We start from the raw sequence: 47,790 nt of genomic DNA on the forward strand, positions 1-47,790 counted from the left end.
GAATCTCACCCCGGGCGTCAACCGTGATCTTCTGCGACAGGTCACCCTTCGCCACCGCCGTCGACACCTGCGAGATGTTGCGGACCTGGCTGGTCAGGTTCCCGGCGAGCTGGTTGACGTTCTCGGTGAGATCCCGCCAGGTGCCGGAGACTCCGCGCACCTGGGCCTGGCCACCCAACTTGCCCTCGGTACCCACCTCACGGGCCACCCGGGTCACCTCGTCGGCGAACGACGACAACTGGTCCACCATCGTGTTGACGGTGTCCTTGAGCTCTAGGATCTCGCCCTGCGCGGCCACCGTGATCTTTTGCGACAGGTCGCCTCGGGCGACCGCCGTGGAGACCTGGGCGATGTTCCGCACCTGGGCGGTCAGGTTCGACGCCATCGAGTTGACGCTGTCGGTCAGGTCCTTCCAGGTGCCCGCGACGCCCGGCACCTCCGCCTGGCCGCCGAGCTTGCCCTCGGTACCCACCTCACGCGCCACCCGGGTCACCTGCTCCGCGAAGAGCCGCAGCGTGTCGGTGAGCGAGTTCATCGTGTCGGCCAGCTCGGCGACCTCACCGCGAGCGCTGACAGTGATCTTCTGGGACAGGTCGCCCTTCGCCACCGCCGTGGCCACCTGCGAGATGGACCGCACCTGACCGGTCAGGTTCGACGCCATGGTGTTCACCGAGTCGGTGAGGTCCTTCCAGGTGCCGGCCACGCCACGTACGTCGGCCTGGCCGCCGAGCTTGCCCTCGGTGCCCACCTCACGGGCCACCCGGGTCACCTCGTTGGAGAAGGACGACAACTGGTCAACCATGGTGTTGACGGTGCGGCCGATACGCAGGTACTCACCGCGCAGCGGGCGGCCGTCGATCTCCAGCGCCATGTGCTGGGACAGGTCACCGTCGGCGACCGCCACGATGACCCGGGCGATCTCGGTGGTGGGCCGGCCCAGATCGTCGATCAGCGAGTTGACCGCCCGCTGGCCCTCCGCCCAGGAGCCGTCCAGCCCTTCCTCGTCGAGCCGCTCGGTCAGCCGGCCGTCGCGGCCAACGACCCGACTGATCCGGCGCAGGTCCAGATGCTGCCGCTCCTGGAGCGACACCACGTCGTTGAAGGCGTCCGCCACCTCGCCGGCGGTGCCCGAGCGTCGCGGCAACCGCACCTTGAGGTCGCCGCGACGGACTCGTCGCAGCGCCTCCACCAACTCGGTGAGGACCGCCTCGTGGTCGGCGGCGGAGGTGTCCGCGGTAACCGACTGTTTCGCCGTGGTCATCATTCCTCACTCACCTCGGGGTCCACCGGCTCGCGCCGGCCACCCCATCATTGTCCCCGTGACCTGGAAACCGCCACGCCATGCGACCGTCCGTCGTCGAACAGCCAAGCCTGATCAGCTTGGCAGCGGCCGGGCGTCGGGGCAGGATACGAGGGTGTCAGCGGAGGCGGGGCCCGCGACGAACGGGGGCCCAGAGGAGCACGTGCGGCGAGTCCGGCTTCCCGCCGACCGCCGTACGCCGGCCGCGGCGCGGGCCGTGGTCCGGTCGGTGCTAGCCGAGGCGAACCTGGACGAACTACTCAACGAGGCGCTGCTGCTGACCACGGAGCTGTCCACGAACGCGGTCGAGCATGCCCGCACCGAACTGGACATCGAGGTCACCGCCGACCAGGTGGGGCTGACGGTGACGGTCTCCGACTTCGCCTCCGGCCCGGTGGACGAGTTGACTGTCGGCGTACGCAATCTGTCCGAGGACATTGCCGAGGTCGCCGAACGGGGGCGGGGACTGCTGCTGGTTGACCATTTCGCCAGCCGCTGGGGCACCACCTACCTACCCACCGGCAAGGGCGTGTGGTTCCGGCTGGACCGGGCCGGACGGGACGCGACGGCCTCCGCCCCGTTCGTGCCACCGTCCGCCGGCCATCCGGACGGCATCGGGCAGACCGTCGTACCGAGCGCCGGTGCGATGAGCGCACTGATGCAGACCACTCCCGATCCGTACGCCGACGATCCGCTGCCGGACTTCGCCGCCGGCCTGCTGAACCGGGTGGCGGAGATGGTCGGCGCCGCCGGCGGTGTGGTCCGGCTGGATCGGGGCGACGGGCAGGGCACCCAGGTGCTCGCCCGGTACGGGCGGCAGCCCCGCGCCGGCAGCGACCTGCTCCGGGTGCCGCTGTCGGTGCACCGCCCGTACGCCGGTGAACTGGAGTTGGACGCCGCGCCCACCGCGTACGCCCAGCCGCTGGCGCTGTTGACCGTCGAACGGCTCTCGCTGCACCTGGAAAACGACCGGCTACGCCGCGCCGACGTACGCCGGCAGGCGTGGCTGACCTTCCTCGCCGAGGCCAGCGAACTGCTCGCCCAGTCGCTGGACGTGGAGCTGACCATGGCGCTCGTACCGCAGCTGGTGGTGCCCCGGCTCGGTCAGTGGTGCGCGGTGCACACCACCGACGAGTGGGGTCGGCTCCGGCTGGCGGCAGCCAGCCACGCTGACGAGTCGATGCTGCCGCAGCTGCACGCCACCCTGCGGGAGGCCGGCGCCGACTCGGTCCAGGCGCGGCTTCGTGAGGCCAGCCGCAACGGCACCCGCACCACGCTCGGCTCCCCGATGGAGGGCTTCGCCGTGCCGCTGATCGCCCGGGGCCAGCGCCTCGGCACGCTGGCCGTCGGCCGGCACCAGCGGCACCGGCAGGACCCCGACGAGATCGGCGTACTGGAGGACGTGGCCCGGCGGGCGGCCCTGGCGATCGAGAACGCCCGGATCCACGCCGAGCGCCGTCGTGTGGCCCAGGCTCTCCAGCAGTCACTGCTGCCACCGGTGCTGCCGGTCGTGGACGGCATCGGATTCGCCGCCGAGTACGTCCCGACCGGTGGTGACGCCGACGTCGGTGGCGACTTCTACGACGTGGTGCCGTTACCGGACGGCCGCTGGCTGATGGTCATCGGTGACGTCTCCGGGAAGGGGGTACAGGCCGCCGCGGTCACCGGGCTGTGCCGGGACGTGATCCGGGTGCTGGCCGGGGACGGCAAGCCGCTGCCCGAGGTGCTGGCCCGGCTCAACGAGACGCTTGTCGAGCGGGGTTCCGGCCGGTACTGCACGCTGGCCCTGGCGGCGGTCGGGCCGGGCGAGGGAGACCAGCTCGACGTTGGGCTGCACCTGGCCGGGCACGACCGGCCGGTGCTGGTGCGCTCGGCGGGCGGCCCGGCGACCTTCGTCGGCACCGGCGGCACCGCGCTCGGCCTGCTCGACGCGATCACCACACCGACCTCGCAGCTCGCTCTCGACCCGGGTGACTGCCTAGTCTTCTTCACCGACGGCGTGACCGAGCGGCGCCGGGGCCGGGAGTTGTTCGGTACGGGCCGGCTGCGGGACGCCGCCGCACCGCTCGCTGGCTACTCGGCGGACGTGATGGCCGCCCGGCTACGGGCAACCGCGATCAACTTCTCGGTCGAGGAGCCCCGCGACGACATCGCCATCCTCGTCCTGCGCAACGACGCGGTCTGACACCCCCTGCCTGCTCACGGTCAGAGTCCGCCGGGGAGACGGCCGGGGGACAGCCGGTGGCCGGGGTCGAGGTGCTGCTTGACGGCGCGCAACCGGGCCAGGTCGACCGGCTCGCCCCAGAGGTCGACGGCCCGCCGGACCGCGGGCGGCGCGGCAAGCACCACGCAGCGGCCCCGTCGGGCGAGCAGCACGCTCCGGACCGCCGCCAGGACCGCCGCCACCCGGTCGGGTGGCATCCCGCCGGGCAGTGCGGCGTGCACCACGCCCAGCCCGGCCGAACCGCGGACCGGCACGGGCCCGCCGGTCGCGTCGCGAAGCGCGTACACGGCGGCGTGCAGGTCGGTGACCGGCACCTCCAGCCGCAGCGCGGTGTCGCCGGGAGCGAAGGGGTAGCTGCGCCACCACGGCGGCGCCGACCGGGCGACGGTCGACCGGGCGCCGAACAGTCCCACCAGCCGGTCGGCGCGCTCTGCCACCTCGGCAGGCCCGCCCTCGAGCAGCACCACGAGCGAACCGGCACCCGTCGGGCCGGTCGACGCACACCCGGCCGTCGACGCCCGCCCGGTCATCGACGGATGGTTGGCCATCGCGACGGCCCGCGGATCCCACGGTAGGCGGAATCCTGGACTGACCGGCAGATCGAGCTCGACCGCGGCCGGATCGAGCCGGGCGGCGAGCACCGCCCTGATCAGGTCGTGCACCTCCAGCGGGGTCCACACCGGCCGGGTCACCCAGATCCGCGTGGCCGGCACGGCCTGCACCCGCAGCACCGCGCTGACCAGCACGCCGAGCGCTCCCTCGGAGCCGCACAGCAGCCGCGCCTGGGCCAGCCCGGCCGCCCCGCCACCAGCCTCGGTCAGATCACCGTCGGCGTCCAGGTATCGCAGCCCGACGAGCTGGTCGCAGGCGGTTCCGTGGCGGTGTCGCAGCGGGCCGGCCTCGTCCGCGGCGAGCACCCCGCCGACGGTGGCGCCCGGCGAGGGGGCGTCCAACGCGAGCCGCTGGCCGGTGCGCTCCAGGGTGGCCTGCACCGCCCGCAGCGGAGTGCCCGCGCCCACCTCGACCGTGCCCCGGTCGGGCGTCTGGTGGCCGATGCCGGCCAGCCGCCCGGTGTCGAGCATGATGTCGAGCCGTTCGGGCACGGCACCCCAGTCGATCTTGGTGCCGGCTCCCCTCGGCACCACGGTCAGATCATGCCGCGCGGCCAGCCGCAGCACCCGCGCCGCGGCCCGTGGCCCGCCCGGCACCGCCACCCAGCGGGCAGCGCGGCCGGCCGCCTCGTCGGCTGGCCCGGCGAGGCGGGCGAAGCGCGGACCGCAGATCTCGGTCAGCCGATGGGCGATGTCGAGGGCACCGGACGCGCCGGTGGAACGGGCTGGCACCATGCCGGCGATCGTACATGTGTTCGAATGATCGGGTGGGGATTTGCTCCGCACCGGAAACCACGAAGGCCGGTAACGTGGCGCCGTGACCACCGAGACCCCCGTTCCCGCAGCTAAGCGGGTGCCGACCGAGCGCGTTCACCACGGCGACACCGTCGTCGACGAGTACGCCTGGCTGGCCACCAAGGACGATCCGGAGACCATCAGCTATCTCACCGCCGAGAACGACTGGGCCGCAGCCCGGACGACACACCTGTCCGGGCTGCGTACCGAGTTGTTCGAGGAGATCCGGCGGCGCACCCAGGAGACCGACCTGTCGGTGCCGACCCGCAAGGGCGGGCACTGGTACTACACCCGCACCGTCGAGGGCCAGCAGTACGGCGTGCACTGCCGCCGGGAGGTCCGCGACGGCGAGACCGAACCGCCGATCAGCGCAGCCGGCACTCCGCTCGACGGGGAGCAGGTGCTACTTGACGGCAACCTGCTCGCCGAGGGGCACGACTTCTTCTCCCTGGGCGCCTTCGACGTCAGCCCGGACGGTCGCTTCCTGGCCTACTCGACCGACTTCTCCGGCGAGGAACGATTCACCCTGCGGATCAAGGACCTCGACACCGGCGAGCCGCTGCCCGACGAGATTCCCGGCACCTTCTACGGCACCGCCTGGTCCATCGACGCCTCGGTACTGTTCTACGTCACCGTGGACGAGGCGTGGCGACCCCACCGGGTCTGGCGCCACGTGATCGGCACGCCCGCCGCCGACGATGTGGTGGTGCACGCCGAGGACGACGAACGGTTCTGGGTCGGGGTCGAGCTGACCCGTTCGGAGCGGTTCGTCCTCATCGACATCGCCAGCAAGATCACCAGCGAGGTGCTGGTCATCCCGGCCGACAACCCGACTGGCGAGCCAGCGGTGATCGCGGTGCGCCGGCAGGGCGTCGAGTACTCGGTGGAGCACCACGGGCACCGGTTCCTGATCCTGCACAACGACGGCGCCGAGGACTTCGCGCTGGCGTACACCTCGGCGGACGCCCCGGGCGACTGGATTTCACTGATCGACCACACACCGGGCACCCGACTGGAGTCGGTCGACGCCTTCGCCGACCACCTGGTCATCACCGTCCGCAGCAACGGCCTCACCGGGCTGCGGGTGCTGCCGGTAGGCGGCGGGGACACCCACGACATCGAGTTCCCGGAGCCGCTGCACACCGTCAGCCTGGACACCAACCCCGAATACCGCACCGGACGGCTACGGCTGCGCTACACCTCGCTGGTCACCCCGGACTCGGTCTACGACTACGACCTGGCGACCCGCGAGATGACGCTGCTGCGCCGCCGGCCGGTGCTGCCCGGGCCGGACGATCGGGCGTACCAGCCGGAGGAGTACGAGCAGCACCGGGAGTGGGCCATGGCCGACGACGGCACGAAGGTGCCGATCTCCCTGGTCTACCGGCGAGGCACCCCCCGTGACGGATCCGCCCCCTGCGTCATCTACGGGTACGGCTCCTACGAGGCGAGCATGGACCCGTGGTTCTCGATCGGCCGGCTGTCTTTGCTCAACCGCGGCGTGATCTTCGCGGTGGCACACATCCGGGGCGGCGGCGAGCTGGGCCGGCGCTGGTACGACCAGGGCAAGATGCTGGCCAAGAAGAACACCTTCACCGACTTCGTCGCCTGCGCCCGGCACCTGGCGAAGGCCGGCTGGACGGCCCCGGACCGGCTGGTCGCCCGGGGTGGCTCGGCCGGCGGGCTGCTGATGGGCGCGGTGGCCAACCTCGCACCGGACGCCTTCAGCGGCATCGTCGCGCAGGTGCCGTTCGTGGACGCGCTCAACACCATCCTCGACCCGTCGCTGCCGCTGACCGTGACCGAGTGGGAGGAGTGGGGCAACCCGCTGGCCGACCCCGAGGTGTACGCGTACATGAAGTCGTACACGCCGTACGAGAACGTGGCGGCGCTGAACTACCCGGCGATCCTGGCGATGACCAGCCTCAACGACACACGGGTGCTCTACCACGAGCCGGCCAAGTGGATCGCCCGGCTGCGGGCGGTCGCGCCGCAGGGTGACTATCTGCTGAAGACCGAGATGGAGGCCGGCCACGGCGGGCCGAGCGGGCGCTACGACGCCTGGCGGGAGGAGGCATTCGTCAACGCCTGGACGCTGGACCGGTTCGACCGAATTTGACCCACCTGATGCCGCCCGCCTCGTCCGCGTCCCGCCTTGCCAGCCCGGCCCGTCCCGGGGCCCGACGAGCCAGTTGTCCCGACCGGCCTGATGTCACAGAGACATATTCATTTCTGTTTGACATCAGGCCGGGAAGCGATGACACCCCTCCGCCCCCAACAACCAGCGACGCTGCGAAGAGGTGCCGAATCTCGTCTATGCCGTGCGGGTGGGCGCCGGCCAGGACGTACCCGCGAGCGGCCCTTGCCTACACCTCAGTGGCGGCGCAGGACGAGGACGGCCACGTCGTCCTGAATCTCGTTCGGGGCGAGTTCGACGAGCAGCCGCTCGCAGAACCGGTCGAGGTCGTCGTCCACCCGGGCGGCACACGCCGCCAGGGCGGTGAGCCCCTCATCGATGGTGGCGTCCCGGCGTTCGATCAGCCCGTCGGTGTAGAAGACGATCGTCGCCCCGGCAGGTAGCACGAACTCCAGGTCGGCGGGGCGGGGCGCGCGCACCCCGAGCAGCGGTGCGGCGTGGTGCACGTACTCGACCTCGCCGTCCTGGCTGATCAGCGGCGGCAGGTGACCGGCGCTGGCCAGCCGGATCCGTCCGGTGTCCGGCTCGAGCAGCAGTACGCAGATCGTCGCCAACTCGCTGGGCAGCAGCGTGAGCATCAGCTCGTTGACCCGGTGCAGGACCTCGCCCGGCTGGTGCCCCTCGACCGCGTACGCCCGCAGGGCGTGCCGCAGCTCGGCCATCACCGTGGCGGCGTGCAGCGAGTGACCGGCCACGTCGCCGATGGCCAGCAGCAGGTGGCCGTCGAGCATCACCAGCTCGTAGAAGTCACCGCCGACCTCGGTGTCGGCGCTGGCCGGCTCGTAGCGCACGGCGAGATCCAGGCCGGCGATCTCCGGGATGCGGCGCGGCAACAGGCTGCGTTGGAGAGTCACCGCGATGCGGTGCTCCTCGTCGAAGGACCGTTGCGCCTCCACGGCGGAGGCGACCGCCTGGGCGAGCTGGACCAGCACCGGCGTGCGGGCGGTCTGCGTCGCGGTGGGCACCACGACGTAGAGCGGCGCGCGGTCCTCACGTAGCCGGGCGGCGGCGACCGTCACCGTGTCGCCGGCCGGCCAGTCGACCAACGCCCAGCCGCCCGGATCCTGGATCCGGACGGTCGCCCCGGTCGGCACCCCGCTGTCGTCGACGATCCACTGCACGACCCGCCCCTGAGCGCCCGGCCCGGCGCAGACCCCGGCCAGGCAGTCGCCGTCGAAGGTCTCGGCGACCACCACGGCGGGGCTTTTGAAGATCTCCGCCGCGCCGGTGGCCGCCGCCTCCAAGAGCCGGGTGAAGCTCGGCGCGGCGTGCACCGCAACGGTGGTGTCCGCCAGTCCGGTGAGCCGTTCGGCGAGCAGTTCGGCCCGCTGGCGGGCCTGGTAGTACCGCAGTACCGCATGGGCGGTGGCGACCAGCTCCTCCGGCTCGATCGGCTCGGCCAGGTACGCGTCGGCCCCGCGGGTCAACCCCTGCGCGCGGTCGGCCACGTCGACGGCGTGCGCGGAGACGTGGATGACCGGCAGCGCCGGGTGCGCGGACTTCACCCGCTCGCACACCTCGAAGCCGCTGAGGTCCGGCAACCGGACGTCGAGCACGACCAGGTCGATCGGATCCACCTCGACCCGGCGCAGCGCCTCGCCGCCCGTCTCCGCCTCCAGCACGGTGAAGCCGGCCCGGGTCAGCCAGTTCACCAGGAGGTACCTCTTGGTCTGACTGTCGTCGACCACCAGTACTGTCGCCGCCGCGCCGTCCACGTCACGCCCCGTCCGTCGGCAGCCAGACCGTGAAGGTACTGCCCAGCCCCGGCTCGCTGACCAGTTCGAGAACGCCGCCGAGCAGGGTCACCAGCCGCCGGGCGTACGGCAGGCCGAGTCCGGTGCCACCGACCCGGGTCGGGCCGGGCGCCTGGTAGAACTCCTCGAACACCCGCTCCTGCAGCTCCGGCGGGATGCCCGGCCCGGTGTCGGAGATGGACAGCCGCCACCTTTTGCCGTGCTGCTCGGCCTGCAGCCGAACCTCGCCCCGGTTGGTGAACTTCAGTCCGTTGTGCAACAAGTTACGCAAGACCTGGGCGAGCAGCACCTCGTCGGTGCGCAGCATGGCCGGGACGGTCGGCTCCTCCACCACCAGCTCGACCTCCCCGGCGGCCGGCAGCGCCCGGAGCGTGCCGCGTAGTTGGCCGAAGAGGGCCCGCAGGTCCACCTCGGCCCAGTCCGGCTCGATCCGGCCCGACTCGGCCTTGGCCAGGTCGAGTAGCTCGTTGACCAGTGTGAGCAGGTCCGACGCCGAAGAGCGGATCAGGCGGACCTGCCGTTCCTGCTCGGTGGTGAGCGGATCGGACGCGGAGTCACCCAGCAGCCGGGCCAGCCCGATGACCGCGGTCACCGGCGCCCGCAGCTCGTGGCTGACGTTGGCCAGAAAGCGGGTCTTGGACTCGCTCGCCGCCCGCAGTTGCGCCGACTTCTCGTCCAGCTCCGCGTAGAGGGCCACCACGCCCCGGTTGGTCGCCTCCAGTTCCTCGGTGAGCTGGTGGTAGAGCGCCATCACCCCGCGGTTGGTCTGCTCCAGCTCCTCGTTGAGCCGCGCCAACTCGTCGCGCTGGCTGCGTACCTCGTCGAGGGCGTGGATCAGCTGCGAGTTCTGCGTGGCCAGCTCCTCCTCGGCGGTGCCCGGCGTGCTCGCACCCAGGTGGGCGCGCAGCTCGGCGAGGCGCTCAGCGGTGAGCGCCCCGGCGGCGGCCGGGACCCGTCGTGACATCCTCACGACCGTATCTCCCCGCGCTGTCAGGACGCCCAACGTATCCACCAGGCGCGCAACCGCACCGGACTCCGGCTCGTACCGCCCGCCGGGCAGCGGTGCCGCCGGTACCAGGTCGACGTGCAAATGGCAGCGACCGTCCGCGGTTTCCGCGACGGCGAAGACCACATCCGCTCCGCCGACGGCGCGAAGCAGGTCGCGGGCGACCTCGCTCAACGCGGTGGCGATCCGTACCTGGTCCTGGTGCTCCAGGCCGACTGCGGCGGCGACCTCTCGGCCTCGCTGACGGACCACGAAGATGTCCTGCTCCACCCGCAGCGCCATCTGCAACAGCGGCGCGCTCATGCCCAGGACCTCGCCACCAGCACCCCGGCGTCGTCGCGCCGGATGCCGGCGTCACGCAGCAGCGTGGCGGCCACCACCAGCGGCGACCGCCCGGTGAGGCCGGAATAGTCGGCGAGCTGCCACCGGTCGACCACCCCGTCGGTGTGCATGACCAGCAGGCTGTCGGCCTCGAACGGGTAGTCGTACTGCCGGATCGTCGGTCGCTGGTGTCCGGCGATGCCGGGCAGCGAGACGAGCCCCCGGCGACGACCGTCATCGGCGACCACGGAGCCGGTGATGTTGCCCAGTCCGGCGTACCGCAGCACCCCGGCCGTCGGATCCGGCTCCGCCACGGCGAGGGCCGCGCCCCGGGTGTGCGACATCGCCCGGTGCAGGTGGCCGACCACCTCGGCCGGGGACGCCGCCGGGGCGTCCCGGAACGCGGTGAGCGCGGCGTCGGTGGCCGCGGCGGCCAGAGGTCCGTGGCCCAGCCCGTCGGTGACCAGCACCTGGTGGCGGTCGCCGACGATCCGGGCGGCGTGACCGTCGCCGCTGACCGTCTCACCGCTCAGTGGTCGGGTGAGCCCGCCGACCCAGGAGGGTTCGGTGTCCGCCGCGGCGAAGACCCGGACGGCGATGACCGTGCCCCGGCCCGGCCGGGAGTACGCGTCGAACCAGCTGGCCTGCCGGACGATGGCGCCCAGGCCGATGCCGAGGGTGCCGGTGGTGGAGTTTCCGTCGCGGGCGGAATCGGTCAGGTCGACCATGCCGGGCCCGGAGTCGATCGCGATCAGCTCCACCCCGGCGTCCGACGCGCGCCGCACCGGACGGAGCAGCAGCACCCCCTCCTCGGCGTGTTTGATCAGGTTGCTGGTCAACTCGGCGGCCACGATCGCCAGGTCGGCGATCCGGCCGGTGGGCAGTCCCAACTGGTCGCCCAGCCGCTCGGCGGCCCGCCGTACCGCACTGCCGGTGCTGCCGTTCTCCACCCGGAACCAGCTGCCCCGGTCGGGCACCGGCTCGGTGGTCACCGGGACCACTTGGTGACCGTGATCCGGGTGCCCTGGCCTGGTGCGGTCTGTATGTCGAACTCGTCGACGAGCCGCCGGGCGCCGCTGAGGCCGAGGCCGAGGCCACCGCCGGTGGTATAGCCGTCGGTCAGCGCGAGGTCCAGGTCGGCGATGCCCGGACCGGAGTCGTCGAAGACGATTCTGATACCGGGCTTGCGGCCGTTGTCGACGGCGGTCACCTCGACGGTGCCACCACCGCCGTAGACCAGGGTGTTGCGGGCGAGTTCACTGGCGGCGGTGACCACCTTGGTCTGGTCCACGAGGGAGAGCTTGGCCGCCACCGCCACCGTACGCACCAACTGGCGGACACGTACCACGTCCTCGTCGCTGCCGACCGTCTGGGCCCGGGGACGGCCCAGGTCGACCCCGCTCGTCATGGCAACGCCAACGGCTCGGTGTCCGGCCCGCCCTCGAACTCGTACCGATCGTCGCGGACGCGGTCGACGGCGATGAGTTCCATGCCCCGCTCGACGTTCAGCGCGGTCCGGATGCCGTTGAGCGACAGCCCCAACTCGACAAGTGTGATGGCGACCGCCGGGCGCATCCCGACGACCACCGTCTCCGCGTCGAGCACCCGGGAGATCGAGGCGATGGTGGAGAGCATCCGCCCGACGAAGGAGTCGACGATGTCCAACGCGGTGATATCGATGATCACGCCGTGGCAGCCGGTCGCGACGATCCGCTCGGCCAGGTCCTCCTGTAGCGCGATCGCCGTCTGGTCCGACATGTCGAGCTGGATGGAGACCAGCAGGATGTCGCCGATCTTGAGGATCGGCACCCGGTCCATCACGCCTCCCGGCGCGGCTGGCGGCGGGTCGTCTCGACGCCGGTAAGCCGCAACACGTGCCGCAGCGCGTCGGCGAGACTCGCCTTGGTGGCGATGTCGCCGAACTCGATGCCGAGCGCGACGATGGTCTGGGCGATCTGTGGCCGGATGCCGGAGATGATGCAGTCGGCGCCCATCAGCCGGGCGGCCACAACGGTCTTCAGGATGTGTTGGGCGACCTGGGTGTCGACCGCCGGCACGCCGGTGATGTCGATGATCGCGTACGGCGAGCCGGTGTCGACCAGGGTCTGTAGCAGCCGCTCCATCACCACCTGGGCGCGGGCGGAGTCGAGCGTGCCGACCAGCGGCACCGCCACCACGCCCTCCCAGAGCTTGACCACCGGCGTGGAGAGTTCCAGCAACTGCTCGGCCTGGTCCGCGATCAGGCTCTCCCGGGTGCGGACGAAGCTCTCGAAGGTGAACAGGCCCATCTGGTCGACCAGGCCGGAGAAGGCGACGTAGTCGCGCGGCGCTCCGCCGTTCTGGTCGGTCTCCAGCTCTGCGAGCAGCGCGTCCTTGAGCCCGAAGACGCTGCTGGCCGTCTCGGTGGCAGAGAAGCCCTGCCGGGCCTGCCCGCGGGACAGCTCGGCGAGCACGGCGCGCAGCTCGGTGGCCTCCTCGGCGGCCAGGCCGGTGGCGCCTTTGCCGAGCGCGTCGGTCAGCGCGCTGTGCAGCTCCTGCACCTGCCGGACCAGCTCGGCCTGGCTGAGCCGGCCGCGCAACTGCCCTGCCATGATCTCGGTCCACCGTTGGGTGACCTGCGTGGCACGGTTGGTCAGCAGTTCAGCCAGCCGGCTGCTCTCGTCAGCGCTCAGCGCCATGGCAATACCCCCTAGACCTGGACCGGCCGGACTCTATCACCGGAGGCCCATCAACTATTTGCCGCAGAGCAAGGGAATGACGGGGAACACCTGATCCTGCTCCCGTTCTGCGTATCGTCCCTCGCGTGGGATACCGTTCCACCGATAAACAGGAGGTCTGGCGAATGTCCTTGACGGTACGCACGGAACAACGCGGTGACGTGGTCGTCGTGTCGGTCGCAGGCGAGCTGGACATGGCCACCGCGCCGCAGTTGCAGGACCAGATCACCGACCTGCTCGACAAGGGGCGCAGCCGGCTCGTGTTCGACCTGGCGAACGTCTCGTTCTGCGACTCCACCGGCTTGTCGGTGTTCGTCCGCGCGAAGAACAGCTGCGACGAGGCCGGCGGAGTGGTCCGGCTGGCCGCCCCCCAGCGCGGGGTGCTGCGCATCCTGGAGGTGAGCGGCCTGGTCGAGGTGCTGCACACCTATCCGACCGTCGACCAGGCGGTCGACGGCAGTCCCGGGACGACCTCGTCGTGACCGCGCCGGATCACCGCTCATCCTCGATGTAGCGGGGACGGGCGATCAGCACGCCCGCGCCGGTCTGCACCATCAGCGCAACCATCAGGAAGCCGATCGGTGCCGTCCATGCCCCGGTGGCCTCGTAGAGGATCCCGACCAGCAGCGGGCCGAGTGCCGCGATCACATAGCCCGTGCTCTGCGCGAAGGCCGACAGCGCCACCGTACCGTCGGCGGTGCGGGCCCGCAGCCCGATAGTGGTCAGGATGAGCGGGAACGCACCCTGCCCGAACGCCAGCAGCACCACCCACAGCACCGCGGCGTCCCGCGGCGCGAACGCCAGGCCCAGATAGGCCAGGCTGGAGGCGGCGGTCAGCGTGAAGACCAGCGGACGCAGGGTACCCAGCCGGCCGGCCAGCGCCGGCATCAGCAGCGCGATGGGCACCCCGAGCGCGGTCACCCCGGCGAGCAGCAGTCCCGCGTCCTGCGGGCGGAAACCCGCGTCCCGGAACAGTTGGGCCAGCCAACCCATGATCGCGTACCCGCTCAGCGACTGCGCCCCGAAGTAGACCGCCATCGCCCAGCCCAGCCGGGTGCGTCCCGGGCGGATGCCCGGCCGGGCACCGGCCGGGTCGCCCCGCCTCACCCGCCGCGCGGAGCCACGGCTGCGCAGGGCGGCCGGCAACCACGGGAGTACGGCCACTGCGGCCAGTCCCGCCCAGACACCGAGCCCGGCCCGCCAGGAACCGAAGGCGTGCGCCACCGGCACCGCGGAGGCGGCCGCCACCGTCGCGCCCAGGGTCATCGTCATCACGTACGCCCCGGTGACCAGCCCGGTGCGGTGCGGGAAATGCTGCTTGACGAGCATCGGCAGGAGAATGTTCGCCACCGCGATCCCGGCGAGCGCGAGCGCGCTGGTCAGCAGGAACATCGCGGCGGAGCCGGTGACCGCGCGCAGCACCTGCCCGACGGTGAGGGCCAGCATCGCCAGCACCAGCAGCCGGGCCGGGGAGAATCGGCGGACCAGCCACGGGGTGGCCGCACCCAGCCCGGCGAACGCGATCGCGGGCAGGGTGGTGACGAAGCCGGCTGTCACGCCGGAGAGGGCCAGCCCGACCCGTACCTCGTCGAGCAGCGCGCCGAGGCTGGTCATCGCGGCCCGCAGGTTGAGCGCCACCAGCAGCATCCCGGCGAGCACCAGCAGCCCGCCGGTGGTACGCGACGGTTCGGCGACCGGGAGTGGTTCGGCGAGTACGGCGTCGCCGGCGGGTGGGGCGGGGGGTGGGGCGGGGGTGCCGGCGGGTGGCGGGGTCATGGCCCTGAACCTACAATCATGGGATGAATTTGTGCGAGCAGGTGTAACCAGTGCCACCACCGGTTGATTCCGCCACCGTCCCACCCCGGGGCCGCCGAGTGCGGGAGACGATCGCTCAGCTCCGCCAGCGGATCATGGACGGTGAGTGGCCGGTGGGCGGCCGGATCCCGACCGAGCCCCAACTGGTCGAGGCGCTCGGCGTCGGGCGCAACACCGTGCGTGAGGCCGTCCGGGCCCTGGCCCACGCCGGGGTACTCGAATGCCGGCAGGGCTCCGGAACCTATGTGCTCTCCACCGACGAGCTCGCCCCGGTGGTGGCCCGCCGGCTCACCGACGACCGGACGACCGAGGTGATCGAGGTCCGGCGCGCCTTCGAGGTGGAGGCCGCACGACTCGCCGCCCGCCGGCGTACCCCCGAGGACCTGGCCGCCCTCGACGACGCGCTGGCCGCCCGCGAGGCGGCCTGGCGCGGCGGCCGGGTCACCGAGTTCGTGGAGGCCGACGCCGCGCTGCACACCACGGTGGTCGCTGCGGCACACAACGCCATTCTCGCCGAGCTGTATGCCTCGGTCGGTGCCGCGATGCGCAGCACCGTCGCCCAGGCCATGGGCGGTGAACTGACACCGGACCGCCACGTCGACCACGCCCGGCTGGTGGCCGCCATCCGGGCCGGCGACCCCGAACTGGCCGCCCGGGAGGCCGGCGCTTTTCTGGAGTCCGCACCCGGGGCATAGGTTGTCCCCGACAAAAGACCGGACACCTCGGGAGTACGGATGCTCAAGGGCTTCAAGGACTTCGTCATGCGCGGCAACGTCGTCGACCTCGCGGTCGGCATCGTCATCGGCGCCGCGTTCACCGGCCTGGTCACGGCGTTCACCAACTCGTTCCTCCAGCCGGTCATCAAGATGGTCGGCGCCACGCCCACCGGGCCGGGTGCTCAGATCAAGCTGGGGACCGACAACTACATCACCTGGGGTCTGTTCCTCAACGCGCTGATCACCTTCGTGCTCACCGCCGCAGTGCTGTACTTCCTGGTGGTGTTTCCGATGAACCGGCTCGCCGAGCGACGGCAGCGCGGCGAGGAGCCGCCGCCGGCCGCGCCGAGCGAGGAGATCAAGCTGCTGACCGAGATCCGGGACGCGCTCGTCGCCGGTGGCCGGACCACCCCGGCCCAGCAGCGCGGCGCGCTGGACGACGTGCTCGACCGACGGGAGGAACCGCCCACCGGGCGCTGAACCACCCAGCTACATATCGGCCCCTGCGGGATTCCCGCAGGGGCCGTCTCATCTCGAACACATGTTCGATAGAGTCCGGTCATGGAGCAGCGAAAGCACTGGTGGAACGGGAAATGGGGGCGACTGGCCCGGCGGGACGTCTTCCTCCGGGCGGACGCCGACCGGTGGTACGTCGAGCAGCGGGCCGGCGGCGCCGAGGGGGTCTCCCGCTTCTACGAGTACGACACCGTCGACGACGCCGAGGAGACGGTACGCGCACTGCTCCAGGGCTACGACACCTGGCGCGAACTCTCCCCCCGACCCCCATCCGGCTGGACCCCCACCACCCCCTGACCCCACCCGCGCACCGCTCCGGGCGGGGCGGCGCGGCCGGGTGGCGTTTAACGGATGCGGGGGGCGGGAACCGCGCAAAGATGGAGCAGCAGGGCATCGATCAGCAGACGACCGTCTCACGGGTCACCACCGGCATGCGGGTGGTCGACTCGGCGGGCACCGACGTGGGCACGGTGGACCTCGTCCAGCGCGGTGACCCCAACGCGGTGACCGTGCAGGCGCCGACCACAGATCCCGGCAGCAGCCTGGACGAACTGATCGAATCAGCGACCGTGGAGGAGCCGGACGTGCCGGCGGACCTGGCCGCCCGGCTGCTGCGTACCGGCTACCTCAAGGTCTCCAGCGACCGGGCCCCCACCGGCGCGGTCTACGTCCTGGCCGACCAGATCGCCACCGTCACCCCCACCGAAGTCCACCTCAACACCCCCGCCACCGCCCTCCCCCCCGAAGCCTGACCCGCCACCCCAGCCCCAGGCCCGCCATGTCGATCATGAGGTTAGCGGGTTCGGAAAGCGCTTGCCACCCGGCGAACCTCATGATCAACGGCGCTGTCCGAGAGTGGGGTGGGACCGGGTGGGGGGGTGGGGAAGAGGAGGAGCATCAGGCAGCCGACCGCCAGGCCCCAGAACGCGGCCAGCGGGACCCCGGAGGCGGTGATCACCAGGGTGACCACCGCAGCTTCGCGGGTCGACGGGTCGGCCAGCGCCGAGGTGAGAGCGGTGGCCAGGGCGCCGATCAGGGCAAGCCCGGCCACCGCCTCGACCAGCAGCGGCGGCGCCCAACCGGCCAGGGTGGTGGCCGCACCGGCACCCAGCCCGAGCAGGGCCAGCCCGACCCCGGCGGTCACCGAGGCGATCCAGCGCCGGTCCGGGTCCGGGTGCGCGTCCGGTCCGGCCGCCAGCGCGGCGGTGATGGCCGCCAGGTTGACCGCGTGCCCGCCCGCCGGCGCCGCAGCCACGCTGGCCAGCCCGGTGGTACGCAGCACCGAGCCGAGCGGCGGCCGGTAACCGTAGCCGACCAGCACGGCGGTGCCGGGCACATTCTGCGCCGCCATGGTCACCAGGAACAGCGGCAATGCCAACCCGACCAGCGCCGGCAGGCTCAACTGCGGAGCGGTCAGTTCGATCACCGGGCGCATCCCACCGTTGCCACCGCCACCGGAGCTGGTCAGCGCGATCGCCACCGCCGCCGCCACCAGCGCTCCGGGGACCGCCCAGCGGCGGGCGAACCGGTGCAGCAGCAACCAGCAGAGCAGCACCGGGACGGCCAGCCGGGGCACTTCGACGAGCGCCCGGACCGGTGCGGTACACAGCGGCAGCAGCACTCCGGCGAGCATCGCCCCGGCAACCGGCTTGGGGATCGCCGCCACGGCCCGACCCAACGTCGGCAACAGCCCGGTTGCCACGATGAGCAGGCCCGAGACGAGGAACGCGCCGACCGCTACCGGCCAGCCGCCGGCCACCGGGCCGGTCGCCACCAGTAGCGCCGCGCCGGGCGTGGACCAGGCGATGCTCAGCGGCAGCCGGTGTCGCAGGCCCAGCCAAACGGCGCAGAGGCCGGCGCCGACGCTGAGTACGAGCAGCCCGGAGGCGGCCTGCGTCGCGGAGGCGCCGGCCGCGCGCAGCCCCGCCAGCACCACGGTGAACGAACTGGCGAAGCCGACCAGCGCGGTCACCACGCCCGCCAGCACCGGCTGCAACCGCCCCGCCATGCCCCACCCTCCCGCACGTTCCGTTTACGGAACGGCCGCGTGTAGCACCATAGCGGGGTGCCGCAGTTACCACCAGATCCCCGACCACCAGATCCCACGCCGGCGGGCCACTTCCGGTACGACGTCCGCAAGCGCGTCCCGCCGGTCGAGCCTGCCACGGCCGGGACCACGATTCAGCCCGCGCCCGGCACCACGACCCAGGTCGCTGGCACCGAGGCGGACCCGGCGACCGTCGGGCGGCAGGTCCGCGCCCTGCGTGAGGCACGCGGGATCTCGCTGTCCGCGCTGGCCAGGCGGGCGGGCGTGGGCAAGGCGACGCTTTCCGGGCTGGAGAACGGCACCCGCAACCCCACCCTGGAGACGCTGAACACGGTCACCGCGCAGCTGGGCGTACCGCTGACGGCCGTGCTCGCCGGGGCAGCCGCCACGCCGACCGTGCACGGCGCGGCGGTCAGTGCCGTCCTGCTGGAGGTGTTCGACGACGCGGACGCCACGTACGAGCTGTACCGGATGCGGGTGGCACCCGGCCCCGGTCAACTCTCCCCCGCGCACCAGTCCGGGGTCACCGAGCACGCGACGGTCTTCGCCGGGATGCTGTGCGCGGGGCCGGCCGACGCGCCACTTACCGCCGGCGTCGGCGGACACCTGCGCTGGAACTCCGACGTACCGCACGTGTACGCCGCGATCGGCGACGAGGAAGTGGCCGCCAGCCTGCTCCTGCGCTACCCCGGCAAGTAAGTAAGGAGGGGCCCCTGTTAACGCCTGGCGTAGGTAAAGGCCCCTCTCCTAACACTCGGGGCCCCAGTCGTCGAACCTTGACCGGGCCGGGAGCGCTGTCAGCCGTCGACCGGTGCCGGCGCGGCCGGCCGCTGCCGTACCGCCCAGAGCGCCACCTCGGTACGCGAGGCCGAACCTGTCTTGCGCAGCAGGTTGGACACGTGCACGGTGACCGTCCGCACCGAGATCCCGAGGGCCCGCGCCACCTGCTTGTTGGACATCCCGGCGACCAGGCATTCGAGCACCTCGACCTCCCGACCGGTCAGTGCCGACGGGGCCGCGGGCAGCCCGCCGGCCGGGGACGGGTCGTTGAGCGGGGTCGGCCCGTCGACCGAGGGCGCGAAGATCGACGGAGGCCGGAACACCGGTGCGGACGCCGGTCGGGACGCAGACGGAGGCAGTGGCGACACCGACCGCGCCTCGGGCGGGGACGCGGCGGACGGCACGGACGAAGACAGCGGCACCGGCGGGGAGGAGCGCGGAAACGGCGGGGAGGATTGCGGGGACGGCGGGTCGAGCAGCGCCTCCGGATCCTGCCCGGCATGCGCGGCGAGTAGCTCGGTGAGCACGTACGGGTTGCCACCGGTGTGCTGCCAGACCTGGTGCACCAGCTGGGCGGCGAGGGTACGGCCGGCGTACACCTGGGTCAGCACCTCGGCGACCTCGGCGGGCCGCAGCGGCCCGAGGTGCTGGCGCACCACGCCGCGTACCCCGCAGAGGCGGGCCAGGGTGCGGCCCGCGAGTTCGGGTGCGACCGCGTGCGCGGCGGGCCTGGTCGCCACCACCAGCAGGGCCGGCAGCCCGGCGGCGGTGGCCAGTTCGCCGACCAGGTTGAGGCTGGCCGGGTCGAGGGCGTGCAGATCCTCCACGACGAGCACCGCCGGGCCGGCGGCGACCAGTGCCCGCACGGTGTGCACGGCGAGGCGGAGCAGGGCACCGGGTGCGTATCGCTCGCGCGGCGCGGTCGGCTGCTGGGCGAGCCAGGCCAGCGCGTCGGCCGGCAGGTCGAGCCGGCTGGTGTCGCGTCCGCTCAGCACGGCGGCCAACCAGTCGTACGGGGCGGGGCTGTGCACCCGGGCGGCTCCGCCGAGGACCACCTCCGGCCGCGGCGTGAAGCCGTCCAGCGCGGCGGCGACCAGCATACTCTTGCCTACCCCGGCGCCTCCGGTGACGACCGCGACGGCCGGCGAGCGGCGACGGCCGAGGACCACGGCGGACCAGGCCCGGTCCAGCTCAGCCAGCTCACCGACCCGCCCGACCATGGACACCGGCAACATTCCTCAACCCTACGCAGTAGTGCGTAGAGACGCGGGAAGGGTCTTCTTGGCAAGCTTGACCCCATGACGCTGATCCTCCGCTCGGCCATTCTCAACGACATCGGTCTGGTCCGGACCAACAACGAGGACTCCGCCCTCGCGGGCGACCGCCTCGTGGCGGTGGCCGACGGCATGGGTGGGCTGCCCGCCGGTGAGGTGGCCAGCGAGATCGTCATCCGGATCCTCGACGAGTTGGTTCCGCCGACCACGCCGGACGCCGCCACCGAGGCGCTGCGCGCGGTGGTGAGCACGGCCAACAAGCGCATCCACGCCGCGATCTTCGCCGACCCCGCACGCGACGGCATGGGTACGACGCTGACCGCGGCCCTGCTCGCGGGTGACACCCTGGTGCTGGCCCAGGTGGGCGACTCCCGCTGTTACCTGTTGCACGACGCTCAGCTGCGCCAACTGACCCGGGACGACACCTTCGTGCAGGCGCTGGTCGACCAGGGTGCGCTCACTCCCGAGCAGGCCCGGCACCACCCGCAACGCTCGCTGGTGACCCGTGCGGTGCAGGGCGCGGATGCGCCGCCGACCCTGGGCATGGTGACCGTTACCGTCGGTGATCGGCTGCTGCTCTGCAGCGACGGGCTCTCCGACTACGTGACCGGCGACGCGATCGCCGCCACGTTGGGGATGCACGCCGACCGCCAGCAGTGCGGCGAGCAGTTGGTCAAGCTCGCCCACCAGGCCGGTGCGCCGGACAACGTCACCGTCGTGATCTCCGACATCGTCGACGGCTGAGCCGGGACCGTTCCGCACCGTCCGCCACTAGGTAGTTGCGCCATCTAGATAGCACCACTAGGGTTCGCCGGGTGGATTCCGACCGTCGAGGGCAGTGGCTACGCGGGGTGCTCGACCTCTGCGTGCTCGCCCTGCTGCGCGACGGTGAGTCCTACGGCTACCAGCTCGCCCAGTCGCTCGACGACGCGGGCGTCGGGCCGATCCAGGGCGGCACGCTCTACCCGGTGCTGCTGCGGCTGCAACGTACCGGGCTGGTCACCGCGCAGTGGCGGGAGGGCGGGGCTGGCCCGGCCCGCAAGTACTACCGGCTCACCGACGACGGGCAGGCGGCGCTGCGGCACGGCGGCAACGCCTGGTTGGCGTTCGTGGCTCCGGTGACCGGCATCGTCACGAAGGGGGTCGAGGGATGAATGCCGACGACTGGCTGCGGGCGTTCGCGGCCGAGCTGCACCAGCGCCGGGTGGCGGTCGACGCCGCCCGGCACGTGGTCGCCGAGGCCGCCACGCACCTGCGGGACGGCGGGGGCGATCCGTGGCTGGTCTTCGGCCCGCCGCAGACGTACGCGGCCGCGATCGTGGAGAGCATCGGCACCACGCCCGGCCCACGCACCGGCCCGGTCCGGCTGCACGCCCGGAACATCACCAAACGGTACGGGCGACGCACGGTGCTGCGCGACGCGTCGCTGAGCGTTCGGGCCGGGCAGATCGCCGCGGTGGTCGGCGCGAACGGCTGCGGCAAGAGCACCTTCCTGCGGATCTGCGCCGGGCTGATCTCCCCAGACGGCGGCGAGGTGACCGTCTCCGGCCGGCTCGGCTTCTGCCCACAGCACGGCGGCACGGCCGACTTCCTGCTGCCCGACGAGCATTTCGTGCTGGTGGGCGCCGGTCAGGGCGTGGCACGGGGCCCGGCCCGGCGGGCCGGCCGGACGGCAGCCCGGCAACTCGGCTGGGACGCGGAGGGCGACGTGCTCGCCCGGCACCTCTCCGGCGGTACGCGGCAGAAGCTGAACCTCACCATGTCCACCCTCGCCGAGCCGGACGTGCTGCTGCTCGACGAGCCGTACCAAGGCTTCGACCAGGGCAGCTACGTCAATCTCTGGGACCAGTTGCTCCGGTTGCGCGACGAGGGACGGGCCATCGTCGTGGTGACCCACCTGCTCAACCAACTGGACCGGGTCGACGTGGTGCTCGACCTGACCCCCGCCCTGCAGGGAGGCCGACCGTGAACCGACTGTTCACCGTGGCCGAGATGACGCTGCGGGAGCTGGCGCGCCGCCGGGGCGTACTCCTGCTCCTGCTGTTGATGCCGTTGACCTTCTGGCTGATCCGTCGGGACGCCTACGTCGGGCAGTCCGTCCGGGCGTTGCTGCTCGGCATCAGCTGGGCGGTCAGCACCGCCGCGCTCTTCGCCACCAGCGCCGCCCGCGAGTTGGAACCCCGGCTCCGGCTCGCCGGCTACCGGCCGCACCACCTCTACATCGGCCGGATGCTCGGCCTGTGGGCGCTCGGGTTGGCGATCTCGGTGCCGTTCTTCCTGCTCACCGTCTTCGACGCGGCCAACCTGCGGTACGCCGGGATCGCCGTGGCGATGCTCTGCTGCGTGGCGGTGGCCGCACCGTTCGGCATGCTGATCGGCGCTCTGCTGCCCCGGGAGTTGGAGGGCACCCTGCTGCTGCTCACCGTGGTGACGATGCAGATGCTGCTCGATCCGGCCGACGCCGGGGCGAAGCTGACCCCGTTCTGGTCCAGCCGGGAGATCGCCACCTGGGCGGTGGACCACACCGACAACGGTTACCTGACCCGGGGTTTCCTGCACGGGCTGGAGGTCACCGTGCTGCTGATCGTGGCGGTGGCGGCGGTGTTCGCCGTCCGGTTGCGCCGCCGACGACACCTGCACCACGTACCACTCTCCTAGAAGGGCTCGCGCCGGCGACCCGCGCCCCCGGTCCCGGTCGAGTTCTCCGGGGACTTTGACACAGGGCCTAGCATCACGGAGTGCGTCTGAGACTCTCCACCGCTGTGGTCGCGCTCGGCGTCATGGTCGCCGTGGCCGCCTGCGGCCCGCCGGCGCCGCGCGCTGATCCGCGCAGCGCCCAGCCGCCGGTGACCGACGCCGCCTCGCCGACAGGGGCCGGCCAGGAGCCGCTCGGGCAGGCCACCCCGCCGGCCCGTGCCGGCCTGGGTACGCCCGCTGCCAGCGCCAGCCCGAGCCCGTCCGCAAGCCGGCAGGTGGTACGGGACACCGGCAATCCGACTGGTCGGGTCTCTGTGCCGGCGGCGGCCCAGGCCGTCGACACGTCGAAGCCGACCCGCACCATCGGCAACGGTTCCCCGGCCAGTTGCACCTCCGCCGCCGTGGTCCGGGCGGTTGCCGCCGGTGGGATCATCACCTTCGACTGCGGCCCCGATCCGTTGACCATCCGGATGGCGGCGACCGCCAAGGTGCGCAACGCCAACGGCCCGAAGGTGGTGCTCGACGGCGGTGGCCGGATCACCCTCAGCGGCCAGGGCAAGCGGCGAATTCTCTACATGAACACCTGCGACGCGTTGCAGGGCTGGACCACCTCGCACTGCAACGACCAGGACCACCCGCAGCTCACCGTGCAGAACCTCACCTTCGTCGACGGCGACGCCACCGGCCAGCACACCGAGGGCGGCGGCGGTGGGGCGATCTTCGTACGGGGCGGCCGGTTCAAGGTGGTCAACTCGCGCTTCGTCGACAACCGCTGCGACCGGACCGGACCGGACCTCGGCGGTGCCGCCATCCGGGTCCTCGACCAGCACGACGACCAGCCGGTGTACGTGGTCAACAGCACCTTCACCGGCGGCTCGTGCGCCAATGGCGGCGCGTTGAGCAGCATCGGTGTCTCCTGGGTGGTGCTCAACAGCGTGCTGCGGGACAACGAGGCGGTCGGCAACGGCGCCAACCCGGCCCGTTCCGGCACGCCGGGCGGCGGCAGCGGCGGCGCGATCTACTGCGACGGCGACACGTTCTCGGTACGCGTCGCCGGCACGGTCGTCGAGGACAACGACGCCAGGGAGGGCGGCGGAGCGCTCTTCTTCGTCAGCAACGACCGCACCGGCACCCTACGGATCGAGAACTCGACCCTGCGCCGCAACCCCAGCCACGGCTTCGAGACCTACCCCGGCATCTTCTACCTGGGCTCCGGCAAACCCACCTTCGCCGCCACCACCACCCCCCGCTGACCCGACATCCGGATGCCCTCCGGAGTGGTTGACCAAGAGGTTCGCGTCACCGGCGGCACCAATTCCCGCCCGAAAGCGCTTGGTCAACAGGGCGGCGAGTTCAGTTGGGGTTGCTCACCCCGGCGGGAAGGCCCGGCGTGGCGGACATGGGTGGGCTGGGCGTGTGGGCACGCTCGGCCACACCGGCGAAGAGTTCCCGCAGCGCGGTGACCGAGTCGACGCGCGGCTGCCAACCCAGCTCGGTGGTGGCCCGTTCGCTGGACATCAGCGGCGCGTTCAGCGCCAACTCCACCCAGCCCGCATCGACCGGTTGCAGCCGGGCCCGCCAGGTGAGGGCTGCGGCGGCACGCAGCACCGGGGCGGCCACCGGCACCGTCCAGCCGTGAAAGTGCCGGGCCACCAGCTCCGGGGTCAGCACCGGGTCCGTGGCCAGGTTGAAGGCGCCACGGGCGTCACCCAGGATCGCCCGGGCGTACGCGTCGGCCACGTCATCGGCGTGCACCGCCTGCATCCGCAGCCGCCGGTTCGTCGGCACCAGCGGCAGCCGGCCGAACCGCAGCAGCCGCACCGGCGCCAGCGGTCCCAGAAAATAGCGGGTGATCTCGGTGCCGGCGTCCCGCTGGAAAACCAGCCCAGGGCGCATCCGCACCAGCCGCAACGCCGGATGGCTCCGCTCGATCCCGTCGAGCGTCTCCTCCACCGCCGCCTTGTGCTGACTGTACGACGACCCGGGCACCCCGGTGGTCGGCCAGCTCTCGCTGATCGGCATGTCCTTCGGGCCGGGCGCGTACGTGCCGACCGACGAGGCGTACACCAGCGCGGGTACCCGGGCCCGCAGCACCGCGTCGATCACCGCCCGGCTACCCCCCACGTTGGTGCGGCGCAACACCCGCTGGTCGTGGCTGGGCTGGATCTGCCAGGCCAGGTGCACCACCACGGCAGCCCCGGCGAAGATCTCCACGAGGTGGTCCACCGCACCGGCCAACCCGATGTCGCAGGAGTGCCACCGCACCCCCTCGTACGGCACGCCGGCCCCCGCGTCCGGCAACCGTCGTGCCACCCCGACGATCTGGACGTCGCGCTCGCGCCTCAACCGGCGCAGCAGCGCGGTGCCGACGTTTCCGCTCGCCCCCACCACCACGATCCGCATGCCCGGTCCGTACCCGGTAAACCGCTCCCCAAGCGTGTTCTCCGACCACCGCCTGCGAAGAGTGGCGGCTCGCAGGCCCGGCGGCGGGGCCTACCGGGTGAGCAGTGCGCCGAGCAGGCAGGCGAAGGCGGTGATCGAGCTGACCGTCCGGACCAGGTTCCCACGACCAGCTCGCGAAGCGGAATCCCGACCGCGACCCGGAGTGGATGTACTACCTGACGCCGAACCACCTCGACTGCCAGGCCGGCTACGCGATGATCCTCGCCGGCCGACAGGTGGTGGCCGGTGGCAGGGGAACCGACGGGCGGGCCCTGCTCCGCAAGGGCGAGGCACTTCTGCGCACCGGGGCGTACGCCCGTCGGCCAGACGTCCCCTACCAGCGGCGCGCCCTCTACGAAGGTGCCTGGCTCGCGCTCGGCTACACCGCCCACGGCAAACTCGACGACGCCTGCGCCGTAATCCGGATGGCCCTGCCCCGGCTCGACCAGGTCCGTTCGCCTCGTAGTAGCGCCCTGCTCAGCACCCTTGCGCAGGAACTCTGCCGAAGGAAGCGGAACCAGGGCGTCGCCGACCTGCTCCCCGAGCTTGAGAACGCGCTCGCTCGCCAACCAGCCTGACACTACGGTCAACCGATGAGCCGCACCGATCTCGACGCCTTGGTGATCGGTGCCGGCGTCACCGGCCTCACCACCGCTATCTGCCTCGCCAAAGCCGGACTGCGGGTCACGATCTGGGCAGCTGAGCCATCGCACCGGACCACGTCGTACGCCGCCGGGGCCATGTGGGGCCCGTACCTCGTCGAACCCGTCGACCGGGTGCGGGTGTGGAGCGCCCAGACACTGGAGGTCCTGCGGCAGCTCGCTACCGACCCGGCGACCGGGGTGCGGCTCGTCTCTGGAGTTGAGGCATCCCGAGAGCCCGTTGAACCGCCAGAATGGGGCGATCAGCTCGACGGATTCCGGATGTGCGAGCCGAGCGAACTGCCGAGCGGCTTCGCTACCGGGTGGCGGTACACCGCCCCGCTGGTCGACATGCCGGTCTACCTCGGCTACCTGCGCGGGCGGCTGAAGGCAGCCGGCGGCGAGATCGCGATCCGCCGGATCAACTCACTCGACGAGGCCGTTTCCGTTGCGCCCCTTGTCGTCAACTGCGCCGGGATGGGCGCCAGAGACCTCGTACCCGACCCCGACCTCACACCGATCCGTGGGCAGCTCGTCGTGGTGGAAAATCCTGGCGTCACCGAGTTCTTCTCCGAAGACACCGGGCTCTCATCGGACCTGCTGCACTTCTATCCCCAGGGTAAGGCTCTCGTGCTCGGCGGTACCGCCCAACCCGGCGAGTGGAACCGAGAACCAGATCCAGGGATCGCTGCGGCGATCGTCGCCCGCTGCGCCGAGGTCGAGCCACGCCTCCGTGATGCCCGGGTCGTCGAGCATCGGGTCGGACTACGTCCTACCCGGCCGTACGTACGGGTCGAGGAAGAGCAGCTCGATGGCGCACGGGTAATCCACAACTACGGCCACGGCGGGGCCGGCCTTACGCTTGCTTGGGGCTGCGCCTTCGAGGTCGCACGTCCAACCTGACCGTCTGGGCGCATACTTCGTGATCTTCCTGCGACACCGGGCATGAGGTCTCGGCGTACCGGCGGCGGACCATCATCGCGGCGGCGGCGTGGCACGCGGTGGCGATGAGGATGAAAGTGCCACCGACGAGGATTCCGGCGACGCTGGCCGGCGGTGGAGCGTCCGGTGTACATCGAGGTTTTCACCTGGGGTTTCGGATCATCCAGCGGGCCCCGCCGGGGCGGGTTCACTCCCGCCGTCATTGTCGCTCCTGCGACCGCGGGTGGACCTCAACCCGGAGACAGGTGATCGGGTAACCTGAGGGCCCTACGGGCCGTTAGCTCAATGGCAGAGCTGAGGACTTTTAATCCTCATGCGGCCCTGTTAATGAACGTAAAGCATTTCGTCCGGATTCTCGGCTCGTAATCCAGGAAGTGGCCGCCGAGTATCGGCAGGTCAGCGTGGTCGTTGCCCAATGTGTTCGTCGAGCCGGCAGGTACCTCGGCATGGAATCCAGATTTTCGGCATAGAATCCGCCCGGGGTCGCTGGCATCCGAGCACCCACGGAACACCCACGACCCGCCGGCTGCTCCGGTGATGGGCCCCACGGCCTGCTCACATCCAACGTTTCGCTTCCTCGGCGATCTGCCGGTCGGCGTTAACGTTGATCGCTTGGTGGCGCGGCTCGTCGGACCACGTCGTCGCGTCGACCGTCCGAGACCGCCAGAGGTGACGTGCCGGGGTCGCTGGCGCGGGTAGCCTGCGGAGGTGAGCACACCATCCGGCGACTACACCGCAACGCTTCCCCGCAAGCGAATGGGCGCGGCAGTTCTGTTCACCGACGCTGCCGGGCGGGCATTGCTGGTCGAGCCCGTCTATAAGGACTACTGGGAGATCGTCGGCGGGTGCGTTGACGCGGACGAGTCCCCTCGGCAGGCGGCGGTCCGCGAGGTGAAGGAGGAGCTGGGCAAGTCGATCGTGCCCGGCCGGCTGTTGGTGACCGACTGGGTGCCGCCCCGGCCGGGCCGCACCGAGGGCGTGATGTTCGTCTACGACGGCGGCTCTCTCGGTGAGGTGGGCACGGCCGACATCCACCTGCCGCCGGACGAGCTGATCAGTTGGGCCTGGTGCGCCGAGGAGCAGATTCGGGAGCGGATGTCGGAGCTGCTGGCACGCCGGGTCGTCGCTGCGCTGCGGGCTAAGTCCGAGGGCACGATGTTCGACCTAGAGAACGGCTTCCACACGCGCTGACATGCGTAGGCGGTGCGCTCCTCGGTGAGGAGGGAGCGCACCGCCTCTGGTGTTCAGGCCGCCTTGCCGTGGCGGTCGGCAGCCGCGATGCCGGGCGAGACCGGCATCGCAGGGGCGACTGGGTCGGTCAGGAGGCTTGCGCCGCCGGACCGGTAGAGGCTGTCGTGGATGCCGTCGGCGTACAGTAGCCCGGTCAGGTCGGCGCGGGCCTTGGCGACCGGGTGTGCCCGCTGGAACCCGGCCGCGCCGATCAACGGCGCGAGGTCCGCCACGGCGCGCACGGCCGAATCGACGCCGGCCGCCTTGCCGACCCGTGCGGCGAAGTCGGCGTGCGGGTGCGCGTCGGTGGCCAGGCGGCTGATGGTGAGCGCCGCCAGCAGCGCGGCGGTGATCTCGGCGTGGGTACGGCCGAGGACCACCAGGGCGTTGTCCCGCACCCGGGGCAGCACCCCGACCCGGGTCTTGGCGGCCAGGGCGTCGGTGACCAGGGTGTGCACCCCGGCGGCGGTGCCCAGCGCCGTCGCGGTGATCAGCGGCCGGAATCTGGCGAAGTGGCGCCGGAACACCCCGAGGCCATCACCGGTGCGGCCGACAAGGTCGGTCGCCGGGTCGACGGGCAGTTCGTGCAGGCGCAGCACGCCCCACGACCAGCCGCCCAGCCCGAACGGCTCGATCACCTCCCGTTCCAGCGTCGGCTGGTCGGCGTCGACGGCGGCCGCGCTGATCCGGACGTCCGGGTCGCGGAAGAACACCACGAACCCGGCCGACTCCGTCAGCCGCGACACCCAGCACTTCTCGCCGGTGAGCCGCCACGTCCCGTCACGGCGAACCGTCGCGCGGGCGGTGATCTCCTGGATACGCGAGCCGCCGTGCCGCTCGGTCGCGGCGATCCCGACCAGTTCCCCAGCGGAAAGCCGCGCGCCCCAGTGGGTGCCGGCCTGCGGGGTTCCTTCGGCCAGGATCATCGCCCCGTGCCCGGGACCGGTGGCATCGCGTAAGTCCAGATCGTGGAACCCGGCGGTGAACTGGGCCAGGGTCTGCCAGAGCAGTCCCGCCCGCCCGGTCGGGGCGCGGTGTCCCCGGTCGGCGAGCTCGTGGCGCAGGCCGAGCAGCCACCGTGACCAGGCGGCCGCATCCTGTGGGGCCGGAGCGGTCGCGCACAGTCCGCCGAAGGCATCGGCCAGCCGGTGCAGGTCCCGCCAACCGGTGTCGTCGATCTCGGGCACACTGGTGCGCAGCGGGTCAAGCCACGTCATCGCGCTGGTCACAGGTTCACCTCCCCGTGCCGGGTGGCGGGCACGCCGTAGACGATGGCGCGGGCCCGCACGTCCTTGGTGACGACCGATCCGGCGCCGACCAGGGCGTGCTCGCCGATCGTGACGCCGGCGAGGATGACCGCACCGGAGCCGACCTTGCAGCCGTAGGCGAACCTCGGCGGCAGCAGCGGCTGCTCGTTGTCCGGGGCACGCCAGATCAGCTCCTTGTCGTTGATGGTGCGCACCCCGGCGCCGATGAACGCCCGGTCGGCGACCACGGTGTCGGCGGTCAGGTGCGAGCCGGGCGAGCAGCGCACCCCGTCACCGATGGCACAGCCGCGCTCGACGGTGAGGTTCGCCGCGAGCTGGCTGCCGGTGCCGACCCTGACGTTGGTGCGCAGCAGCGTGTGGTGGCCGATGGTGGTGTCGTCGCCGACGCTGGCCCCGGCGTAGACGGTCGCCCCGGCGCGCAGCACCGCCCCGATGCCGATCGTGGTGGGTACGCCCGCGCCCTGGTAGACGCGGCGCAGGGCGTAGCCGTACTCCGGCTCGCCCACCGTCACGCGGTGCCCGATGCGGGTGTCGCGGCCGACCGTGGTGCCGCCGTGCACGACCGTGAACGCGCCGACCGCCAGCCGGTCGCCGAGCGCGATCGGTCGGATGGTTCCCAGCATGTCGGCGGGGAGGAACACCGCGCTGGGGTGGATCTGGCAGCCGTCGCCGAGTTCCAGCAGTCCGGCATGCACGAGGTCGGTGACGGTGGTCGGGGTGTCCGGTGCGGTCAGGTGCATCATCGCGGGACTCCTTGTCTCCCTGGGTGGATGTATCCAGCACACCGGCGTACGCGGCCGGATCGAAGACGTCGCCGAGCATGGCGCAACCTGCTTGCACAACCCGCAAACATCGGTCACGCTCAAATTCCTGCCACCGTGGATGGAGGTGCCGGATGAGCACCTGGACCGCGTGGACCACGATGCCGGCCGTCGCGCAGGCGGCCAGCAGCGGCGACTACGGCACCGTGCTGCGCACCGCGCGAGTAGCGGCCGGGCTGAACCTGGAAGAGGCCGCCGCGTTGGCCGGGTTCTCCGCCTCGACGCTGAGTCGGATGGAGACTAAGCGCAACCGCCACTGGGACGTGCGTGAGCTTCGCCGCCTCGCCGAGGTGTTCGCCATCCCGGCGTACCTGTTCGGGCTGTCACGATCGACCTTCGACACCAGCACGGATAGCCTGAGCACAGGTGTCGATGAGGATGGTGACCCGATGCGCCGACGCGACCTGATCGCGACGACCGCCGCCGCGATGACCGGGGCCATGGTCCTGCCTCTGAACCAGCCTGCGACCGCGCAGGGCCTGGCGGACACCGTCGAAGACGTGCTGTTCGAGCGGGTCAGCGTTACGCCGATTCCGGGCAATCAGCTGGCCGCGCAGCTGGCCGCCGCCCGCGCCGACTTCCGGGCCACCCGCTACACCCAGCTCGCCCGCCGCCTGCCTCGGCTGCTCGCCCAGGCCATCGCCGGCCGCGACGCCGCCGCCGTCGACGAGGCGCCTCTGGCGGCCAGCCGCCTAGCCCAAGCCTACAACGTTGCCACCCAACTGCTGATCAAGCTGCACGACAACGGCATGGCCTGGGCCACCGCCGACCGGGCGGTGCAGGCCGCCCGTGGCGGCGACGACCCGATGGCGCTGGCCGACGCGCGCAGGCTGGCCGCGACCGTCATGCGCCGCACCCAGCACCGCGACGGCGCGCAAAAGCTGATGCTCGATGCCGCCCGAGCGTTGCAGGCCGACACCGGCCTGCCCGACGCCGCCCACAGCGCCCTGTACGGGCAACTGCTGGCTGCGGCCTCGTACACCGCCGCGATGCGCGACGACCGCGACGGCGCCTGGACCCTGCTCGGCGAGGCCGAAGACGCCGCCCGCCGGGCCAGCGGCATCAAGGACGACCGGTTCAACATGCTCGACCTCGCCGTCTACAAGATCAGCGTGTCGCGGGTCCTCGGCGACTACGGCACCGCCGTCGACTACGCGCGGCTGGTCGACCCGGCCCGGATCATCTCGCCGGAGCGCCGCGCCCGGTACTGGGAGGACACCGCCCTGGCGCTGCACGGCCGCGGTCGCCCGCAGGCCACGTTCCAGGCGCTGCTTGCCGCCGAGCGCGACACCCCACAGGAGGTCCGGTTCCGGCCCTGGGCGCAGCAGCTCACCGCCGACCTGCTCTCCCGCAACAGTCACAGCCTCCCAAGTGTGCGCGAATTCGCCGGCCGCGTCGGGGTGCTCTGATCCGCCTCACACCACACGGGTGTCCGCTCGGTGCCCCGTCGGGGGTTGTCTTTCTTCCACTGCTCGGCGGCGTTGTCGCAGATCATCGCCGTCTGCACGATGGGCGTCCAGGTAGGCGGGCGGTCACGCATCGCCGAAGTAGCCTTCCTCCTCCCCGAGCAGCAACGGCACGTCATACACCGACAGGTGCGGCATAGCGCGGACGTAGCGCACCCGGTGCCGCCACCGCTGGTGTTCAAACGCCACATCAGCCACGATCTCCACCACGGCGGTGGGCTCGACCTGCACGTACCGCAGCGGCTCTGGCTGATCAAGCTGGCCCGACCACGTCGGGGGCAGCGGCACCGGCCACGGATGCACGACCGCCCCTCCGCTGCGTTGCAGCGGACGCAGTGGCGACAGCAGCCCGCCCAACTCCGCCTGCTGCCTGCCGTCGAGGGGATGAGTGCGGCCGGTATAGCGCAGACGGCCCATCCGGTCATACCGACCGAGGAGCACCGTGGCCGGCCGGCGGATGTTACCGGTCACCCCGCCGACGATCGCCTCCGTGGTGATCCGGGTCCGGTACTTCCACCAGCCGCGCCGGCCCGGCTCGTACCGCCCGTCCAAATGCTTGCTGACCACGCCCTCGATACCCGTTGCCACGGTCCAGTGGGTCAGCCACTCCGACACCTGTCCCATGTCGGTGGCCTGTGGGGTGACGGTGAGCTGGGGCGGCGCTTCGGCAAGCAGTTGCTCCAGCCGGGCCCGCCGCTGCGACAGCGGCAGGTCCAGGATCACCCGACCGTCGTCGGCGAGTAGGTCGAACAGCACGTAATGCGCCGGACACTGCCGGGTCAGGCGTAGAAGGCCCCGGCCTGCGGTGACTCGCCGCTGCAACTGCGCGAAGTTGGTCCGCCCGCGCTCCCACACGATCAACTCACCGTCCAACACGACGCCCGGCGGGACGGCCGCCCGCACGAGGCGGGCAATATCTGGGAAGTAGGTGCTCAGGTTCCGGCCGGCACGGCTCTGGATGTGCACCCGGTCGGCCTCGCGGAAGACGATCGCCCTCCACCCGTCCCACTTCGGCTCGTGGACAAGGCCCGGGCCTTCGGGCACCTGATCGGCGGGCGCGGCGAGCATCGGCGCGACCGGCCGGCGCAGCACAGGGCCTCCGTCGCCCCGGCCTCGCGTCGAACCGGATTCACCGCCCCCGCCAGCCCTGAGCGCCCCTCACCTGCACCATCGTGGGGGAGGAGACACCCGGCACAGGCGAAGATCCACAACAACAAATCGCCGCGCGTGTGTGCCCGCCTATGTCGGGAGCATGTCGGCCGGCATCACCTGTGATACGGCGAGCGGGCGGCGGTAGCGTGAGGGCCTACGACGTGTGAAGCCGCCGGCACCACCACTGATCTAGCAGATACCCAAACCACAATGCGGCCGAACTGCTCAGCTCGTCGAGTGGCGAGCGAAGGTAACAGCGGGCGACTCGATGCACAAATGGTCAGCAGTCGCAGCGCACGCTCACCTGCGCAATCGACGGCGCATGAGTCACGGCGACGCCACGAGGTGTGTCGACGGCGCACTCGCCTTCCGGGCATATGTGTGCTGCCGGCCAACCGCCGTTGCCCGCCAGACGCAGGTCTTGGCTGGCGCTGTCGCCGACGATTAGACAGACTTGCTGCCCGTCCTTGGGCGTAGTGATCGCCTGACTGCCGCAGCAAACCCGGGCTCTGCCTTCGTTACCCCGACCTCACCAGAGATCATGACCCGGTCGAGAAGCGCCTCCAGCCCGGTGACTGCGATCTTCATGCGCTGCTGAGCGGGTAGACCGTTGGTCGCCACCCATAGCCTGTGCTTCCGCCCGAGCAGCTCCAAGCCGCACTCGACGCCCGGCAACAGCCGGACGGCGCGACGACGGCACGCTCGGAAGGCACGGGCCACCTTGATCGCCTGACCCGGGTCGCCGCGCAGCGATTCGATGATCCTCCCCCAGACCTGGATCGCGTGAAGGTCCAGCGAATCCGCCACTGCCGCGGGCAGCCCGGAGCCTGTCATCGGCAGCCAGAGAGCTTCCCACCCGCTGACGGCGGTAAGTGGCCCGGTGTGGCGGTGGGATGCCGCGACCACATCTTGCGGATATGCGACAAAGCCTGATCCACCAGTTTGGAATCGGCGGCCAGGTGCCGAGTCTTGAGGGTGGAGGTCAGGCGTAGGGGTTGGCGCTGCTGTAGAACATCTCTACGCGCTCGTGCTGGGCGGTGAACTCATCGCGGCGGCGGTCGCGCTGTTTCCACAGGATCGCTAGCCAGCGCAGGGCGCAGGTGCGTTGGTTCGCGGCGAACTGGCGTCGGTTGGTGTCGGTGACGCCGAGGTCGGGCAGCAGTTGGGTCCAGATGCTGTCTGGGACCGCGCGGCCGGAGATGTGCTCGATGAGGTCGGCGGCGTCGAAGGCAACGTTGCTGAACCCGGCGTACTCGAAGTCGACGCAGGCGGCCATGCCGTCGTTGGTCATCATCCAGTTGAGCAGGTTCGCATCACCGCGGGACAGTACCGGTGTGGCTGGCGCCGTGACCAGGTCCGCGTCTCCGCTGCGCTGCCAGAGCGCCAGCAGGCGCTGCATGTCGGGGGTGAGTGGGTCGTCGGGCTGGTCGGCCAGCAGCTCCGGCCACGCCTGCGTCAGTCGGATCATGTAGTGCTCGCCTGTGTCGATCCGGGGAAGTTCGGCCAGCAGTCCGCTCAGGGGCACGGCCTGCAGCTGCGTGGTGGTGTGCGCAAGGGCGCGCAGAGTGGAAAGCTGGTCCTCGGCCTTCATCAGCGGCTGGCCGTGGAGCCGGGTCATGCCGATCGCGGGCTCGATCGGTGTCTCGTCGAGCCACAACGGGGCGGGGACGGTGCCGAGGCTGTGTGGGGCGAGCAGGGTCAGGGCCGTCCATTCCCTCTGCACGCGCTGCCGGTCGGTCTTGACGTACAGCTTGATCACCACGTCGTCGTTGTGCGGGGATGTCCACAGGTAGAGGTCGTTTTGCATGCCTCCCGCGAGGGGGCGCAGACCTAGCGCCGACGGCGCGGCGTCGCGATCGTCGTCGGCACCGGCGCGCACGCGGCGGAGCTCGGCGAGCAGGTCGGCGGGAATGTCGATGAGCGGCACAGGCATGGATCTTCGGCTCCAGGTCGATGGAACGAAACGGACTGTAGGGGACCGACGGTAGTGGCCGGGCTCTGGCCCGGGGCACACGACGCGGCCAGGGCGTCACGAGGTGGTGGACAAGCCGACGGCGGTGCCTTCGGTGGGCGCAGCGTTTGACCGGCCTCGTCTTCGAAGACCAGCCACGCCTGCCGCTGCGCCGCTACCGTTTTCCCGCCGGCCACGTCTCCCGCCGCCACGAGATGATCGCGGCCTCGTCCCGCTCGACCGCACGATGCGCGGAGACCTGCACCGACCAACCCAACCGGTACATGATGTTCGCCGTCCCGCGCAGCGTGTACCGGGTGCGGAACATCCGAGCGATCAGATCCGACACCCGCGCCAGGGTCCACCGCTGATCACTACCGAACCCGTGCGCCGCCGGACCCTGCTCCAGGGCGTCGGCCAGCCGCCGCAACCGGCCCTCATCCAGCCGACACCGAGACCCACCAGGCCCCTTCGAAGCCAGAGCCTGCTCACCACCGGCCCGCCACCGCTTACGCCAGCCATACACCGCGGTCTGCGACACCCGCAGCCGACGCGCGACCTCCGGCACCGACACACCCTCGGCGAACCACCCCGCCGCCTCCCGCCGTACCACCTCACGCTTCGCCCGCCCCCGCGCGGACAACCCACCTCCATCGGGATACCTCATCCCACCGATCTACCCCAGCCCCAAGCCGTCACACAGACCACATCGGACGAACCTGACCATTCAAGATCTGTATCTGGCGCTCGGTTCAGGCTCAGCATCCGGCCATCCTCGCGCCTGCCCGAGCGGTAGCCCCTTCCGGCTCTCCCACATCTCGACGTAGCCAAAGAGTTGCTCGGTCGCCGTGGTCATCGCCTCCAGCAACTCCAACCAGAGCTTCCCGGGGATTACGTCGGGCCGGAGCGGAACGCCAGAGCTGATCTGGTCGCCGGTAATCTGCCATGTGGCGCGGAGATGATTGAGAGAGAGGTGCACCCAGCCTGACGTTTCTTTGTAGACCGGCGGAAGCCACGGGTGATGCGGCGCCGCAAGCTCGATCAGGCGCGCGTCGGTCAGCGGCTTCCCGTCGGCATCCTTCATCCTGCGGAACTCGGTCCCCTTTAGCATCGCTGTGACCACGTCGTCGGCCAACGGAACATGCGCCACGTAGCAAGCCCGCACGAGGGTGTCGAGTTGCATCCGGAGTAATGGAGCCGCCGCCGCCAAGTTGTAACCGTCAACGCAGTCAACGACCGCTTCCACCAGGCCGTAGCTCCGCTGCATCATCGACATAACCAAGAGATCCGGCAGGTAAACTTTACCGCCGTCGACCTCAAGCACGCGGCGCACTAGGTCGAGATGGTGAACGCGCAACCGATCGAGATGCGCACGCGGCGCGCGTAGCTCCGGGAAGCGATGGGCGGCGGTACCAGCAAAGATCGGTCGCGGCTTTCGCGCCGGCCGGAACGCGGGCAACACTTCATCACCGCCGCTCTCAGCTTCGTTCGTCACGCGTTCGTTATTCGGACGTGAGGCCATTCGGGCATCCCAGTTTCGGCAGGGGCTACACGCGACGCCACCGACAGCGGTGTCGACACCCGATGCTCGTTGCTGACCCGAGTCGACCGGCACTCGCATGCCACTCTCATTGGCGTACCTGCTGTCGATGCGAGTCACACCAATATCGGCAACCCGCGGCACGGTAGCCTAACAAAGAACTACTGGGCCAGGCGCCTCAGCGCTATCCCCGTCGGAACCGGCCGCCGGAGCTGGTCAGATGTGGACCGGAGCGCGCGTGTCGTCGCCCAGGGCGTGTCGACCTTCGCAGGCGGCCCCGGTGACTCGGAGCGTCTCGGCAGGCTGATAGCCGGGTGGGATGTCGGACGAGTGGTGGAAGGTGATGTGCCCGGCGGCCGTGGCCAGCAGCCGAGGTAGCAGTGGCCGAGTGGCGAGCGGTTGAACAGGAACAGGACGTGGTGGGTCACTACGGCGCGCAGGTCGCGGGTCAGTGCGCCGTTCCGGTCGAGGAACCCGAGGTCTTTGTCTGCTTGCTCATGGACCCTCCGCTATTCGGGGGCGGCGCGTAATGGGTTGTGCGTCGTGTCGTCGGTGGCGGTGACCAGGCGCTGCACGGCGGCGATCAGCCCGGGGCTTGGTGCGGGTGGATGGGGTTGGTGTCGGGGGAAGTGCTGGTGAGGGTGTCTTCGGCGGTGTCGAGCGCGTGGGCGAGTTCGGTGAGCAGGGGTGTCGGGATGGTGCCGGTGTCGAGTCCGCAGGCGGTGACGACGTCCGTGAGCTGCGCGGCCTGGCGTGGTGTGAGGAGGCTGCGGCAGGCGGGGTGGGTGAGGAGGTCTCGGGCTGTGTATCCGTCCCCAGCGGCCCGCTTGATGAGGTCAGTGGCGATGGGTTGTGCTGCTGGCTGGTGGATGCTGCCGAGGGCGTCGATGAGGGAGAGCCCGAGGCGGGTGTGGAACACGGCTAGGCCCTCTGCGGCGGGGTTCAGTGCTTGGTAGGCGCGCACGGCCTGGTCGCGCTGCCTGCTACTGGTGGCGCCCTGCTGGCAGATCAGGACAAGGCGGCAGGTGACAGCGTGTTCCCAGGGTTCGCCGGGCTTGGTGTCGCGTAGCAGGGTCATTGCGTGGCTGTGCCTGCCGGCGAGAGTGTGGGCGATGACGGCGATCTGCCGGCCGTCGAGCATGCGGCGGCCGATGCCGTGGTGCCGGTGAAGTTGGTGGTAGGCGTCGTCCCATCGTCCGGCGACGGCTAGGGCGTGCGCGCCGCTGGAGAGCAGGACCGCCCACAGCCAGCGGCGGAGTTCTCGGTGTTCGCTGCGGTCGGGTGCCAGGCGGGAGGCGGGGACGGTGATGCCGTCGATGCTGGTGTCGGTGCGGTTGGTGACGGCCCGGTAGAGCTGTTGGAGGATTGTCCAGGCGCCGGTGCCGTCTGCGGCGCGGGTGCGCAGTCGCGCGAGGTTGATGATGGGCTCCAGGCTGTGGCTTGCGGTCCGGAAGTCCTGTGGAGGGTGAGCGAGCGCGGCGCGGGCCAGACGTGTTGACCATTGGCGGGCCAGGTTGGGTAGCCCGCAGTCGGAGGCCAGCAGCGCGGCGAGGTTGAACACGGCTGACGCGGCGGCGGCATCGTGATCTCGGGACGCGGCGGCAGCGCGGCGGCTGATGTCGGCGACGCGTTCGGGGAGCGGGGTGCAGCAGGGTCGGGGCCGGGCGACGAGGGGGAATCTTCGGGCTTGCGCTGTGGTGGCGTCCATATCAGCTACCGGCTTCCGTAGCTGTCGGCGGTGTGCGGCAGGGGTTTCGGGTCGTGGGCTGGGTGGTTGGGGTCGGGGCCGAAGATGGCGGTGGCGGCGTTGGTGGCAAGGATGGCTTGGGTGGTGGAGGACAGGCCGAGCCTGTTCATCGCGAAGATGATGTGGTGTGCCATGACGTCGCGTAGCCCGCGATGGAGGCGACCTGCGGCGGCGAGGTGAGCCAGGTCGTGGCCGGCGGCGGCGTACGCTGCGGCCCAGCCGGCAGTGGCGGCCCTGGGCGTACCTGGCGTGGTGACGGTGGTGAGGTCGGTGCCCATCAGCTTTCGAAGGGCGGCGTGCAGTGCCGGGATGGTGTTGGGGTCGGGTGCGTCAGGTGGTGGTCGGTGGTCGGCGACCCTGTGCCAGACGTCGCCTTGTTCGTACCAGTCCAGGCCGGCGGCGCGTAGCAGCGTGCTGGTGAGCAGGATCGCGAGTTCTCGCCGGCGCCGGGCGGTGGGGTCTGCTGCGGTAGTGGCGAGGTAGTCCAGGACGTGTCGGCTGTCGGCGTGCCACAGCCGGTGCGCCACGGTCATCGCCGGGGTGCCACCGAAGGCGCGGGTTTCCGGCTCGTACACGACTTCGACCGCTGTGGCGATGAGCTGGTCGCGTTCGAGTGTGTGTAAGCGGTCGAGCAGGTGGATTCGCGCCTGCATTGTGGCGGGGAGGTAGCGCAGCCGCCATTGGGGTGTCTTGCGGATGAAGAACCAGGCGGTGATGAGCTTCTCGGCCTCCGCCTTGGTGAGCATGGGCGCCAGGTGAGCGACGGCGATGTCGTCGGCCTGGGCCGGGTTGGATAGTTCGATGGTGATCTGAAGCCAGGGTGGGGGTATCACGGCTGTCCCTGTCCTTGCATCGTGGGCGGGGGTGTGCGGTCAGGCCAGGAGGAGGACTGCGTCCCAGGCAGATGCGGGCGTGGCGCCGGTGCCGACAGCGTGCAGTGCGAGGGCGGCTCCGGCGGCTCCGTCCATGAGTTCGGGGTCGGTCATGTGTTGGGTCAGCTGGGTGGCGAGATGAGCTGCGAGGTCGGGCAGTTCGGCGGCCAGGGCGGGGCTGCGAGCGTCGACGGCCATGCGAAAGGCGGACTGGAGCAGGCCGGCTTTTCCGTGGCACAGGCCGATTCCGGGGAGCAGGGCCCGTTGAGTGGGATCGCGTAGTGCGGCGAGCATCGCGTTTTCCGCTGCTGTTTGGCGGGTGGGATCGTCGAGGGCGATGCCGGCCAGGTGTTGGGCGCGGGCGGTGCCGGCGATGCCGTAGCACCAGGAGGGTCGGGGGCGTTGGGGTGGTGTGAGGCGGCGGGCGTGGTCGATGGTGAGGTAGCCGGGCCACCAGGGACCCGTGCTGTCGTCTCGGCGCCATTCGTCGGTCCAGGCGCAGAGCCGGGCGAGTGCGTCGCGGATGCCGACGCCGGGAACGTCGTGCAGGACGGCGAGGGACAGCAGCGCGATGATCGCGCTGATGCCGTGGGCGACCCCGATGTTGCCGTGCCCGTGCGGGTAGTTCGGGTGGGGCTCGCCAGACAATCCCACGGGCAGCCACCACGGCGGCAACCCTTCGGGACTGGTGCGGCGGGGGAAAGGGTGGGTGAGGCGGACCAGGTAGCCGAGCACGTCGCGGGTGACGGGGTGGGCGGGGTGGCGGTGCAGGTGGTAGACGCCGAGTCCGGTTAGGCCGTGGATCAGGTCGAACTCGCGCATCAGTAGTGGTTCGCCGCGGTTGATGCGGGCGTGGGCGGTGGCCAGCCGGGTGCGGGTGAGCGCGATCGTGGTGTCGTCGATCGCGGACAGAGTGCGCCGGTACCGGGTGGTGCCGGCGGCGTGCAGGGCGAAGCCGAGGGCAGGCGCGCCGTGGAACAGGTTGGCGTTGCCGCCTGCGCTGATGGGCTGGGAGGCGGCGCGTTTCAGCCAGGTGTGGGCAGCAGCGTCGTCGCCGCGGCCGGCGCGGGCGCGTTCGATGTGCAGCAGGGCGATGCCGACCGCGCCGCCGGCGAGGGACTGTGGCCTGGCCCTCCTATTCAAGGACTCGCGTTGGATGGCCTGTGGGGCGGCCAGCGCCTCGGCGGTTGCCGTGGCCGCCGCCAGCGCGGCCGGGTGTGGTGTGGTCATGGGTGGCTCCGTGCGCGCGTGGTCCAGCTCAGCGCGGCGGCGCGGGCCAGGTGCAGGCAGATGCGTTCGCTGTCCGGGTCAGGTCCGATCATGCGGGTGTGGTGCAGATGCAGGAGATCGGGCAGCAGGCTGTCGGGGCCGTCCGGGAGGGTCCGCAGGGTGTCACGATAGGCGGACAGGGCTTGGCGGCGAAGGCCCCACCGAGCGCGGAGCTCTTCACCGCCCGACAGCTCTGCCAGGCCGGACTGGTCGGGGTTAGCCAACTGGACGGCACGCTGGTAGACCTCGCGGGGCGGAGCGGGCTGGTGCGGACGGATGTGGTCGATCAGCCACCGCAAACCCCCGACCGTGTCCCCGATGAAGGCGGTGGTGATGTCCACCAAGCTCGCAGCGGTCACCGCACGAGCGTCAGCTTCCTGGTGGCGGTCGCTGACGGTAAGTTGCGTGAGGGCAGCCGCCGAGTCGGCGGCGAACACCTCCTCGGCTGTGGTGGTGGCGGTGGGTCCGCCGAAGCGGGCCGTCTCCGGGTAGTCGGTGTCAACCTGCACCCGGGCGATCAGGCCAGCGCGGCGAAGGTGCTGCGCCCACTCGCCCACCAGACCATGGAAGGAATCGCCGGTGAGTCGCAGACGCAGGTGTGGGTCGGGGTCGCCGTAGCGGAGGAACCACCATCGAGCGTGGGGGCCGAGCCGGTTCAGAAGGGTCGGTAAGTGCCGGGTGAGGATGGCGGTCTGCCGGTCCGGGTGACCGTACAGCTTGAGGTAGAGGCGACCATCCGTGTCGGGGAGGTGCCCGTGCTCGCGGACGTTCACCACCGGTGTGGTGGCGAGCAGCCGCGGCGGGGGCGCCGGATCGCCCGTGGCCGCGAGGGGAATGACGACCTCGTGTGCATGGCCGCCGATCCACCCGGCGGCGTCCTGTGGCGGTGCGGCCCGCAGTAGCGCTGTCGCCCGGCGGTTCAGGTGGTCGCGGAGCAGCGCCTGGTGCGCGGGCTCGGCCAGGTCCAGGCTGATGCGCTGGTCGCCGTCACCGAGGTACACCGTCTGCGGGCAGGCGACCGCGTCACGCCACGAGGCCAGGGCCTGGCTCCACTTCCGCCATTTGATGTCGGAGTTGGGCAGGGTGCTGGCGGAAAGCAGCCAGCGCGCCGGCGACAGGATGGTCCGCCGGTAGCGCAGGGCGGGCAGGAACGGCAGACCGTTCGCGGCACCCCAATCGACGGCACTACACGGCACGGTGAAGGCGACGGGAGCTTCGGCGAGGAACCGCACGATCGGCAGGGTGTAGTGCGTCTGCTCGACAGCGTTGAGCACGACCGGCTCCACCACACAACGCCGGGACACCGACACCAGATACACGCGGTCGGCGTCGGCGGTGACCGCGATGTCGTCTACCGCAATCCGCCAGGAGGCGTTGTCGTGGTACTCCCCGAGCGTGATGGCGTGCGGCATCACCTGCGGGGCGCGGGCGACGTCCTCGGTGATCGTGTACGGGGTCACCGCCGACACCTGCGCGAGCAGCGCACCGCGAGTTGCCGTGGGCACCGCCGCGTACTGTCCGGCGATTCGCTGCCGGTCCGTTGGCCCGAGGATGTCGAGGAACCGGCCGGTGGTGGTGCCTGCGTTGCGGGACACGCCGACGACCGCGAGCCGGAACTCGCCCTCATCGAGGTCCTGAGCGGTGCGGGCCTGAACACTGACGGTCAGCTCCGTGCTGGGCTGCACCCCGGTGATCGAAACCCCTCCGGACAGGTTGCGGATCAAGGCATCGTCGAGCACGACCTCGCGCTGACGCCGTAGCGCCGCCCCCTGAGCCAGGGCCAGCAGCTTCCGATCCCGCTCGGTCAGGGCCACCGGTGGCGCGGGCGGGGCATCCTGGTAGCCGGCGGGGAACCCGAGGCCGACATCGGCGTCCACCACATCGCGGACCGGGACCAGCGCGCGCGGCCCGTAGCGTTCCAGGAAACGGCGGTGCCACGCCGCCCATCCCGCCCGTTCGACAGCGGCGAGGCGCACGAGTACGCCAGCGGCTGCCGCGGCCTCCACCGCGACAGCGTCGGGAAGCCGTAGGTCGACGTCCAGCCGCAGATCGACCGCCACCGGTGGCTCGTCTGCGGGATGCAGAGCAGCCATCGTCGTGGCAAGCCGGTCACGCTGCTGCCCGGTGGCCCCGCTCGGGGTCGCATCGTGTCGTGTGACTTGCTTGACCAGGGCGCGCAGCCCGTCGCGCATGGTCCGCGCCTGGACGAGTGCGTCGTGGCCAACGCTGTTGTCGTCGACGCCGGTCAACACCTGGTCGAGTCCCGTGATGACGGCGGACAGCGGGTCGGTGGACGTGGTCGGTGGCCGTAGCGCGGTCAGCAGGAGCCGCTGCGACACCATCTTCGCCAACAGCGCACGCACTGTGCTGGCGGCGACAGCATGATCGGTGGCGAGCTTGTCCGCCAGATCGTCCAGCCGGATCGGATCCCCAGCCGCAGCCAGCGCGGCACGCACCGGACCGGTAGCGCGCACATGCACCTGGGTGAGCGCCTCGCCCGGAGCCTGGTGGGGACGGTAACCCAGCACGATGCGGCCGTCGCGACAGGTCAGCAGGTTGTTGGCGCGAACGGTCAGGTACGGCCGAACCATCGGATCGGACTCGACGCGGTCGACCAGGACCGCCAACCACTGGGCACGCACCCGCGCCACCGCCCGGTGCCCGTCACCGACCCGGACCGCTGTGGTCGGCGCCAGGCGGGCGGCGGCGACCCCGGCGAACAGCCCGTATGGCGTTGCCCGCCCGCAGGCCCGCAGCAGGTATCGCAAGACCGACACCACCACTCGACGCGTCTCACGCTCACCCATCGTCCGGCCACCGCAGACCGCGCGAACGCGTTCGATGAGTACCGGGCTGGCCTGCTCCAGCGCGGCGGCGAACTCCGGCACCGCGAGGACCTGCCGCAACCACGGCCGCCACGACGCCGCACCGGCCCCCGACCCGGTCAGGTCCGGCCAACCGACAAACAAACGAACTGAAGGGCACACTGCGGCACGCACCACCACGGCGTCCAGATGCCGGTACACACGTCCTCCCTCACGGGTGGAGCGCCTGGCCGCACGGCACCAACCGCGCGACCAGACGCCCCTGGGCCTCGCCCTACTTCGGACAGGTCGTGCTACACGCCGACTGGCAGGTCTTGCCGCACCCGTCGTTGGTCATGTAAATCAGCTTGTCGACGCCCTCACCGGACTCGACGAACGTGACGTCCAGCTCCCAGTCATCCGGACCGAACTCGCCGGTCCGCCCGTCCACCGCAGGTGGTACCGGCGAGACAGTCCTCTCCTCCGTCATGATCGACACGACAGCCTCCTTCGAGGGGTTGTGGATACCTCCGGCGCCCCGGGCGAGGCGCCGGTAGCTGTCAGGGCCAGGACACCGCGACGACGCCGTGTCGCTTCGGCGCATACCACCCCGCAGGGGCGGCACCGACTGCGGTCGTGGGCAGGTACTCGATACGGGCGGCGCCGCGGCGGCGGTACTGCGTCGCCCAACGGCGCAGCAGCGCCACGTACCGCTCGGCGACCGCCTCAGCACGCGGCCCGTATGCGAAGACACCGCTCTCCCACCCGCCGGTGTCCTCGTTCTCGCGCTTCGTCCGGTAGGCGAAACTGCCACCCTCGACCAGCACCGCCGCCCCGTAGGTCACCGCCGGAGTGAAGACCCCTTGGTCCACGAGTTGCTGGCTGGCGAACAAGAACGGCACCTGCCGCGCGCTGGTCACCACGAACAACTCCAGCTCGTCAGGTAGGTCGAACGCCGCCCCGGACCACCGCTCGATCCGCGGCCCATGCATCGCCGCGCGCAGCGCCGGCACGTCGAAGCCCGGGTCCGGGCCGTCGAGGCGCAGCGTCGCCTCACCGTTGATGGGCACCAGCGTCTCGGCGAAGCTGCCCTCGCCCTGCATCGGCACGAACCCACCAAGGCAATAACTGTGGCTCACCAGCCCGGGCCCAGACCGATCGAACGCGATACACCGCGACAGCCCGGCGAACCGCAACGGCACGACGATCCGGCCTCGCTCCGACAGCTGCTCGATCCAAGCCGGCGGGATGTCCCACGCACCCACCGTGACGATGATCCGGTCATACGGCGCGTGCTCCGCCACGCCGTACTCGGCGTCGGCCTGTAACACCCGCACCCGCTCATAGCCGGCCGACCGCAGGCAGACACGGGCCCGCGCAGCGATCTCCGGGTCGATGTCCACCGACGTCACCGAACCCTCAGCACCGACGAGCTCCGCGATCAAGGCCGCGTTGTACCCACCCGACCCGATCTCCAGCACCCGCATCCCCGGCTCGATCTCGGCCTGCTCCAGCATCACCGCCTGAATGTGCGCCGCCGAGACGGAGCTGAGCGCCGTGCCATCCGGACCGGTCTTCGTCACCAACGGAGTGTTCGCCTCGTACACCACCTCCAGCTGCTCGCCCGGTGCGAACAGGTGACGGGGCACGACCGAGAACGCAGCGGCCACGGCCTCCGACGCGATGGTGTCCTCGCGCAACTCCGACACCATCGCCGCACGTAACACTGCGGGATCCTGGACACGCTGCTCGCTTGTGGTCGTCATGTGTTCCCACCTCAGCTACTTGATTGACTACCGCTGCGCGTCGAGCAGCGACGTTGCTCTCCGTGACGATGATCGGAGCATGGGAAGCTCCTTGCCGGAACCTCACCGAATACGCCTCACACGATCACCCATCGTGAACAGCAGGGGAATACCGACTTGCGGTCCGACTTCGCGGTGATCCGTGTCGCTACGAGGCGTGACAACGTCAGAGCTGGATGATCTAGACAACCGGTGGCATAGTCGGCAGGGGTCGGCATGCTGGGTAGAGGGGAAGTCAGTGCCTCGTCATCCGGACACCACGATCAGGCCGAACACCGCGCTCAGTGAGGCCCGGCGTCGCCTGTCCTCGCCGATGCGTCCTGGCCAGTGCATGTCCCGCAGTGAGCTGGCCGATGCGGTCAACGCGGCGCTCGACCGAATTTATGTGGGCCGTGACGTCACCGCCCATTACGTCGACTTCCGTTGGGTCGGCAAGCTAGAGCGTGGCGAGCATCGCTGGCCCAGCCAAGCGCGGCGAGCAGCGCTGCGTCAGGTACTTGGCGCCGCCACCGATGCCGATCTCGATCTCTACAGCCCTCGACGAAGCGATGGAACAGGCATCACCGTCGAGACGATCGAGGCCCGACCAGGCAGTTGGGACGAGACCATCCACCTGTTGCGCGAACAGTGGCATCTCCTGGTGCAGAACGACAAGATGTTCGGCCCCGAGTACGCGCTGATGGGCGTCACCAGACAACTGACGACGATCGAGGACCTTCCCAACGAGGTGCCCCAGGCGCTACGCCCCGCCGTCATCCGCCTCGCCGCCCAATACGCCGAATCCGCCGCCTGGCTGCACCAATCCCTCAACGACCACGCCGCAGGCCACCGCCGGACACGACAGGCTCTCGCCTGGGCAGGCCAGATCGCTGACCCCACCATGACCGCCTGGGCCCCTACCGCAGCAGCCAACAATGGTTGACCAGCGGACACCCCGCCCAGGCCGTCGAGCAGGCCGAAGCGGCGCTACTCTACGACCAGAAGCTCCCCGCCCCGATGCGGGCGGCGCTGCGTGTCCAGCACGCGCACTCCCTCGCCACCACAGGCGAGCACCGCGCGGCGCTGCGCCTGCTGGACGCCGCGCATCGCTGGGCAGCGGACCGCCACCCTGGAAAGCCAGAGGGCGAGCACGGCTCCTACTGCACCAGCGGCTACATCGAAGTGCACCGCGGGACATGTCTTCGACTGGCGCAGCGGCCACAGGAGGCCATCGGCGTCATCGACGAAGCGCTTCCTACGATTCCGCGGCGGCATCGCCAGGACTTCGCCTCCGCCCTGCTGAACAAGGCAATGGCCCATGCCGCAGCGAACCAACCCGAGCAGGCTGCGACGACGGCACACCACGCCTTGCCGATCGCGCGCCGGGCGGGATCACGACGACTCCTGCATCAACTCGCGCACCTCGGCACCGCAGTCAACGTGCACCAGCAACTACCAGAGGTCCGCGCCTTCCTAGATGACCTCAAGAAGGACACCTGATGGCATCCGACGCCGAGTTGGCCGCGATGCGGCAAGCGATCACACTATCGTCGTTCGGCTTGGGCACCACGAGCCCAAACCCGCCCGTCGGCTGCGTCATCCTCGATCGCCACGGTGACGTTGTCGGCGCCGGCTATCACCGGCGCAAAGGAGAAGCCCACGCCGAAGTGAACGCGCTCAGCACAGCGGGCGCCGCAGCGCGAGGCGGCACCGCCGTCGTCACACTCGAACCCTGCAACCACATCGGCGTCACCCCGGCCTGCCGCCAGGAACTCATCAACGCCGGCATCACCCGAGTCGTCATCAGCGTCCTCGACCCGACCTCCCGAGGCGACGGCGGCGCCGCCATGCTCACCGCCCACGGCATTGACGTCGAGACCAACGTGATCCCCGACGAGACCCTCACCGTCCTCGGCCCCTGGCTCGCCGCCACCCGCCGCCGCCGTCCCTACCTGATCTGGACCTACGCCTTCGACACACAGGACAGCCAGCTCGTCAACGAGCAACTGGCCGCGGATCTGCGAAGCAGGACAGACCTCGTGCTCAGCGACAAGACAATCGAGGAGGGCGTCCCCGGCGGTCACGCGCCCGAACACTTCACGCTGCCCGACGACCTAAGCACTGATCTCCGACCGTGGCTGTCAGCCTGCTACGCCACCGGCTCGCGAACCATCCTGGCCGTTGGAGCCCATCATGCCGGCGCACTCCACGACAACCTCGACTGCTTCGACGAGATCGTGATCGCCGTCAAGAGAACCCCACCGACGGGGGCCATCGCGCCAGCCACCGCAGACCTCACGCCGGCCGGTTTCGAGCTGGCTGATATCTCGCCCAGGAGCACAGATGTGCGTGTTCGCCTTCGCCGGCCCACGCCGTCTCCTTAACGAGTCGACACCGCACAGCCGGGTATGCGCTGATGCGTTGCTGCCGTAGCCGGGGTCGAGCGATCGCTGCCTGCCGTAGCTAGAACGCGTGAGTCTAGAACAGGCACGCCGAGGCTGGCAGGGGGCGTCATCGAGCTGGTTCGGCCGCGCCGAGGGGAGGATGGTCGGGTGCGTGCGGAAGAGGCGATCGACGTGGTGACGTCGGCAGCCACCGGAGCGGGCCTTTCGGCTCACGACGCCACGGTGGTGCGCGTCGGCGAGAACGGTGTGGTCCTGCTGCCGAGCGCTGGTGTGCTGGCGCGGGTGGTACCAAGGGCGGGCAAGGGCAGCAACCCCCGCCAAGAAATCGAGGTCGCTGTCTGGCTGGCCTCGCGACAGGTGCCTGTCGTTCACCCCGCGCGGCCGGAGCCAATCATCGTCGGGCAATACGTGGTGTCGCTGTGGGAGTACCTTCCCGATAGCCGGCCAGCCGACTTGGTTACTCTCGCCAGGTGCCTGCGTCGGGTACACGCTGTTGCCGTTCCGCCAGATCTTTTGCCCTACCTGTCGCCGTTGGACAATTTCGAAGAGCGGCTAGAGGCGGGCACCGGTCTCGATGTCCGCGACCGTATATTTCTTCGCCAGTTCCGTGATGATCTCTCGGTTCGGTGGGCAACGACGAAGTTCATGCTTGGTGAAGCGGTGCTGCACGGCGACGCGCATATGGA

45 protein-coding genes are annotated in these 47,790 nt (G+C 70.8%); 21 read left to right on the forward strand and 24 right to left on the reverse strand.

Annotated features, from left to right (window positions below; genetic code table 11):
- The coding region (locus tag ACFHWY_RS23840; RefSeq protein ID WP_416582480.1) for a HAMP domain-containing protein at positions 1-1,261 on the reverse strand (1,261 nt) is incomplete at its 3' end.
- Positions 1,262-1,415: 154 nt separating this feature from the next.
- On the opposite strand from ACFHWY_RS23840, the gene ACFHWY_RS23845 reads away from it, so the two are divergent.
- Complete coding sequence (locus ACFHWY_RS23845) at positions 1,416-3,485, forward strand: SpoIIE family protein phosphatase (RefSeq protein WP_416582481.1); 2,070 nt, start codon at positions 1,416-1,418, stop codon at positions 3,483-3,485.
- Between the two features lie 20 nt (positions 3,486-3,505).
- On the opposite strand, the gene ACFHWY_RS23850 is transcribed toward ACFHWY_RS23845, so the two are convergent.
- Positions 3,506-4,870: an FAD-binding oxidoreductase gene (locus ACFHWY_RS23850; protein ID WP_416582482.1), complete on the reverse strand. Its 1,365-nt coding sequence runs from the start codon at positions 4,868-4,870 to the stop codon at positions 3,506-3,508.
- Between the two features lie 82 nt (positions 4,871-4,952).
- Between ACFHWY_RS23850 and ACFHWY_RS23855 the strand changes: the two genes are divergently transcribed.
- The gene (locus tag ACFHWY_RS23855; RefSeq protein ID WP_416582483.1) at positions 4,953-7,049 is read left to right on the forward strand and encodes a S9 family peptidase; all 2,097 of its coding nucleotides are present in this window, start codon (positions 4,953-4,955) and stop codon (positions 7,047-7,049) included.
- A 254-nt stretch (positions 7,050-7,303) separates the two neighbouring features.
- Here ACFHWY_RS23855 and ACFHWY_RS23860 read toward each other — a convergent pair whose 3' ends face one another.
- From ACFHWY_RS23860 to ACFHWY_RS23885, 6 genes are read right to left on the reverse strand one after another with little or no spacing between them, the layout of a single operon-like run.
- Positions 7,304-8,842 carry a SpoIIE family protein phosphatase gene (locus tag ACFHWY_RS23860; protein WP_416582484.1) on the reverse strand — a complete coding sequence of 513 codons (1,539 nt, stop codon included), beginning with the start codon at positions 8,840-8,842 and terminating at the stop codon, positions 7,304-7,306.
- 1 nt (position 8,843) lies between these two features.
- A complete protein-coding gene (locus ACFHWY_RS23865; protein WP_416582485.1) occupies positions 8,844-10,190 on the reverse strand; it encodes a sensor histidine kinase in 1,347 nt (448 codons plus the stop codon).
- Positions 10,187-11,209, reverse strand: a complete 1,023-nt coding sequence (locus ACFHWY_RS23870) for a SpoIIE family protein phosphatase (protein WP_416582486.1) — start codon at positions 11,207-11,209, stop codon at positions 10,187-10,189. Before ACFHWY_RS23870 ends, ACFHWY_RS23865 begins: the two co-directional genes overlap by 4 nt.
- Complete coding sequence (locus ACFHWY_RS23875; RefSeq protein WP_416582487.1) at positions 11,197-11,616, reverse strand: ATP-binding protein; 420 nt, start codon at positions 11,614-11,616, stop codon at positions 11,197-11,199. Before ACFHWY_RS23875 ends, ACFHWY_RS23870 begins: the two co-directional genes overlap by 13 nt.
- A complete protein-coding gene (locus ACFHWY_RS23880) occupies positions 11,613-12,026 on the reverse strand; it encodes an STAS domain-containing protein (RefSeq protein WP_416582488.1) in 414 nt (137 codons plus the stop codon). Before ACFHWY_RS23880 ends, ACFHWY_RS23875 begins: the two co-directional genes overlap by 4 nt.
- Entirely contained in the window at positions 12,026-12,886 is an 861-nt protein-coding gene (locus ACFHWY_RS23885; RefSeq protein ID WP_416582489.1) for an STAS domain-containing protein, read from the reverse strand. The genes ACFHWY_RS23880 and ACFHWY_RS23885 overlap by 1 nt, the downstream gene beginning before the upstream one ends.
- 164 nt (positions 12,887-13,050) lie before the next feature.
- On the opposite strand from ACFHWY_RS23885, the gene ACFHWY_RS23890 reads away from it, so the two are divergent.
- Positions 13,051-13,407 carry an STAS domain-containing protein gene (locus tag ACFHWY_RS23890; RefSeq protein WP_416582490.1) on the forward strand — a complete coding sequence of 119 codons (357 nt, stop codon included), beginning with the start codon at positions 13,051-13,053 and terminating at the stop codon, positions 13,405-13,407.
- A gap of 10 nt (positions 13,408-13,417) precedes the next feature.
- Here the strand turns inward: ACFHWY_RS23890 and ACFHWY_RS23895 are convergent, their stop codons facing one another.
- Positions 13,418-14,701, reverse strand: a complete 1,284-nt coding sequence (locus ACFHWY_RS23895) for an MFS transporter (RefSeq protein ID WP_416582491.1) — start codon at positions 14,699-14,701, stop codon at positions 13,418-13,420.
- A 50-nt stretch (positions 14,702-14,751) separates the two neighbouring features.
- Between ACFHWY_RS23895 and ACFHWY_RS23900 the strand changes: the two genes are divergently transcribed.
- The 4 genes from ACFHWY_RS23900 to ACFHWY_RS23915 all read left to right on the forward strand — a co-directional run bounded on the left by ACFHWY_RS23900 (position 14,752) and on the right by ACFHWY_RS23915 (position 16,724).
- Positions 14,752-15,435 (forward strand): FadR/GntR family transcriptional regulator, encoded by a 684-nt coding sequence (locus ACFHWY_RS23900; protein WP_416582492.1) that lies wholly within the window; start codon positions 14,752-14,754, stop codon positions 15,433-15,435.
- 39 nt (positions 15,436-15,474) lie between these two features.
- The gene (mscL, locus tag ACFHWY_RS23905; RefSeq protein WP_416582493.1) at positions 15,475-15,936 is read left to right on the forward strand and encodes a large conductance mechanosensitive channel protein MscL; all 462 of its coding nucleotides are present in this window, start codon (positions 15,475-15,477) and stop codon (positions 15,934-15,936) included.
- 81 nt (positions 15,937-16,017) lie between these two features.
- Positions 16,018-16,269 (forward strand): hypothetical protein, encoded by a 252-nt coding sequence (locus tag ACFHWY_RS23910; protein WP_416582494.1) that lies wholly within the window; start codon positions 16,018-16,020, stop codon positions 16,267-16,269.
- 95 nt (positions 16,270-16,364) lie between these two features.
- Positions 16,365-16,724 carry a hypothetical protein gene (locus ACFHWY_RS23915; RefSeq protein WP_416582521.1) on the forward strand — a complete coding sequence of 120 codons (360 nt, stop codon included), beginning with the start codon at positions 16,365-16,367 and terminating at the stop codon, positions 16,722-16,724.
- Positions 16,725-16,765: 41 nt separating this feature from the next.
- Here the strand turns inward: ACFHWY_RS23915 and ACFHWY_RS23920 are convergent, their stop codons facing one another.
- Positions 16,766-17,980 (reverse strand): benzoate/H(+) symporter BenE family transporter, encoded by a 1,215-nt coding sequence (locus tag ACFHWY_RS23920; RefSeq protein WP_416582495.1) that lies wholly within the window; start codon positions 17,978-17,980, stop codon positions 16,766-16,768.
- A 57-nt stretch (positions 17,981-18,037) separates the two neighbouring features.
- Here ACFHWY_RS23920 and ACFHWY_RS23925 point away from each other — a divergent pair, with 57 nt between their 5' ends.
- Positions 18,038-18,718 carry a helix-turn-helix domain-containing protein gene (locus tag ACFHWY_RS23925; RefSeq protein WP_416582496.1) on the forward strand — a complete coding sequence of 227 codons (681 nt, stop codon included), beginning with the start codon at positions 18,038-18,040 and terminating at the stop codon, positions 18,716-18,718.
- A gap of 98 nt (positions 18,719-18,816) precedes the next feature.
- On the opposite strand, the gene ACFHWY_RS23930 is transcribed toward ACFHWY_RS23925, so the two are convergent.
- Positions 18,817-20,034: a LuxR C-terminal-related transcriptional regulator gene (locus tag ACFHWY_RS23930; RefSeq protein ID WP_416582497.1), complete on the reverse strand. Its 1,218-nt coding sequence runs from the start codon at positions 20,032-20,034 to the stop codon at positions 18,817-18,819.
- 63 nt (positions 20,035-20,097) lie between these two features.
- On the opposite strand from ACFHWY_RS23930, the gene ACFHWY_RS23935 reads away from it, so the two are divergent.
- The 5 genes from ACFHWY_RS23935 to ACFHWY_RS23955 all read left to right on the forward strand — a co-directional run bounded on the left by ACFHWY_RS23935 (position 20,098) and on the right by ACFHWY_RS23955 (position 24,023).
- Entirely contained in the window at positions 20,098-20,817 is a 720-nt protein-coding gene (locus tag ACFHWY_RS23935) for a PP2C family protein-serine/threonine phosphatase (protein WP_416582498.1), read from the forward strand.
- A 71-nt stretch (positions 20,818-20,888) separates the two neighbouring features.
- Positions 20,889-21,227, forward strand: a complete 339-nt coding sequence (locus ACFHWY_RS23940) for a PadR family transcriptional regulator (protein WP_416582499.1) — start codon at positions 20,889-20,891, stop codon at positions 21,225-21,227.
- Positions 21,224-22,042: an ATP-binding cassette domain-containing protein gene (locus tag ACFHWY_RS23945; RefSeq protein ID WP_416582500.1), complete on the forward strand. Its 819-nt coding sequence runs from the start codon at positions 21,224-21,226 to the stop codon at positions 22,040-22,042. The genes ACFHWY_RS23940 and ACFHWY_RS23945 overlap by 4 nt, the downstream gene beginning before the upstream one ends.
- A complete protein-coding gene (locus tag ACFHWY_RS23950; RefSeq protein ID WP_416582501.1) occupies positions 22,039-22,731 on the forward strand; it encodes an ABC transporter permease in 693 nt (230 codons plus the stop codon). Before ACFHWY_RS23945 ends, ACFHWY_RS23950 begins: the two co-directional genes overlap by 4 nt.
- A gap of 122 nt (positions 22,732-22,853) precedes the next feature.
- Complete coding sequence (locus ACFHWY_RS23955; protein ID WP_416582522.1) at positions 22,854-24,023, forward strand: hypothetical protein; 1,170 nt, start codon at positions 22,854-22,856, stop codon at positions 24,021-24,023.
- A gap of 100 nt (positions 24,024-24,123) precedes the next feature.
- Here the strand turns inward: ACFHWY_RS23955 and ACFHWY_RS23960 are convergent, their stop codons facing one another.
- Positions 24,124-25,173, reverse strand: coding sequence for an NAD-dependent epimerase/dehydratase family protein (locus ACFHWY_RS23960; RefSeq protein ID WP_416582502.1), 1,050 nt, complete (start codon positions 25,171-25,173; stop codon positions 24,124-24,126).
- Positions 25,174-25,379: 206 nt separating this feature from the next.
- Here ACFHWY_RS23960 and ACFHWY_RS23965 point away from each other — a divergent pair, with 206 nt between their 5' ends.
- From ACFHWY_RS23965 to ACFHWY_RS23975, 3 genes are all read left to right on the forward strand, one after another.
- Positions 25,380-25,790: a hypothetical protein gene (locus ACFHWY_RS23965; RefSeq protein WP_416582503.1), complete on the forward strand. Its 411-nt coding sequence runs from the start codon at positions 25,380-25,382 to the stop codon at positions 25,788-25,790.
- Positions 25,791-25,805: 15 nt separating this feature from the next.
- On the forward strand, positions 25,806-26,756 hold the full coding sequence (locus ACFHWY_RS23970; RefSeq protein WP_416582504.1) for an FAD-dependent oxidoreductase: 951 nt from the start codon (positions 25,806-25,808) through the stop codon (positions 26,754-26,756).
- A 747-nt stretch (positions 26,757-27,503) separates the two neighbouring features.
- A complete protein-coding gene (locus tag ACFHWY_RS23975) occupies positions 27,504-27,986 on the forward strand; it encodes an NUDIX domain-containing protein (protein WP_416582505.1) in 483 nt (160 codons plus the stop codon).
- A 53-nt stretch (positions 27,987-28,039) separates the two neighbouring features.
- Here the strand turns inward: ACFHWY_RS23975 and ACFHWY_RS23980 are convergent, their stop codons facing one another.
- Entirely contained in the window at positions 28,040-29,254 is a 1,215-nt protein-coding gene (locus tag ACFHWY_RS23980; RefSeq protein WP_416582506.1) for an acyl-CoA dehydrogenase family protein, read from the reverse strand.
- Positions 29,251-30,036, reverse strand: coding sequence for a DapH/DapD/GlmU-related protein (locus tag ACFHWY_RS23985; RefSeq protein ID WP_416582507.1), 786 nt, complete (start codon positions 30,034-30,036; stop codon positions 29,251-29,253). The genes ACFHWY_RS23980 and ACFHWY_RS23985 overlap by 4 nt, the downstream gene beginning before the upstream one ends.
- 152 nt (positions 30,037-30,188) lie before the next feature.
- Between ACFHWY_RS23985 and ACFHWY_RS23990 the strand changes: the two genes are divergently transcribed.
- On the forward strand, positions 30,189-31,523 hold the full coding sequence (locus ACFHWY_RS23990; protein ID WP_416582508.1) for a helix-turn-helix domain-containing protein: 1,335 nt from the start codon (positions 30,189-30,191) through the stop codon (positions 31,521-31,523).
- A gap of 123 nt (positions 31,524-31,646) precedes the next feature.
- On the opposite strand, the gene ACFHWY_RS23995 is transcribed toward ACFHWY_RS23990, so the two are convergent.
- The 10 genes from ACFHWY_RS23995 to fxlM all read right to left on the reverse strand — a co-directional run bounded on the left by ACFHWY_RS23995 (position 31,647) and on the right by fxlM (position 44,681).
- Positions 31,647-32,672, reverse strand: coding sequence for an ATP-dependent DNA ligase (locus ACFHWY_RS23995; protein ID WP_416582509.1), 1,026 nt, complete (start codon positions 32,670-32,672; stop codon positions 31,647-31,649).
- Between the two features lie 1,042 nt (positions 32,673-33,714).
- On the reverse strand, positions 33,715-34,665 hold the full coding sequence (locus ACFHWY_RS24000; protein WP_416582510.1) for a phosphotransferase family protein: 951 nt from the start codon (positions 34,663-34,665) through the stop codon (positions 33,715-33,717).
- 193 nt (positions 34,666-34,858) lie between these two features.
- Positions 34,859-35,326: a winged helix-turn-helix domain-containing protein gene (locus ACFHWY_RS24005; RefSeq protein WP_416582511.1), complete on the reverse strand. Its 468-nt coding sequence runs from the start codon at positions 35,324-35,326 to the stop codon at positions 34,859-34,861.
- Between the two features lie 84 nt (positions 35,327-35,410).
- On the reverse strand, positions 35,411-36,178 hold the full coding sequence (locus tag ACFHWY_RS24010) for a hypothetical protein (protein WP_416582512.1): 768 nt from the start codon (positions 36,176-36,178) through the stop codon (positions 35,411-35,413).
- A gap of 628 nt (positions 36,179-36,806) precedes the next feature.
- Positions 36,807-37,931, reverse strand: coding sequence for a hypothetical protein (locus tag ACFHWY_RS24015; RefSeq protein ID WP_416582513.1), 1,125 nt, complete (start codon positions 37,929-37,931; stop codon positions 36,807-36,809).
- 5 nt (positions 37,932-37,936) lie between these two features.
- Positions 37,937-38,803 carry a thiopeptide-type bacteriocin biosynthesis protein gene (locus ACFHWY_RS24020; RefSeq protein WP_416582514.1) on the reverse strand — a complete coding sequence of 289 codons (867 nt, stop codon included), beginning with the start codon at positions 38,801-38,803 and terminating at the stop codon, positions 37,937-37,939.
- A 39-nt stretch (positions 38,804-38,842) separates the two neighbouring features.
- A complete protein-coding gene (locus tag ACFHWY_RS24025) occupies positions 38,843-40,072 on the reverse strand; it encodes a lanthionine synthetase C family protein (RefSeq protein WP_416582515.1) in 1,230 nt (409 codons plus the stop codon).
- Positions 40,069-43,017 (reverse strand): lantibiotic dehydratase, encoded by a 2,949-nt coding sequence (locus ACFHWY_RS24030; protein WP_416582516.1) that lies wholly within the window; start codon positions 43,015-43,017, stop codon positions 40,069-40,071. The genes ACFHWY_RS24025 and ACFHWY_RS24030 overlap by 4 nt, the downstream gene beginning before the upstream one ends.
- Before the next feature lie 193 nt (positions 43,018-43,210).
- The gene (locus ACFHWY_RS24035) at positions 43,211-43,405 is read right to left on the reverse strand and encodes an FxLD family lanthipeptide (protein ID WP_416582523.1); all 195 of its coding nucleotides are present in this window, start codon (positions 43,403-43,405) and stop codon (positions 43,211-43,213) included.
- A gap of 70 nt (positions 43,406-43,475) precedes the next feature.
- Positions 43,476-44,681, reverse strand: a complete 1,206-nt coding sequence (gene fxlM / locus ACFHWY_RS24040) for a methyltransferase, FxLD system (protein ID WP_416582517.1) — start codon at positions 44,679-44,681, stop codon at positions 43,476-43,478.
- A gap of 370 nt (positions 44,682-45,051) precedes the next feature.
- Between fxlM and ACFHWY_RS24045 the strand changes: the two genes are divergently transcribed.
- The 4 genes from ACFHWY_RS24045 to ACFHWY_RS24060 form a co-directional block, all read left to right on the forward strand.
- Entirely contained in the window at positions 45,052-45,642 is a 591-nt protein-coding gene (locus ACFHWY_RS24045; RefSeq protein WP_416582518.1) for a hypothetical protein, read from the forward strand.
- A complete protein-coding gene (locus tag ACFHWY_RS24050; protein ID WP_416582519.1) occupies positions 45,639-46,199 on the forward strand; it encodes a hypothetical protein in 561 nt (186 codons plus the stop codon). The genes ACFHWY_RS24045 and ACFHWY_RS24050 overlap by 4 nt, the downstream gene beginning before the upstream one ends.
- A gap of 26 nt (positions 46,200-46,225) precedes the next feature.
- Complete coding sequence (gene ribD, locus ACFHWY_RS24055; RefSeq protein WP_416582524.1) at positions 46,226-47,083, forward strand: bifunctional diaminohydroxyphosphoribosylaminopyrimidine deaminase/5-amino-6-(5-phosphoribosylamino)uracil reductase RibD; 858 nt, start codon at positions 46,226-46,228, stop codon at positions 47,081-47,083.
- 168 nt (positions 47,084-47,251) lie between these two features.
- Positions 47,252-47,790, forward strand: a 539-nt coding sequence (locus ACFHWY_RS24060; RefSeq protein WP_416582520.1) for a phosphotransferase, incomplete at its 3' end; no start/stop codon positions are given.

Origin of the sequence: Micromonospora sp. LOL_024, from assembly GCF_048060415.1 — a bacterium.
Lineage (GTDB): Bacteria > Actinomycetota > Actinomycetes > Mycobacteriales > Micromonosporaceae > Micromonospora.

Coding starts and splice junctions, on each gene's coding strand:
- ACFHWY_RS23990 (WP_416582508.1), top strand. CDS start 30,189: ATGAGCACCTGGACCGCGTGGACCACGATGCCGGCCGTCGCGCAGGCG.
- ACFHWY_RS23885 (WP_416582489.1), bottom strand. CDS start 12,886: ATGGCGCTGAGCGCTGACGAGAGCAGCCGGCTGGCTGAACTGCTGACC.
- mscL (WP_416582493.1), top strand. CDS start 15,475: ATGCTCAAGGGCTTCAAGGACTTCGTCATGCGCGGCAACGTCGTCGAC.
- ACFHWY_RS23955 (WP_416582522.1), top strand. CDS start 22,854: ATGGTCGCCGTGGCCGCCTGCGGCCCGCCGGCGCCGCGCGCTGATCCG.
- ACFHWY_RS23935 (WP_416582498.1), top strand. CDS start 20,098: ATGACGCTGATCCTCCGCTCGGCCATTCTCAACGACATCGGTCTGGTC.
- ACFHWY_RS23895 (WP_416582491.1), bottom strand. CDS start 14,701: ATGACCCCGCCACCCGCCGGCACCCCCGCCCCACCCCCCGCCCCACCC.
- ACFHWY_RS23880 (WP_416582488.1), bottom strand. CDS start 12,026: ATGGACCGGGTGCCGATCCTCAAGATCGGCGACATCCTGCTGGTCTCC.
- ACFHWY_RS23960 (WP_416582502.1), bottom strand. CDS start 25,173: ATGCGGATCGTGGTGGTGGGGGCGAGCGGAAACGTCGGCACCGCGCTG.
- ACFHWY_RS24000 (WP_416582510.1), bottom strand. CDS start 34,665: ATGCCTGTGCCGCTCATCGACATTCCCGCCGACCTGCTCGCCGAGCTC.
- ACFHWY_RS23985 (WP_416582507.1), bottom strand. CDS start 30,036: ATGATGCACCTGACCGCACCGGACACCCCGACCACCGTCACCGACCTC.
- ribD (WP_416582524.1), top strand. CDS start 46,226: ATGCGGCAAGCGATCACACTATCGTCGTTCGGCTTGGGCACCACGAGC.
- ACFHWY_RS23875 (WP_416582487.1), bottom strand. CDS start 11,616: ATGACGAGCGGGGTCGACCTGGGCCGTCCCCGGGCCCAGACGGTCGGC.
- ACFHWY_RS23970 (WP_416582504.1), top strand. CDS start 25,806: ATGAGCCGCACCGATCTCGACGCCTTGGTGATCGGTGCCGGCGTCACC.
- ACFHWY_RS24025 (WP_416582515.1), bottom strand. CDS start 40,072: ATGACCACACCACACCCGGCCGCGCTGGCGGCGGCCACGGCAACCGCC.
- ACFHWY_RS23910 (WP_416582494.1), top strand. CDS start 16,018: ATGGAGCAGCGAAAGCACTGGTGGAACGGGAAATGGGGGCGACTGGCC.
- ACFHWY_RS24045 (WP_416582518.1), top strand. CDS start 45,052: ATGTCCCGCAGTGAGCTGGCCGATGCGGTCAACGCGGCGCTCGACCGA.
- fxlM (WP_416582517.1), bottom strand. CDS start 44,681: ATGACGACCACAAGCGAGCAGCGTGTCCAGGATCCCGCAGTGTTACGT.
- ACFHWY_RS23920 (WP_416582495.1), bottom strand. CDS start 17,980: ATGGCGGGGCGGTTGCAGCCGGTGCTGGCGGGCGTGGTGACCGCGCTG.
- ACFHWY_RS24015 (WP_416582513.1), bottom strand. CDS start 37,931: ATGGACGCCACCACAGCGCAAGCCCGAAGATTCCCCCTCGTCGCCCGG.
- ACFHWY_RS23945 (WP_416582500.1), top strand. CDS start 21,224: ATGAATGCCGACGACTGGCTGCGGGCGTTCGCGGCCGAGCTGCACCAG.
- ACFHWY_RS23865 (WP_416582485.1), bottom strand. CDS start 10,190: ATGAGCGCGCCGCTGTTGCAGATGGCGCTGCGGGTGGAGCAGGACATC.
- ACFHWY_RS23930 (WP_416582497.1), bottom strand. CDS start 20,034: ATGTTGCCGGTGTCCATGGTCGGGCGGGTCGGTGAGCTGGCTGAGCTG.
- ACFHWY_RS24035 (WP_416582523.1), bottom strand. CDS start 43,405: ATGACGGAGGAGAGGACTGTCTCGCCGGTACCACCTGCGGTGGACGGG.
- ACFHWY_RS23965 (WP_416582503.1), top strand. CDS start 25,380: ATGTACTACCTGACGCCGAACCACCTCGACTGCCAGGCCGGCTACGCG.
- ACFHWY_RS23890 (WP_416582490.1), top strand. CDS start 13,051: ATGTCCTTGACGGTACGCACGGAACAACGCGGTGACGTGGTCGTCGTG.
- ACFHWY_RS23850 (WP_416582482.1), bottom strand. CDS start 4,870: ATGGTGCCAGCCCGTTCCACCGGCGCGTCCGGTGCCCTCGACATCGCC.